Genomic DNA, 57671 nt, shown 5'->3' on the forward strand with positions numbered 1-57671 from the left:
CAAGGGCGGAGCGCCGGGGGAGAGGCGTCCGCCGACAAGAGCGGCCGAACATTCGTTGGAGAGGCGATCTATCATGACATCAGTCATCATACAAGTGGGGCGGTGCGGAGCGGCCCCGATCTGCTGCCTTTCCATGGGCCGGCAGGCCGGCTTGTCTATTGTCGTATAGGTTTTGTGGGTGTTAACTCTGGGCATGGAGTGGTGACGGGCGGTCCGTCCCGGAACCGGGTTTGGGTGAGGATGGTGATGACAGCGCGCAGGCGCCGGGATCCGCTGGCGAAGCAACTGGTGGATGCCCTGGCCGAACGGATCTCCAGCGGACAGTTCAAGAGTGGCGACCGGCTGCCGAGCGAACAAGACCTGATCGACGAATTCGGTGTCAGCCGCACCGTGGTGCGCGAGGCTATCGCCAACCTGAAGGCGGTCGGCATGGTCTCCACCCGGCAGGGGCTGGGGGCCTTCGTCCTGCGCGACGCCGCGATCCTGCCCTTCCGCATCGAGGAATCGACGTTGGAGGCGGTGAACGAGGCGATCTCGGTGCTGGAAGTCCGCATCAGCCTGGAATCGGAGGCCGCCTATCTCGCCGCCATCCGCCGCGACGATGCCCAGCTTGCCCGCATGCGCGAGGCGCTGGACACGATGACGGCGGCGGTGGAGGCGGGAGAGGATGCCATCGACGCCGATCTGGCCTTTCACAGCGCCATCGCCGCGGCGACCGGAAACAAGCATTTCCTGGCCCTGTTCTCCTATCTCGGATCGTTGCTGATCCCGCGCGCCCGCGTGCGCTACGGGCATCTGGAGGGGGATTCGCGCCGCCAATACCTCCGGCGGATCAACGACGAGCACCAGACCATCTACTCCGCCATCGAACGCCAGGACCCGGAGGGCGCCCGCGCCGCCATCCGCCTGCATCTGAACGGCAGCCGCGACCGGCTGCGCGCCGGCGGGGATTTCAAGGCGGCCGCCGCCACGGGCTGAACGTTCGCCCGTTTCGGGTTTGCGGGATCAGGGGACGCTGTCGGACCGCCGGCCGCGTCCCTTTTGCTTTGTGGACCGGCTTTCGCCATGTCCGGATTGGTGGGGAGGCGGATTGCCATCATCCGCATCAAACCACTTGTATGATGACTGATATGATGATAATCGTCCTGTCATCGGATGACGACGGTGTCGGACGGATCGCCGCGAGCCCGGCCCGGATCCTCCAGACACGCCATCGTTCAAAAGCCACCATGCCCGCAGCCTTTCCCCTGCGGATCGTGTCACCACCGTTTTCCAAGGATGCTCCCGATGGAACCGCAAGCCCTGAAGGCCGTCGTCAGCGAAGGTCTCCTGTCGTTCCCGCTGACCGATTTCACCGCCGACGGCACCTTCGAGCCGGGCGGCTATGCCCGCCGCCTGGAATGGCTGAAGCCCTACGGCGCGTCGGCCCTGTTCGCCGCCGGCGGCACCGGCGAGCTGTTCTCGCTGACGCCCGACGAGCACAGGAGCATCGTCTCGCTGGCCGTCGAGGTCTGCGGCAAGGAGGTGCCGATCATCGCCGGCGTCGGCTATTCCACCCGCATCGCCATCGAGATGGCGCGGGCCGCCGAGAAGGCCGGGGCCGCCGGCATCCTGGTGCTGCCGCACTACCTGACGGAAGCCGACCAGGAGGGCGTCGCCGCCCATGTCGAGGCGATCTGCAAGTCGGTCGGCATCGGCGTCATCATCTACAACCGCGCCACCTGCAAGCTGGGCGCCGACCGTCTGGCGACGCTGGCGGAGCGCTGCCCCAACCTGATCGGCTTCAAGGACGGGCTGGGCGACATCGAGATGATGACGACCATCCGCCGCAGGATGGGCGACCGCTTCAGCTATCTGGGCGGCCTGCCGACCGCCGAGGTCTACGCCGCGGCCTATCGCGCCATCGGCGTCCCGGTCTATTCGTCGGCCGTCTTCAACTTCATCCCGCGCACGGCGATGGAGTTCTACCGGGCGGTCGCCGCCGGCGACACCGCCACCACCGACCGGCTGCTCGACCAGTTCTTCCTGCCCTATCTGGCGATCCGCAACCGGAAGGCCGGCTATGCCGTCAGCATCGTCAAGGCGGGCGCCGCCATCGTCGGCCGTCCCGCCGGCCCGGTGCGCGCGCCGCTGATCGACTGCACCCCGGCCGAGGTCGAGGACCTGCGCGCCCTGATCGACGCGCTGGGACCCCAGTAAGCCGCTAACCCGCGGCAACGAGCCATCGCCGGACGGGCAGGCGCCGGGCTTCAGTTCCCGACGCCGGACACAAGGTGCAGCCAGCAAGCCGGATCCGCCAATCGGGTCCGGGAACGGACTGCCGCGCCTGCCCGCCCTCATGCCTTGAGGGAGGAAATTTCATGACAATCGAGAGCACCGCCGCCAACGCCGAGCGCGCGTCCTATTCGACCGCCGCCGCCGCCGCCGCCCAGCCCGCCGCCAAGCGGACCAACGTCCGCTATCTCATCCTCGCGATGCTGTTCCTCGTCACGGTCATCAATTACGCCGACCGGGCGACCCTCTCCATCACCGGTCCGGTGATCTCGAAGGAGCTGGGCATCAGCGCCGCGGAGATGGGCTTCATCTTCTCCGCCTTCGGCTGGGCCTATGTGCTGGGCCAGCTGCCGGGCGGCTGGCTGCTCGACCGCTACGGGTCGAAGATCGTCTATGCGCTCAGCATCTTCATCTGGTCGGCCTTCACCCTGATGCAGGGCAGCATCGGCTTTCTGGCCGGCGGGACGGCGGTCGCCATGCTGTTCGCGCTGCGCTTCGCCGTCGGTCTGGCGGAGGCGCCGTCCTTCCCCGGCAACAGCCGCGTCGTCGCCGCGTGGTTCCCCGGCCAGGAGCGGGCCACCGCGTCCGCCATCTTCAACTCCGCCCAGTATTTCGCGACCGTGATCTTCGCGCCGCTGATGGGCTGGCTGACCCATTCCTTCGGCTGGCACTGGGTGTTCGGCGTCATGGGCGGGCTGGGCATCATCATGGCCGCGGTGTGGATGAAGACCGTCTACGCGCCGAAGGATCATCCCCGCATCAATCAGGCCGAGCTGGACTATATCGCGGCCGGCGGCGGCCTGATCAACATGGACGACGGCCGGAAGAAGGCGGCTTCGGCCGAGAGCGGAGCGAAGTGGGATTACATCCGCCAGCTCTTCGCCAGCCGCATGATGGTCGGCATTTTCCTCGGCCAGTTCTGTATCAACGCCATCACCTACTTCTTCATCACCTGGTTTCCGGTCTATCTGGTCCAGGCCCGCGGCATGTCGATCCTGAACGCCGGCTTCATCGCCTCGATCCCGGCGATCTGCGGCTTCGCCGGCGGCATCCTGGGCGGCGTGATGTCGGACGCCATGCTGCGCCGGGGCTATTCCCTGACCGCGGCGCGCAAGACGCCGATCGTGCTGGGCATGCTGATGTCGATGGCGATGATCGCCTGCAACTACACCGACCTTCAGTGGGTGGTGGTGTCGCTGATGGCGCTGGCCTTCTTCGGCAAGGGCATCGGCGCGCTGGGCTGGGCCGTGATGTCGGACTGCGCGCCGAAGGAGATCACCGGCCTCAGCGGCGGCGTGTTCAACATGTGCGGCAACATCTCGTCGATCACCACGCCGATCGTCATCGGCTACATCATCCAGACCACCGGCTCCTTCAACGGCGCCCTGGTCTTCGTCGGCGCCAACGCCCTGATCGCCGCGGTCAGCTATCTGGTCGTCGTCGGCGAGATCAAGCGGATGGAACTGAAGCGGTAATCGTCGCCTTCGAGCGGTCTGGCAGAGGGTCTTTCCCATGTATATCGGCGAACAGCTCATCAACCCCACCGACAAGCGCCTGCGCCTGTCCGCCCAGCTCGGCGCCCGGGGCATCGTCATCGACAGCCGGCCGAACGCGCCGGTGATGGCCGGCGGCGATGTCGAGGCCGGGCTGTGGGACGGCCGCAAGGTCGCCGACCAGCGCAAGTGGGTGGAGGGCCATGGCCTGACGCTGGACTGCCTGGCGCTGGATGTCGGCTCCATCCTGCTCGACAGCCTGCGGGCGCCGGAGAAGGCGGCGGCCACCGCCGAGCGGCTGCGCCACAACATCCGCGCCGCCGCCGACGGCGGGGTCGACACGGTGAAATACACGGTCGCCATGGTCGGCATCACCCGCACCGGCGTGGTCGACGGCCGCGGCGGCATGAAGTGCAGCACTTTCCGCGCCGACGAGTACAAGGCGGAGAATGATGCCCGCTTCTCCTACTGGGGCACCGTTCTGCCGGAGGACGAGACGGGGACCAAGCCGTCGCCGCTGGACGCGCGCGGCGCGCCGGAAACCTGCGGGCAGGTGATGGCGGGCGAGGCCGGCGGCGTCAGCGAGGCCGACGGCTGGCGCGCCATCGAATATCTGGTCGAGGCCATCCTGCCGACCGCCGAGAAGGCCGGCGTGAGGCTTGCCTGCCACCCGCACGACCCGGCCTATCCGCCGGGGGGCCTGAACGGCGTGCATCATGTGCTGGGCTCGCTCGACGGACTGCGGCGCTTCGTCAATCTGGCGCCGGAGAGCAAGTCGCTCGGCTTCAACTTCTGCCAGGGCACCATCGCCGAGATGTCGCGCAACCCGACCGAAACGGTGCTGGAGGCGATCCGCGAGTTCGGCCCGCAGAACCGCATCTTCATGGTCCATTTCCGCAACATCAAGGGCGGCTACCTCGACTTCCGCGAGGCGATGCCGGACGAGGGGTCGGTCGACATGGCAGCCTGCATCCGCGCCTATCGCGAAGTCGGGTACCAGGGCATCCTCTGCCCCGACCATGTGCCCTTCTCCGAGCTGGACCCCGACCGCGAGCGCTTCTTCGCCTTCGCGCTCGGCTACACCCAGGCGCTGCTGCAAGCCGCCTGAACCGCCCCTCCCGCCTTTCCCGCTTTTCGAGACACCGCATCATGGCAATTCAGATGTCGTCGCCCAAAGTCACCGAAATGCTGGTCGTGCCGGTCGCCGGCCAGGACAGCATGCTGCTGAACCTGTCGGGCGCCCATGCGCCCCACTTCACCCGCAACGTGGTGATCCTGAAGGACAGCGCCGGCCATACCGGCGTCGGCGAGGTGCCGGGCGGCGAGCGGATCCGCCAGACGCTGGAGGATGCCCGCGCCCTGGTGGTCGGCCAGCCGGTCGGCGCCTGGAACGCCATCCTCAACGGCGTGCGCCGCGGCTTCGCCGACCGCGATTCCGGCGGGCGCGGTTTGCAGACCTTCGACCTGCGCATCACCATCCATGCGGTGACGGCGCTGGAGGCGGCGCTGCTCGACCTGCTGGGCCAGTTCCTGGAGGTGCCGGTGGCGGCCCTGCTGGGTGACGGGCAGCAGCGCGACGGGGTGGAGATGCTGGGCTACCTGTTTTATGTCGGCGACCGCAACAGGACCGATCTGGGCTACCGCGCCGAGCCGGACGCCAAGAACGACTGGTTCCGCCTGCGCAACGAGGTGGCGCTGACCCCCGACGCGGTGGTGCGGCTGGCCGAGGCGGCGCACGACCGCTACGGCTTCAACGACTTCAAGCTGAAGGGCGGCGTGCTGCGCGGCGAGGAGGAGATCGAGGCGGTGACGGCGCTGGCCAAGCGCTTCCCCCAGGCCCGTGTCACGCTCGATCCCAACGGCGCGTGGTCGCTGGAGGAGGCGATCCGGCTGTGCAAGGGGAAGGGCGACGTGCTGGCCTATGCCGAGGATCCCTGCGGCGCCGAGCAGGGCTTCTCCGGCCGCGAGGCGATGGCGGAGTTCCGCCGCGCCACCGGCCTGCCGACCGCCACCAACATGATCGCCACCGACTGGCGCCAGATGGGCCATGCCATCCAGTTGCAGTCGGTCGACATCCCGCTGGCCGACCCGCATTTCTGGACCATGCAGGGGTCCGTCCGTGTCGCCCAGATGTGCCATGAATGGGGCCTGACCTGGGGGTCGCACTCCAACAACCATTTCGACATCTCGCTGGCGATGTTCACCCATGTCGCCGCAGCGGCGCCGGGCCGGATCACCGCCATCGACACCCACTGGATCTGGCAGGACGGCCAGCGCCTGACGAAGGAACCGTTCCGCATCGAGGGCGGTCTGGTCGCCGTGCCGCAGAGGCCGGGGCTGGGCGTCGAGATCGACATGGACGAGCTGGCGAAGGCGCACGACCTCTACAAGCGGCACGGGCTGGGTGCCCGCGACGACGCCACGGCGATGCAGTACCTGGTCCCCGGCTGGACGTTCGACAACAAGCGGCCGTGCCTGGTGCGGTGAAGCCGCTCCGCAACGCCTCAAACCCGGCAAAACAGTCAGGGCAAGCCATGACCCAGAAGCCTCTCTACATCCTGGTCCATCCCGAGGACAACGTCGCCATCGTGGTGAATTCCGGCGGGCTGCCGCCGGGGACGGAGTTCGAGTGCGGGCTGGTCCTGACCGACTTCGTGCCGCAGGGGCACAAGGTGGCGCTGGCCGACCTGGACGAAGGGGCGTCGATCGTCCGCTACGGGCAGGTGATCGGCACCGCCGCCCGCCCAATCCGTCGCGGCGCCTGGATCGAGGAATCGCTGGTCCGCCTGCCGCAGGCGCCTGATCTGGACACGCTGCCGCTGGCGACCGCCGTGCCGCCCGACGCCCCGGCGCTGGACGGCTACACCTTCGAGGGCTACCGCAATCCCGACGGGACGGTCGGCACCAAGAATGTGCTGGGCATCAGCATCAGCGTGCAGTGCGTCGCCGGGGTGATGGATTTCGCCGTCGAACGCATCAAGAAGGAATTGCTGCCGAAATACCCCAACGTCGATGACGTCGTTGCCCTCAACCACACCTACGGCTGCGGCGTGGCGATCAACGCGCCGGGCGCCGCGGTGCCGATCCGCACGCTGCAGAACCTCGCCCGCAACCCCAACCTGGGCGGGGCGGTGATGGTGGTCGGGCTCGGCTGCGAGAAGCTCCAGCCGGAACGGCTGCTGCCGGCCGGGGTCGAGCCGAGCATCGTCACCTTGCAGGACGAGCGTCACCAGGGTTTCGGCGACATGGTCGCCTCCATCCTGGAGATGGCCGACCGCCGGCTGGCCCAGCTCAACGAGCGGCGGCGCGAGACCTGCCCGGCGTCGGATCTCGTCGTCGGGCTGCAATGCGGCGGCAGCGACGCCTTCTCCGGCGTGACCGCCAACCCGGCGCTGGGCTATGCCGCCGACCTGCTGGTGCGGGCCGGGGCGACGGTCATGTTCTCCGAAGTGACGGAGGTGCGCGACGCCATCCATCTGCTGACCCCGCGCGCCGTCGACGAGGAGACCGGCCGCGCCCTGATCCGCGAGATGCGCTGGTACGACGATTATCTGGAGACCGGATCCGCCGACCGCAGCGCCAATCCGACCCCCGGCAACAAGAAGGGCGGCCTCGCCAACGTGGTGGAGAAGGCGCTGGGCTCCATCGCCAAGTCCGGCACCAGCCCGATTGCCGGCGTGCTGGCGCCGGGCGAGCGGGCGACGCGCAAGGGGCTGCTCTATGCCGCCACGCCGGCCAGCGACTTCATCTGCGGCACGCTGCAACTGGCGTCGGGCTGCAACATCGAGGTGTTCACCACGGGGCGCGGCACCCCCTACGGCCTCGCCATGGCGCCGGTGATCAAGGTGGCGACGCGGACCGAACTGGCTGCGCGCTGGCACGACCTGATCGACGTCGACGCCGGCCGCATCGCCACCGGCGAAGCCACCATCGAGGATGTGGGCTGGGAGCTGTTCCGCCTGATCCTTGAGGTGGCGAGCGGCCGCAAGCAGACCTGGGCCGACCATTGGGGGCTGCGCAACGCGCTCACCCTGTTCAACCCGGCGCCGGTGACCTGAGTTGATCTGACCCGAAGACCCCCGCGGCGGAGATGACCGGAGCAACCGGCGCCCGCGGCGGGAGGACGATATGCTCACAAGGGAGGATACCATGGGACGCCGCACCGGCATCGCGCTGGCGATGCTGCTGACTTCCGCCGCCTTCGCCTTGGCCGTTCCGGCGCAGGCCGACAGTTTCGCCTACGTGTCAAACGCCGGCAGCAACGACATCAGCGTCTTCCGGCTGGACGGCACCACCGGCGCCATGACCCCGCTGGGGACGGTGCCCTTCGTCGGGGTGGACAAGCCCGGCTCCTCCACCCCCCTGGCGCTCAGCCCCGACCGGCGCTTCCTCTATGCCGGCGTGCGCTCGCAACCCTATCAGGTGCAGATCTTCGCCATCGACAGGGCGACCGGCACGCTGAGCCATCTCGGCAGCGGCCCGCTGGCCGACAGCATGGCGAACATCGTCACCGACTGCAGCGGCAAGTACCTGTTCGGCGCGTCCTACGGCGGCGACAAGGTGGCAGTGAACCCGATCGGGCCGGACGGCAAGGTCGGACCGCCGCAGCAGGTGGTGGCGACCGGCAAGAACGCCCATTCGATCCAGCCGTCGCCCGACAACCGCTTCGCCTTCGCCACCAACCTGGGTTCCGACCGGCTGGTGCAGTTCCGCTTCGACGCGGCCACCGGAGCCTTGAGCGACAACGATCCGCCCTCGGTGGCGCTGCCGGAGAAATCCGGTCCGCGCCACATCGTCTTCCATCCCGACGGACGCCACCTCTATCTGGTGGACGAGCTGGACGCCGCCGTCGCGGCGTTCGCCTACGACCCCGCGACCGGCAGGCTGACGGAGAGGCAGCGCCTGCCGTCCCTGCCGGCCGATTTCAAGGGCGAGCCCTGGGCCGCCGACATCCACACGACGCCGGACGGCCGGTTCCTCTACATCTCCGAACGGCGGACCAGCACCATCCGCTCCTTCCGGATCGACCCGGAAAGCGGCCTGCTGACCCCGCTCGCCAGCGTGGCGACGGAGGAGCAGCCGCGCGGCTTCAACATCGACCCGACCGGCCGGTTCCTGGCGGCGGTGGGCGAGAAGTCGGACGGCATGACCGTCTACCGCATCGACGGCGGCAGCGGCGCGCTGACCCCGCTCGCCCGCTATCCGGCCGGCAAGCAGCCGAACTGGGTGGAGTTCGTCGCCGCGCCGTAATACCAGGGTCAGAAAGTTTTGACTTTCGACCCTGGTATCGGCCGCGACGGCGGCCGCGCGGGCACATGCCCGCGAAGCCAAGGCCCGCGGACGCTGGCCTTGCGGGCCGGTCAGCCGGCCCGCACCTGCGCCAGGAAGCGGCCGACCTCGCCGCGCAGGCTTTCGGTCTGCATGGACAATTCCCGCACATTCTCCAGCACTTCGTAGGCGACCGTGCCGTTCCGCCCGGCGGCCTCGTTCACGCCGCCGATGCTGGACGACACCTCGTGGCTGCCCCGGGCGGCCTGCTGGATGTTGCGGCTGATCTCGCGGGTCGCGGCCCCCTGCTGCTCGACCGCCGAGGCGATGGAGGTGGCGACGTCGTTGACCCGGCCGATGACCTGCGCCACACCCCTGATCTCGTGCATGGCCTGGGCGGTCTCGCTCTGGATGCCGGCGACCTGGGCGGCGATCTCCTCGGTGGCCTGGGCGGTCTGGTTGGCGAGCGCCTTGACCTCGGTGGCCACCACGGCGAAGCCGCGCCCGGCCTCGCCGGCTCGGGCCGCCTCGATGGTGGCGTTGAGCGCCAGCAGGTTGGTCTGGCTGGCGATGGAGTTGATCAGGCCGACCACGGCGCCGATCCGCTCCACCGCGCCGGCCAGCCCCTCGACCTTGCCGTTGGCCCGTTCGGCGCTCTCGACCGCCTCGCGGGCGATCTCGGCCGACGAGCCGACCTGTCGGCTGATCTCGTTGATCGAGCTGGTCAGCTCCTCCGTCGCCGCGGCGACGGTCTGGACATTGGCGGAGGTCTGTTCGGTCGCCAGGGTGACGGCGCCGGCCAGCCTGCCGGTCTCGTCGGCGGCGCGCGTCATGTCCTGGGCGCGCCGTTCGATGGCATCCGCCTCGCCGGCGACATCGTGGATCAGGTTGCCGACGGTCTGTTCGAAATGGCTGGCGAGCGTCGTCATCGCCTCCCGCTTCTCGGCCGCGGCGCGCTCCGCCTGCTCGGCCTGGCTGGCTTCCAGGCTGGCCTTGGCTTGGGCATTCTCCTTGAACACCTGGAGCGCCTGCGCCATGCCGCCGATCTCGTTGCGCCGCGCCGCCTCCGGGAAGGTGACGCCAAGGTCGCCGGCGGCCAGCGCCGTCATCTTGTCGCGCAGCCGGTGCAGCGAGCGCACGATGTCGCGGTTGACCAAAAAGGCGATCAGCACCAGCGCGGCGATCAGCGCGGCGGTGGCGGCGCCGGTCCTGGTCAGGAATTCGTGATAGGCGGCGTCGATGTCGTCGGTGTAGACGCCGGAACCGACGATCAGGCCGAGCGGCTGGTAGCGCTGCACATAGTTGGTCTTCAGCAGCGGGACGTCGGACCCCAGCTTCGGCCAGACATAATGGATGATGGCGTTGTCCTGACGGCGCAGCGTGTCGACGATCTCGCGGACGAAATACTTGCCGGCCTTGTCCTGGAGCCCCATGCGGTCGGTGCCGACCGCCTTGTGGTTGGAGGGGTTGGCGACGGCGATGCCGTTGAGATCGTAGGCGAACAGGTAGTCGGCGCCGTCATGGTAGGACATCGCGTGCACCGCGGTGCGGAAGCGTGCCAGCGCCTGCTCGCGCGGCAGGGTTCCCGCCTCGACCTCGGCATTCAGCCCCTTCGCCATGCCGACCGCCAGTTCCACCGCCGAGCGGATGGTGTCGATGCGGTCGTCGATCATGCGCTGGTGGGCGAAGCTGCTGCTGATGGCGATCACCACGGCCGGAGCCAGGACGGACAAGGCGACCAGTGCGGTCAGCTTGGCCCGGATCGTCAGATTTTCCAGGAGTCTCATGGGTGCCTTCATGTCGCGCGCGTCGGGGGGCGGCAACTGATATACTACGAAAGAGGAGGGCGGTTGAAATCGGATTGGCTGATTTCAGTAATATACTGACGTTATCCAGTTAAAAAATTATTCCAGCCACGCTACCGCTTCGCGGCGGCCTCCATGCTGGAGAAGTGGGCGAGGGTCGGGCCGGCGACCTCGCGCAGCAGGGCGGCGAAGCGCTCCGCCGCCGGCGACAGAGAGCGGCCGGCCTTGCGGATGAAGCCGATCCGGCGCACCAGCCCGGCGGTGCGGATCGGCTCCACCACGATGCCCTCGCAGGAGGCGGCGTCGACGGCGGATTCCGGCAGGACCGAGACGCCGAGCCCGGCCCGCACCATGCCGACCGCCGTCGACATGTAGTTCGCCTCGCAGGACAGGCTGATCTCCAGCCCTTCCTTCTCCAACGCCCGCTCGACCAGCGACCGCACGCTGGTGCCGCGCGCGGTCAGGATCAGCGGGAAGGCGACGATGTCCGTCAGCAGCAGCGGGCGCCGGCCGTTCAGCGGGTGGTCGGCGGGGAAGAAGGCGCACATGCGGTCGCAGAGGAAATCGATCACCTCGACGTCGCGGTCGGGGCCGACCCGGCTGCCGATCCCGAAATCGACCTCCTCCGCCTTGACCAGCTGGATGATCCGCTCGGCGACGACGTCGCTGACCCGGACGTCGATGTTGGGGTGGTCGGCGGCGAAGCGGCGGATGGCGATGGGCAGCAGCCCGGCGGCGACCGACGGCAGGGTGGCGACCGACACCGACCCGCGCCGCAGCCCGGCCAGATCGTGGCTGACGCTCATCACCGCATCCAACTCGGCCAACACCCGCTGCAAGGCCGGCAGCAGGTCGCGGCCGGCCTGGGTCAGCACCACATGGCGCTTGTTGCGGTCGAACAGCCGCACGCCGAGGCTCTCTTCGAGCTGGCGGATCTGCACGGTCAGCGCCGGCTGCGACAGGTTGACCTCCGCCGCCGCCCTGGTGAAGCTGCCGAGACGCGCCACCGCGACGAAGGCCTTGATATGTCTCACTCCCTGGAGCATGGCCCGCCTCTTATAGAAAAATCAAATTACCGTGATACAACAAATTCATTTCTCTAATCTGATTGTGGGTTCGTACAGTGTCAATCGCGGACACCGCTTCGGCACGGTGCGGCAAAGTGGCTGATCTGTAAAAAGCCCCGCTGCCAGTTCCCCTGCCTGCCGGCTTCGCAAAAGATGAAGTTCTTTTGAAATCCGCTCGGGTGGCGTTACTCGGGGACCGGAACCGGTCGCCGCAGGGGCCCGCCGTGCGTCTTCGCCTGACGTGAAGAGATCGCGCAGCAGGCGGAAAACAACAATAACAACGGCCATGGAGGAGGTTACATGCTCGCGCTATTAGGCTTGGCAACCATCGTCGTTCTGCTGGCGGCGATCATGACCAACCGGATGTCGCCGCTGGTCGCGCTGATCGCCGTGCCGATCATCGCGGCGCTGGCGGGCGGCTTCGGCCTTGAAACCAGCAAGTTCATCATTGCCGGCATCCGCTCCATCGCGCCGACCGCCGGCATGTTCGTCTTCGCCATCATCTTCTTCGGCGTCGTCACCGATGCCGGGATGATGGACCCGATCATCGACCGCATCCTGCGGGTGGTCGGCACGCGGCCGGCACGAATCACCATGGGCACCACCCTGCTGGCTTTGCTGATCCATCTCGACGGGTCGGGTGCGGTCTGCTTCCTCATCACCATTCCGGCGATGCTGCCGCTCTACGACCGGCTCGGCATGGACAAGCGCATCCTGGCGCTGTGCGTGTCGATGGCGGCGGGCGTCAATTTCCTGCCCTGGACCGGGCCGATGATCCGGTCCGCCGCGGCGCTGAAGGTGCCGGTGACCGACATCTTCAATCCGCTGATCGCGGTGCAGGGCGTCGGGCTGCTGTTCATCTTCACCGTCGCCTTCCTGCTCGGCAAGCGCGAGGAGCGGCGTCTCGGCCTGTCCTCAAGGCCGCTTGCGGCGGGACAGGCCCGCTCTGTCGGCGCCATGGGCGCTCCCGAAGCCGAGGGTCCGGTCGGGCCGGCGCCGCGCGTGCTGACGCCGGAGCAGATCAGGATCCGCCGTCCCAAGCTGTTCTGGGTCAATCTGATCCTCACCGCCGTCATCATGGCCGTGATGATCGAAGGGGCGGTCGATCCGGTGGTGATGTTCATGGTCGGCACCGTGCTGGCGCTGATGATCAACTATCCCGACGTCAAGATGCAGAAGGAGCGCGTCGACGCCCACGCCAAGGCGGCGCTGATGATGGTGAGCATCCTGCTGGCGGCCGGCGTCTTCACCGGCATCATGACCGGCACCAAGATGCTGACGGCCATGGCCCAGTCCGCCGTCGCCTTCGTCCCGCCGGAGATGGCGCAGCATGTTCCCTTCGCGCTGGGCATCCTGTCGATGCCGCTCAGCCTGCTGTTCGACCCGGACTCCTATTATTTCGGCATGATGCCGGTGATCGCCGAGGTCTATAAGACGCTGGGCGGCGACCCGATCCAGATCGCCCAGGCCTCCGTTCTCGGCCAGATGACCGTCGGCTTCCCGGTCAGCCCGCTCACCCCCGCCACCTTCCTGGTCGTCGGCCTGTGCGGCATCGGGCTGGGCGAGCACCAGAAATTCTCGATCCCCTATCTGTTCGCCGCCTCGGTCGTCATGACCGTCGCCGCGGCCATCCTCGGGGTCATCCCCTTCTGACGCGGGTCCAAGGGGTCCGCACACAGGAGTACCATCATGAAGACCATCCGCATCGGATCGGGCGCCGGCTATTCGGGCGACCGCATCGAGCCGGCCGTTGAACTGGCCGAGAAGGGTGACATCCAGTATCTCGTCTTTGAATGCCTGGCGGAGCGCACCATCGCCATCGCCCAGGGCGCCAAGCTGAAGGATCCGGCCCAGGGCTACGATCCCCTGCTGGCGGAGCGCATGCTGGCGGTGCTGCGGCCCTGCCATGAGAAGGGCATCCGCATCGTCACCAACATGGGGGCGGCCAACCCGGCCGCTGCCGCCGCCAAGACGCGGGACATCGCCCGGTCGCTCGGCCTGGAGGGGCTGAAGATCGCCGCGGTGTCCGGCGATGACGTGCTGGAGACGCTGAAGTCCGGCGACCACCGCATCGAGGAAACCGGCGAGCCGGTGTCGGCGATGGCCGGCAGTCTGGTCTCGGCCAACGCCTATCTCGGCGCCGCTCCCATCGTCGAGGCGCTGAAGGCCGGGGCCGACATCGTCATCACCGGCCGCGTCGCCGACCCGGCCCTGTTCCTCGCCCCGCAGATCTTCGAGTTCGGCTGGTCGATGGAGGATTGGGATCTCCTCGGCAAGGGGACGGTGGTCGGGCATCTGCTGGAATGCGCCGGGCAGATCACCGGCGGCTATTTCGCCGATCCCGGCGTGAAGGACGTCGCCGCCCTGGCCCGGTTGGGATTCCCCATCGCCGAGGTGGGGGAGGACGGCAGCGCCGTCATCACCAAGGTGGCGGGATCCGGCGGTGCTGTGACCACCGCCACCTGCAAGGAACAGCTGCTCTACGAGATCCACGACCCCGCCGTCTATTTCACCCCCGACGTGGTGGCCGACTTCTCGCGCGTGCGCTTCACCCAGGAAGGGCCCGACCGGGTGCGGGTGGCCGGCGCCACCGGGCGCCCGCGGCCGGCCACGCTGAAGGTCTCGGTCGGCTATCGCGACAGCTTCATCGGCGAGGGGCAGATCTCCTACGCCGGTCCCGGCGCGCTGGCGCGCGGCCGGCTGGCGCTGGAGATCGTGCGCGAGCGTCTGGCGCTGACCGGCGTCGAGGCGACCGAGCTGCGCTTCGACCTGATCGGCGTCGATTCCATCCACGGCACCGCACTGTCCACCGCGGGTGGGCAGGAGCCCTACGAGGTGCGGGTGCGGGTGGTCGGCCGGACCGGCAGCCTGAAGGAGGCGCAGCGCATCGGCAACGAGGTCGAAACCCTCTACACCAACGGCCCGGCCAGCGGCGGCGGCGCCACCAAGTCGGCCAAGGACGTGGTGGCGATGCTGTCGGCCCTGCTGCCCCGCGAGCTGGCGAAGCCCGCCATCGCGTTTATGGAGGCTTGACATGAAACTCCGCGACATCGCCCATTCCCGCACCGGCGACAAGGGCGACATCTCCAACATCTCCGTCATCGCCTTCGACGAGGCGGACTATCCGCTGATCGAGGCCCATGTCACCGCCGACCGCGTGAAGGAGCTGTTCCACGAGGTCGTGCTTGGCGAGGTGGTGCGATACGAGATCCCCAGCATCGGCGCGCTGAACTTCGTGATGCGGCAGGCGCTCGGCGGCGGCGTGACCCGGTCGCTGGCGCTCGACGCCCATGGAAAGTGCCTGGCGTCGGCGCTGCTCGACCTCGAAATGCCCGACGTCGCCCGGCCTCTCCGGGCAACGTGACGGGAGACGCGCGTCACTCGCGGCCGCGCCGGGCTTTGCCCAGCGCGCTGCCGGCCGACGCGAACATGATGCAGGCGATGGCGGCCCACTGCACCGCGCTCAGCCGCTCGCCCAGCATCAGGAAGCCGATCAGCGCCGCCACGGCGGGGGAGGCGCTGACGGCAAGGCCGAACACATGGCTCGGCAGGCGGCGGAGCGCCATCATCTCCAGCAGATAGGGCACCATGCTGGACAGCACCGCCACCGCGAGACCGGTGAGGAGCACGGCCGGAACCAGCAGCCCGGCGCCGGCATGGGAAATCCCCAGCGGGACGGTGAAGCTGGCCGCCACCAGCATGCCCCAGGCCACCGCCTGCCCGCCCGGCAGGGCCGAGGCGCGCTTGCCGAACACGATATAGAGCGCCCAGCAGAAGGCCGCCGCCGCCGCATAGGCGACGCCCACCGGATCCAGCGCGGCGGATGCCTGCCGCAGCGGCAGCAGCAGGACAAGCCCGGCCGCGGCGCAGGCGATCCACAGGAAATCCTTCAGCCGGCGCGACCCGAGCAGGGCGACCGCCAGCGGCCCGGTCACCTCGATGGCGATGGCGATGCCGATGGGGATGAGTTCCATCGCGCGGTAGATCGACAGGTTCATCGCCCCCAGCGTGGCGCCGTAGACCAGCAGGTTGCGCAGATCCCCGCGTCCGGGCAGGCTGCGCCACGGGCGCAGGATCGCCATCAGCATCAGCGCCGACAGTCCCACCCGCAGGCCGGTCACGCCCTCCGCCCCGACCAGCGGGAACAGTGATTTCGCCGAAGCGGCCCCGACATATTGCGACAGCAGCGAGGCAAGCAGGAGCAGCAGCGGCAGCGCCGCCGGTTCGGGCCGGGTACTGGAGGGGGATTCTATGGAGGCGTTCGCCACGCGCGGGCTCCCGGCGGAAGGTTCGGTGGAAGAGGTCCGGTGAAAAGATACTGTGACGATGGGGCAGCGAGCGCTTAAGTTTGAGGCTTCCGACGCACCGTTCTTTCGCCGAAGCCGCCATGCGCTCAACAATCGCTCGCCCGCCGGATCAGCTCGACGAGCAGGACCGCGCGATACTGCGCATCCTGCAACTGGACAACAAGACCTCCCAGCGCGAGATCGGCGAGGCGGTGCATCTCTCCGCGCCGGCCGTGCAGCGCCGGATTGCCCGGATGGAGGCGGCCGGCATCATCCGCCGCAACGTGGCGGTGGTCGATCCGGCCGCGGTGGGGCAGGGGGTGACAGTGGTGGTGGAGGTCCAGACGATCAACGACCGCTCCCCCGTCATCGCCGCCGCAAAGCGCCTGTTCCGCGAGGCGGCGGAGGTTCAGCAATGCTATTTCGTCACCGGGAAGGCCAGCTTCGTCCTGATCCTGCTGGTCCCCGACATGGCGAGCTACGAGGTTCTGTCGCGCCGGCTGTTCGCCGACAACGAGCTGGTGCAGTCCTTCCAGACGATGGTCGTGCTCGACCCGGTGAAGGTGACGCTGGAGGTCGATCTGTAGGGCGGCCGGACTGTCAATCCGGCCACTCCTCGTATCCCCAATCCTCGGCATCCGGGTCGGCGGTCCCCAGCGGTGCGACGGTGGCGCCGGCGTCGAGCGCGGCCGCCAACCAGGGCTCGACGCTGATGACCGGCGACAGGCGGCACCAGCGCCGCCGCCGGCCGTCCCACCGGCAATGGCCCTGCCGCTTCATCTCCTCCCGCAATTCCCAGGCCGGGATGGCGGGAAAGCGCAGTTCCAGGCCACGGTCGCTCTGCATGATCTCCACACGCTCTCCGGCGGCGGTGGTGTGGGTCAGCCCGTCCTCCAGCACATTGCGCAGGGCGGCGGCACGGTCCTCGCGCACGCGCGCCTCCGCTTCCCGTTGCCGGCGGCGTTCGGCCATGGCGTCGGCGATCCAGTCCGGCGGCTCCTCCAGCACGCGGAAGCCGGCGCCGCCACGGGGGCCGGGCGCCTCCTCCAGCAGCCCGTCGCGCAGAAGGTCGGCAAGCAGCGATTTCAGCCGGTCGCGGTCGGCCGGGATGCCGGTCAGGCGGTTCGCCGCGGCATCGGCGACGGTGAAGCGCTCGCCGGCCCCCCAGCCCTCATGGATCGCGGCGGCCAGGGCGTGCAACTCGGCGATGCGGCTTCGCTGGTCGGCCAGATGGCCGGCGACGATTGGGTTGGGCGGCAGGTCGGCCCGTCCGGTCAGGCCGCAGGTCCGGCACTGCCAGGCGCCGGGATCGGACAGCAGCAGCTGGGGGGCGCAGCGGCGCTTGCGGCAATGCTCCTCGCTGCCCGCTTCCGGCAGGCCGCGCCCGCTGTCCAGCAGGGCGCGGATGGCGTCGAGCGGCGTGTCGGCGACATCCCGCAGCCGGTCCAGCACATCGGCGGGCAGCCAGACCTCCGCACCTCCGCTCTCGTCGGCGGAGACGAAGCGGCTTTTCAGAGCGCGGCGTCTTGCGGGCGTCAGCAGGGCCAGCGCCCGCTCTGCGGTGTAGCTCTCGTCGAAGGTGTCGGCGAGCAGCTCCGCCAGGTCGCCGAGCGTCGCCGGCGAGGCCAGTGCGTCCCCGTCCCCGGCGGCGAGGATTCGACGGGCCTCGCCAAGGATTTTCGTGTTTTCGTCCGCCCCCATCGCCATCTACGTCCCGATCCTCGTCCAGTCCGCGTAGCAAGCTGGGCATGCGCGAAATGCCAGTCAAGCGCCGGCTGGACAGTCGGCGGAGGCCGCCTGGATCAGGAACGGCCCGGTGAGGCGCGGTGTTGAACGGGTGCATCGAACGGTGCCAGAGATGGAAAGGTTTTCCCATGTCAGACAGCACGCATTTCGCCCCGCCCGGCCCGCTCGGCTTCGGCGGAGCGCCCCTGGGCAACATGTTCGAGGAGGTGACCGACGAGACGGCCGCGGCAACCCTCGACGCCGCCTGGGACGCCGGCATCCGCTATTTCGACACAGCTCCCGAATATGGTCCCGGCATTTCCGAACACCGGTTCGGCCATGTCCTGCGCAGCCGTCCGCGCGACGAGTTCGTTCTGTCGACCAAGGTCGGCCGGCTGCTGCGCGCCGATGCCAGCAAGGGTGGCCAGCATGGCCCCTTTGTGAAAGGCCTGCCGTTCCGCGTTGATTACGATTACAGCGCCGACGGCGTGCGCCGCTCCATCGAGGACAGCCTGCAGCGGCTTGGTATGGCACGCATCGACATCGCCTACATCCACGACTGCGCTGAGGACGCCCATGGCGACCGCTGGCTGGAGGTGTTCGACACCGCCATGAAGGGGGCCGCCGTCGCCTTGACCCAGCTTCGCGAAGAGGGGGTGATCCGCGGCTGGGGCCTCGGCGTCAACCGGGTGGAGCCCTGCGTGATGGCGCTGGAGCGGGCGGACCCCGATGTCTTTCTGCTGGCCGGGCGCTACAGCCTGCTGAACCAGCCGGCACTGGACGAGCTGTTTCCGCGCTGCGCCGAGCGCGGCGTCCATGTGGTGGTCGGCGGCCCCTACAACTCCGGCATCATCGCCGGGGGCAAAAATTTCGAATATCAGGAGGCGTCCCCCGACAAGGTGGCGGCGCGCGACCGGCTGGCGGAGATCGCCGGGCACCACGGTGTCGACCTGCGCGCGGCGGCCCTGCAATTCTGCGCCGCGCATCCGGTCGTCGCCTCGGTCATTCCCGGCACCAAGAACCCGGCGCGCGTGCATGAGAATGTGACCTTGATGGGCCAGCCGATCCCCGCCGACTTCTGGCGGGAACTGAAGTCCTCCGGCGTCCTGCCGGAACAGGCGCCGACCCCGGCCTGAGCGGGGGCTAAGGCGCTCTGGCGGCGGTGGCGGCGTCTCAGCGCCGCGCCGCGGCCTTGCGGAAGGGGGATGGCCCGCCTCCTTGGATCAAGCGCATTTCACCGAGGCGAGGAACTCCTGGACCTCGCGTTTGAGGGTGTCGGCATTCTGGGATAGTTGCCCGGCGGAGCCGAGGACCTGTTGGGCGGCGGTGCCGGTCGAGGCGGCGCTTTGGGAGACGCCGCCGATGATCTCGCTGACGGCTTGGGTGCCCTGGGCGGCCTGCTGGACGTTGCGGGCGATCTCGCTGGTGGCGGCCCCTTGCTTCTCGACGGCGGAGGAAATGCCGGTCGAGATGGTCTGGATTTCACCGATGATGGCGGCGATGTCCTGGATGGCGGCGACGGTGTTGCGGGTTTCCCCCTGAACGGCGGCGATCTGCCGGGCGATGTCGTCGGTGGCCTTGGCGGTCTGGTTGGCGAGGCTCTTGACCTCGCCGGCGACGACGGCGAACCCCTTGCCGGCATCCCCCGCCCGCGCCGCCTCGATGGTGGCGTTCAGCGCCAGGAGGTTGGTCCGGGACGCGATGTCGTTGATCAGTTTGATGACCTCGCCGATGCGTCCGGCGGCGGCGGAGAGCTTTTGGACCAGCTCGTCGGTGTGGGCCGCCTTCTCGGAGGCGGTGTTGGCGATGCGGGCGGATTCGGCGACCTGGCGGGTGATCTCGGCGATGGAGGCGGAAAGTTCCTCGGTCGCGGTGGCGACGGTCTGGACATTGGCCGATGTCTGCTCGGCGGCGACGGCGACGGTGGTGGCCTGGGCGGTGGATTGTTCTGCGGAAGCGGACAGGGACGAGGCGGTCGCCTCCAGCTCGGTGCTGGCGCCGGCCACGGTGTTCAGGACGCCCGACACGCTCTTGTCGAAGCCGGCGGTCAGGGTCTCGATGAGCCTGGCGCGTTCGTCCCGTTTCACCTGCTCCGTCTTCTCGCGCTCCTCCATCCGCCGCCGTTCGATGGCGTTGTCCTTGAATGCCCTGAACGAGCGGGCGATGCTGCCGATCTCGTCCTTGCGCTCAGTGTTCGTGACTTGAACGTCCAGATTGCCCTTCGCCAGTTCATCCAAACTTCCTTCGATCACTTTCAGTGGAGATGTCACAAATTTCCGTGTCAGATAAATTGCCAAAGCGATTATGAGTCCGATGGCGATGATGTTTAAGGACACGGTTTTCCACACCAATCCATCGATGAGGGCGGTCGCCTCCTGATTAAGGCGGTCGACTTTTTTCATGTTATCTTTAAGCAGATTCTCAATATTATCCCGCACATGGTCAAGGGCCGGTCCGCAGTCGCTTTCCATCAACTGATTGGCTTTTTTGTTCAGTTCCGAGTCCGTGCCGGAGCCCAGTCGGATGACCTCCATGCAAGGCCCATCAACCGTCAGCCGCAATTTTCCGAGAATGGCGTCAAGCGCAACGGCGACCTCAGGGTCGATCTGCTTTGCTTTGGGGGCCTCTTCCCGGATGGTGTCGAGAGCGTCCCGGGAGCTTTTGAGCGCTGTGGCGTTGCCTTGCTCGGTTGAGGACCCAGCCAGATGGTGGAGCGCCGCCATGTACTCGCTGACCTGATTCTCGATGAAAGCCAGTTTGACGTTGGCTTTATCCGGGTGGTCGATGATGAACGAGTCAGCATTGTCCACGACACGCATCTGATGGCCGCCATAAAAAGCCGAGGCGATCATCGCAATGCCCAGCAATCCCATGACGGTGAGGATCTTCGAGAGAATCGTCAGATCAGAATAGCGCAACTCGATCTCCTTCCGGATTCCGGACTGACGGCCAGGCTGTGTCTTCGGGCGCCCCCGCAGACAGCCTCCTGAACCCGCAGTCGGGGATTTGGAAAACCGCATTCAAACACGGTTTCTGCGACCTTCAGCGTGGAGCGCCTGGACAGGAGCCTCAGGGGGTTCGGCCGAAAAGGTTAATGATTTCATTAATCTAACGGCAGTGGCCACACCGTCCGAACGAGGGGATCCCACACCCCTGGGGCGCGCGTTACGCCTTGGGAAAGAAGCTTAACCACGCTTCGATGGAATGGATATGCCATCGGCAAAATCTGCGCTCGCAGAAGGGATTTCGTGCGCTCACGAGCGGAGTGAATATCTTGCCGATACTATACAAAACATAATAACGTTAACCATTTTATTTGGAGCAGTGAAGGAAATCATTTTTAACAGAATCGGCAAGGCCGGACGAATCGAGAGGCAATGAAGGCCGCGGTGGGAGGGTGGAGCGTGGCGGGGATATCGCGGCGCCGCTCGTAGCGAACGACGATCCGCCTGACGCAGGCTGGCCAAACCAAGGTTCCTCCTTCACCCCCGATCTCCTTGTCGGCGTGGGTTTATCGCCCCGTGCGTTCGGTATGAAACCCACGGGGCGATTACGCGATCCGATCCGGTCATGCATCGACGACCGTCCCCGGATGTCCCACCTCGAAGCGGGCAGGGTCGATGCCGTGGGTGGCCAAGGCTGTGCGCAGCAGCTGCGGCGGCTCGTCCCGCGCTTCGTCGGTCAGGGCGAAGGTTCCCCAATGGATGCCGACGGCCTTCTTCGCCCCGGTGTCCAGCATGATCCGCACCGCCTCGTCCGGGTCGCAATGCTGGGCGGACATGAACCAGCGCGGGTCATAGGCACCGATGGGGATCAACCCCAGATCGCAGGCTCCCAGCCGTTCGCCGATGGCGCGGAAGGCCGCCCCGCTGCCATAGCCGGTGTCCCCGGCGAAATAGACCGAGCCGGCCGGAGTGCGCAGGACGAAGCCGCCCCACAGCGCCATGCGCCGGTCACGTCCGGTGCGCGACGACCAGTGGTTGGCCGGCACGATGTGGACCTCCGCCTCCGGCGCCAGCTCGAACCGGCTCCACCAGTCGCCCGCCGCGACCCGCACCCCCGGGATATGCTTGCGCAGGATGGTGTCGTTGCCGAGCGGGGTGACCATCAGCGGCGCGTCGCGCCGGTGCAGGCGCTTCAGCGTCTCAACGTCGAGATGGTCGTAATGGTTGTGCGAGACCAGAACCGCGTCGATCTTCGGCAGGTCGTGGAAGCGGATGCCCGGTGCGGTGACCCGCTTGGGCCCGGCGAAGCGGACCGGGCTGGCGCGGTCGGACCAGACCGGATCGGTCAGGATGTTCAGCCCGGCCGCCTGGACCAGGGTGGTGACATGCCCCACCACCGTCACGCGGAGGCCGGCGACGTGCCGGGCCGGCATCACCGGCGTCACCGCCACCTGCCGCGGCCATTTGACCGCCTTCCGCCCGAATTGCCAGCGCAGCAGCTGGCGCAGGCTGCGGTCGGTTTCCGGTTCGCCCGGATTGAAGAAACGCAGCCCGTCGAAATTGGACGTCGCCGGACCCTGCCAATAGGGATTGCGCATGCGTACCGGATCCTTTGCAACCATGGTTCCGGAGGAGATGGTGTCGCCGCGGCGAAGTTCTATGGACCGGCGGTGGGCGGTCGGGCTACTGTGCCGTCTTCATTCATGGTTTGATCCCGGTTCGATCCAAATGCAGTCCGATAGCCCGACCGACGAACAGCATCGCGCCATCCAGGCGATCGACGCCTGGTACAAGGACGACGACGCCCAGCAGGTCTTCTGGCTGGCCGGGGAGGCCGGGACCGGCAAGACCAAGACCACCGTCTTCGCGCTGGAGCATCTGCTGGAGCGCCGCCGGCTGACCGACTATGTGGTGGGCGCCCCCACCGGCAAGGCCGCCCAGGTGCTGCGCCAGAAGGGCATCGACGGGGCGGCGACCCTGCATTCGCTGCTCTACGCCCCGCGCAAGGACGGCGACAGCGGCGAGCTGATCTTCGCCCGCCGCAACGACGGGCCGGTCGCCGACGCCGACCTGATCGTCTGCGACGAAGGGTCGATGATCGGCGACGATCTGGCACGCGACCTGATGCGGACCGGCAAGAAGATCCTCGTCATCGCCGACGATTACCAGCTTCCGCCGGTCTCCGGCCAGGGGCTGTTCACCAGCGGGGAGCCGGATTTCCGCCTGACCGAGCCGCACCGGACCGCCCGCGAGAGCCCGGTGATCCGGCTGGCCCATCTGCTGCGCCGGCAGGAGATGCCGCGGCGCTTCGGGTCCGTCGGCAAGGTCCATGTCCTGCCGCTGGAGCACCGCACCCAGTCGCTGGTGATGCGGCAGTCCTCACAGGCGATCTGCGGCACCCACCGCGTCCGCACCACCTACACCAAGCGCATGCGCACGCTGCTCGGCCACGACTCCACGATGCCGCAGGCGGGGGAGCGGGTCATCTGCCGGCGCAACCAGAAGGACGAGGGGCTCTTCAACGGCATGATCGGTTCCCTGACCCGGCCGGCCGCCGAGGCGCAGGGCCGCGATGCCGGCCTGTGGTCGCTCGGCGTGCAGATGGAGGACGAGGTGCGGTCGCGCAGCAAGCTGATCGTCCATCCCTGGATGTTCCAGGCCCACTACACCGAGGGGATGGTCCAGCCGCGGGTGGGCAAGGACATCCAGCTTTACGACTGGGCGTGGCTGATCACCTGCCATGCCTCGCAGGGGTCGGAATTCCCGTCGGTCACCGTGGTGGACGATTCGGCCGCCTTCCGGGAGCATCGCTGGCGCTGGCTCTACACCGCCGTCACCCGTTCGCGCGAGGAGCTGGTTCTGCTTCTGCGCAATGCCGACCTCGGCGGGCCATGGCAGGTCCCTGAATTCGACGACGGCCTGACGGCCTGATCCATAAATTCAAGTTATCGAACGCATCACATCTTTGTGTTGGATGTGATCGAAAGCGGTCTCCATAATTTTACGTATGGGAACGGTGTTTTTCCGCTCCCGACCGCTTCCGGAGACCCGTCCCATGATCCCCGATACCGCGGCACCCGCACAGGCGGTGCCGGGAAAGCCCATGCTTTTCCAAATTCGCAGCCTTCTCCCCGGCCTTGCGCTGTGCGTCGGCGTTACGGCGCTCGCCTTCGCCGCGGCCAAGGCTGAGATGGCACTGTTCGGCGAGGCGTGGATCGAGGCGCTGGTGCTGGCGATCCTGATCGGCACCACGCTCCGCACCGCCTGGGCGCCGCCGGCACGCTGGCAACCGGGCATCGCCTTTTCCGCCAAGATCCTGCTGGAGATGGCGGTGATCCTGCTGGGGGCCGCGGTCAGCGCCGCGACCATCCTGTCGGCCGGGCCGGCCCTGCTGCTGGGCATCGCCGGCGTGGTGGCGCTGGCGCTGTTGGCGGGGTTCGGGATCGGGCGGCTGCTCGGCCTGCCGGTGCGCATGGCGGTGCTGGTCGCCTGCGGCAACGCGATCTGCGGCAACTCGGCCATCGCCGCGGTGGCGCCGGTGATCGATGCGCACAGCGACGATGTCGCCGCCTCCATCGCCTTCACCGCCGTGCTGGGCGTGGCCGTCGTGCTTGGCCTGCCTCTGCTCGGCATCGGCTTGCGGCTGAGCGGGGTGCAGTATGGCGCGCTGGCCGGATTGACCGTCTATGCCGTGCCGCAGGTGATCGCCGCCGCCGCACCGCTGGGCGCCATCGCCGTGCAGGTCGGCACGCTGGTGAAGCTGGTGCGGGTGCTGATGCTCGGACCGGTCTGCCTGCTGCTGTCGCTGCTGGCGCCCCGGCTGGCCGGCGAGACGGTTGACGCCGAAGCCGGCGTGCCGCGTCAAAGCCGGCCCCGCCCGCCGGTCCATCATCTGGTGCCGTGGTTCATCCAGGGCTTCCTGGCGATGATCGCCCTGCGCTCGCTCGACCTCATCCCATATGCCGCCCTGCCGGCGATGGAGCACGCGGCCACCCTGCTGACGGTGGTGTCGATGGCGGCGCTGGGGCTGGGAGTCGATGTGCGGACGGTGGCGCGGGCCGGCGGACGGGTGACGGCGGCGGTGGTGCTTTCCCTGCTGGCGCTGGGCACGATCAGCCTGACACTGATCCGCCTGATCGGCTTGGCCTGACCCCCAAGCTCATCTGGAACCCGGCCTGGAAAACGGGCGGGAGTCTACATCCGGTCCCCCAGGGCCGCATTGATGCAGGTTAATGCAGGATTCCGCCGCTGTGCGATCCTGAGATCACCAAGCCCCTTCGCCCGCCGCTCACCGACCGGCCGGCTGATGGGGGCGGGCCCCGCGGGGAGGGCGGCCCATCAGCCGCGCGCCCCGCGCGTAGAACAAGGAGCATGGACATGCGTCAACCGTTGCAGATCGCCTTCCGCAACATCGACCCCTCTCCCGCCCTGGAGCATTCGATCCGCGAGCATGCCGACAAGCTCGACCGCTTTTTCGGGAACATCCTGTCCAAACGCGTCGTCTTTGAAATTCCCCACCGCCACCAGCATCAGGGCAAGCAGTACACCGTCCAAGTCGCCCTGACCGTTCCCGGAGAGGAACTGGTCGTGCGCAGCGACAAATCCGGCGGTCACGGCCACGAGAGCGCCGATGCGGCCATCCGTGACGCCTTCGACGCCGCACGCCGCACATTGGAGCGTTTCGCCGAGCGTCATCGCCACGAGATGAAGGCCCACACCTCCAACGCCGCCCTGCCGTAATCGCCCGGACAGCAGGCTGTCCGCTTCCGATCCGCCCAGCGCCCCGCCTGTCCGGCCATCCGGACGGCGGGGCGCTTTGCCTTCCGGCAGAGTCATGAACAGACGGCCGTGATTTAAACAAATTTATGATGTGCAAAATAAGGATGAGAACTATAATTCACACCACATTGTGAATTTTCCTACTTGAAAAGTAGGAAAATGTGATGTTCAATCTCCGCCATCCGTGGGGCGGCTCCCGTCGCTCCGGTCATTCGTGCCGCAGGAGAACGGAGCCATGACGATCGACACCGCTCAACACTCCGCCCCGCCGTCCCTCGATCATCTGGTCGGGGTGATCGGGGACAATCTGCGTGGCCTCCGCCGGCGGCAGGGGCTGTCGGTGGACGGGCTGGCACAGCTGTCCGGCAGCGACCCTCACATCCTGATGGCGATCGAGGAGGGGCGGCACCGCCCCGACATCGGCACCTTGTGGACGGTCGCCAAGGCACTGGACCTGTCCTTCTCCAGCCTGCTCAGCACCGGAGGCGACGCCGGCACCACGGTGATCCGGCGGGCCGAGCAGCGCAGCCTGACCTCCCGCGACGGCCTGTTCACCTCCCGCGCTCTGTTCCCGCTGAAGGGCGAGCGGCAGGTGGAGTTCTATGAACTGCGCCTGTCGCCCGGCGCCGACGAGTCCGCCGACGCCCATTCCCCCGGCACGGTTGAAAACATCCTGGTCGGCCGCGGGCAGGTCGACATCGCCACCGCCGACGGCGAGCACCGGCTGGAGGAGGGCGACTCGATCCTGTTCGAGGCAGACGTTCCCCACCGCTACCGCAACTCCGGCGATGGCGAGGCGGTGCTGTACCTCGTCATGTCCTATATCCTCTGACCTCGGGGAGAGCGGCGATGCCGGACACCATCCTGCCTTTTCAGCGACATCTGCCCGATCCGGAGGTGGTCGAACTGGGCGCGCTGGCTGCCCGCGCCGGCCTGATTTCCGCCGACCCGCTGCGCCAGCCGCTGGCCGAGGCGCGCGATGCGGCGGAGCGCTACCATGTCTTCCTCAACGGCCCGGCGCTGCCCGCCGCGCTGCCCGCCGACGTGCGGGAGGTGGTGACGGACGGCCCCGCCGGGCCTTTGCGCCTGCGCCTGATCCGGCCACCGGACGTGCCCGAGGATGGCCGGCCCCTGCCGGTGCTGATCTATTTTCACGGCGGCGGCTTCGTGGTCAATTCCATCGACACCCATGACCGGCTGCTCCGCCTGCTGGCCCGGCACAGCGGTGCGGCGGTCTGCGCCGTCGCCTACAGCCTCGCACCGGAGCGGCGCTTTCCCCATCAGCGGGGGGAGGCGCTGGCCGCCCTGCACTGGGTGGTCCGCCACGGTGCCGGCCATGGCCTCGACCCGGAACGGATCGCCACCGGCGGCGATTCCGCGGGTGCCAATCTGGCGCTCGGCCTCGCCCTCGATGCGCGGGACGAGCCGGGACCGCCGCTGTCCTTCGTCCTGCTGCTCTACGGCATGTTCGCCCATGATTTCGACACCGAATCGCACCGGCTGTTCGGCGATGGGCGTTTCGGCCTGACGACGGAACGGATGCGCTGGTACTGGCAACAGTATCTCGGCCATGGCGGGATCACCCGCGACCCCGCGGCGGCTCCGCTGCTCGCCGATCTGCGCGGGTTGCCGGCGCTGCACATTGCCGCTGCCGGGCTGGACTGCCTGCGCGACGACAGCCTGCGGTTGGCCCGGCGGCTGGAGCAGGCCCGGATCCCGCACCGGCTGGTCCTGCATAAAACCCTTCCCCACTCCTTCGCCAGCATGACCCGCCATGTCCGCAAGGCGGAGGCGGCGGTGATCCTGGCCGCCGATGCCGTCCGCCGGGCCCTGTGCCGCTGACTAACCCGCTGACCGTGCCGCTGAACGCCAGCCGTCCGTTTCCGAGCCATTGTCTGCTGCGCCCGTCCGGTTTGTCCGGGCGGGCGCAACATTTTCAGCCTGCCGGGCCGGTCGGAAGGCAATCCTGCTTGCCGACGCGCTGCACACTATGGTTGCATCGGTCGTTGCGATTGATCGGGGGCTCGACATGATCGAAAACGGTTCCTCGATTCTGGAGCGCCACAAGGTCAGCGTGGTCGGATCGGGGGCGGAGACGCTGGTCCTCATTCCCGGATTCGGCACGGAACAGTCGGCGTGGCGCCACGTCGTGGAGGCGATGCGGGACCGCTATCGCATCGTGCTGTTCGACCTGGCCGGGATCGGTCCCGGCGGCCAGATGCATTACGACCATGCCAGATACGCCACGCTGGACGCCTATGCCCGCGATGTGGTGGCCATCCTCGAAACCCTCTGGATCGGGAAGTGCATCTGCATCGGTCATTCGGTGGCGGGGATGGTGGCGGTGCTTGCCTCGATCAGGATGCCGACCCTGTTCACCAAGCTGGTCCTGCTGGGCGGATCGGCCTGCTATCGCAATGTCGGCGACTATCATGGCGGCTTCGACCCCGCCGGCATCGATGCCCTGATCGACAACGCCACGCAGGATTACATGCGGTGGACCGTCCAATTCGGCGAGCTGGTCGTCTCCCGCCCGGCGGAGGACCCGGTCGTGCGGGAATTCGCCGCCTCGCTGCGGGCGATGCGTCCGGACATGGCGCTGTCGCTGCTGCTGACCGTGCTGCGCAGCGATGTCCGCAGCCGTCTTGCCGAGGTGACGGTGCCCGCCGTCATCCTGCAAGCCCGGGAGGACGCCGCGGTGCCCCGTGAAGCGGCGGAATATCTGCGCGACCATTTGTCGGGCAGCGTTCTGGAGATCCTGGACGCAGCCGGGCATCTGCCCCACCTGTCGGCGCCCGGAATGGTGATCGCGGCGCTCGACCGCCATCTCTCCTGAATTCGCTAAATTAGTGATTGCAAAGCGGAAATCCCGCATCGAAGGCCCAGACCCTAAACCAAGGTCTAGGGTCGCTCGACCTAAACACTGCCGGGGTTAATCTGTGTCTAGTGGTGTGCGGCACATCGTCGCGTTTACTCTGTGTGGGCAAGCCGGGCGGCCCTTCCTCTCCGTGGGAAGATGCGCGCCAGCCAACGGAGACGCCCCATGGCCTCGACCCGCCAGTCCAATCTGCGGATGCGCTACGTTCCGACGCCGGATGAGCCGGAGGTGCTGATCCTCGGCTCGGGCAGCGGCATGCTGGGGGTTGCACGGATCCGCTGCATGGCTGGCGGCGTCGGCCATTTCAGCCCGGTGTCGGAGGACGCCTTTCTGGTCAGCCATCACCTGTCCAATTTCCATTCCGACGTCTGGGTCGACGGCCGGCTGGTGGAAAAGCCCGCCGACATCGCCGGGCTGACCTCGATCCACGACTACCGCCGCAGGATCGACTGCCACATGCACACGGCGTTCGACACGCTGACCTTCCATCTGCCCCGCGCGGTGCTGGAAAGCGCCTGCCCCGAGGTGCATGGCGGCCGGCTGGAGGATCTGTCGATTGCACCCAGCAGTCCGGTCGACGATCCGACCGTGCGGGCGCTGGCATCGGCCATCCTGCCGACGCTGGAATTTCCCGAGCGGATCAGCCTGCTGTATCTCGACCATGTCTGTTCGGCGCTGGCGACCCATGTCGTGACCGCCTATGGCCGGGTGAGCGCCGCCAGGACCGGGGGCATGCTGGCGCCCTGGCAGGAGAGGCGGGTGAAGGAGATGATCGCCGCCAATCTCGACGGCGAGATCCGGCTGGCCGATCTTGCCGCCGAATGCCGGCTGTCGGTCGGGCATTTCGTGCGCGCCTTCCGCCGTACCGCCAACACCACGCCCTACCAGTGGCTGCTGCACCGGCGGATCGACCATGCGAAGACGCTGATGCGCGACGGATCCCGGACCCTGGCCGATGTGGCGTTGGCCTGCGGCTTCGCCGACCAGAGCCATTTCACCCGCACCTTCAGCCGTCTGGTCGGCATTTCGCCGCGCAGCTGGCGGCGGCGCAATGCCGGTGCCGATACCGTCCTGCCGGCGGGCCGCTCGTCCCATGCGCCCGCCGAAATCCCCTGTGCCTGATCGTCCTGCCGGCACGCCGCGGCAATTTCCCCAACTGCGGCGGAATGCCGCTATCCTGCCGAGGCTGCGCTGGGGAAGGGCCGTTTCATGGAGTCGAGTCTGGACCATCTGACGGAGACGGGTTCCGGCACCCACGCGCTCGGCGGCGATGGGGAAACCCGGCTGCTGCGGGTGACGCGGCCGGGCCAGCCTTTTCCGATCCTGGCGCGCATGGCGGAACCGGGCGTGCCCGCCGATGCCGTGCTCGCCCGCCTGCGGCAGGAGCATGACCTGTCGCCGCTGCTCGACCCCGCCTGGGCGGTGAAGCCGCTCGAACTGCTGCGCCATGGCGCCGTGCCGGTGCTGACCCTGGCCGATCCGGGCGGGCAGCCGCTGCCGGCGCTGTCGCTGTCCGCGCCTGCCGTATCCGACGGGGCATTCCGTCAGCGGCTGTCCCTGGCGATCCGCATCGCCGCCGCGGTGGCGCGGCTGCACCGCCGCGGGATCCTGCATGGCGACCTGCGGCCCTTCAACCTGCTGGTCGGGGAGGATGGCGCGGTGCGGCTGACCGGCTTCGGCCGTGCCGCCGCCCTGTCGGCCCCGCAACGGCAGGAGGTGGAGCGGCCGGCGGCGCTGCTGCCCTACATGGCGCCCGAGCAGTCGGGGCGGATGAACCGCCCGGTCGACCGGCGCAGCGACCTCTATGCCCTGGGCGTCACGCTCTATGAGCTGTTCACGGGAGAGCTGCCCTTCGCCGCCCGCGATGCGATGGAATGGGTCCACAGCCATCTCGCCCGCGCGCCGATCCCGCCGGCCACCCATGTCCCGGACCTGCCGCCGGCAATGTCCGGCATCCTGCTTCGGCTGCTCGCCAAGACGGCGGAGGACCGCTACCAGACCGCCGACGGCCTTGTCCGCGACCTCACCCACGCGCTCCAGCTTTGGGATGGGCAGGGCCGCATCCCGGCCTTCCCGCCCGGCGGCCGCGACCTGCCGGAGGGGCTGGAGCCGCCATCCTCGCTCTATGGCCGGGAGGAGCCGGTGGCCATGCTCCAGGCCGCCTTCGATCGGGTCGCCGGGCGGGGCCAAATGGGCATCGTGCTGATTTCCGGCCGGTCCGGCGTGGGGAAGTCGGCGGTCGTCCATGCGCTGGAGGAACAGCTGGTGCCGCCGCGCGGCCTGTTCGCCGCCGGAAAGTTCGACCAGGGCCGCCGCGACCTCCCCTATGCCAGCCTGGCGGAGGCCTTCCGCGGACTGGTCACGCGCATCCTCGCCCTGCCGGTCCCGCACCGCGACCAGTGGAGCCGCGGTCTCGGCGACGCGGTCGGCGACGGCGGCGCGCTGATGACCGCCCTGATCCCCAACCTCGCCCTGCTGATCGGCGAACAGCCGCCGGTGCCGCCGCTGCCGCCGCAGGAGGCGCAGAACCGCTTCGACCTGCTGTTCCGCCGCGTGCTCCAGCTCTTCGCCCGCGCCGACCACCCGCTGGTGCTGTTCCTCGACGATCTGCAATGGCTGGACCGCGCGACGCTCGATCTGCTGAACCGGCTGGTCGCCGACGGCGGCATCGCTCATCTGCTGCTGATCGGCGCCTACCGCAGCGACGAGGTCGGGCCGGACCATCCGCTTGCCGCCCTGATGGAGCGGATCAGGCGTTCCGCGGCCGAGCCTGCCGAAGCGGACATCGATTGCTGCGAGATCGCGCTGGGGCCGCTGTCGTCCGACGACCTGCGGCGGATGGTTTCCGACAGCCTGGGCCGCAGGCCGGACGAGGTGGCGGCGCTGGCCGCCCTGCTGGAGGAGCGGACCGGCGGCAACGCCTTCTTCGCCGTGCAGCTTCTGACCGCGCTGGAGCGCTCCGGCCGGCTGTGGTTCGACCGCGAGGCGAAGCGCTGGGACTGGGACATGGCGGCGGTGGAGACGGCACGGTCGGGCGCCGGCATCGCCACCTTGATGACCGAGCGGCTCGGGCGCTTCCCGGCGCGGGCGCGCGACCTGCTGGCCCGGCTTGCCGCGCTGGGCGCCAGCGCTCCCCTCGCCACCCTGGCGCTTGCCGCCGGCCTGACGGAGGCGGAAACCGAGCGCGACCTGGAGCCGGTGCTGGCCGAAGGGCTGATCCTGCGCAGCGACGGCGGCTACCGCTTCCTCCACGACCGGGTGCAGGAGGGGGCCTATGCGCTGGTGCCGGCCGAGGGGCGCGGCAGGCTCCATCTCGACGTTGCCCGTGCGTTGCATCGCGGCTTCGCCGCCGATCTGTCGGGAGGGCGGCTGTTCGCGCTGGTCGGGCAGTATGACCGCTGCCTTTCCCTGATCCAGGACGGGCGCGAGCGGGAGGAGGTGGCGACGCTCCACCTCGCCGCCGGTCATCAGGCCAAGGCCGCCAGCGCCCACGGCTCCGCACTGGCCTATGCGCTGGCCGGACTCCGCCTGCTGGAGGGCGGCCAGTGGGAGCGGCGGCACCGGCTGGCCTTCGCGCTGGAACATCTCCAGGCGGAATGCGAGTTCCTCAGCGGCGACCTGCAACGGGCGGAGCTGCGGCTTCTCGGGCTGGCCGGGCGGAGCGTTTGTCCGGCCGACCGCGCCGCCATCACCGCCCTGCTGGTGACCGTCTACACCGCCATCGACCGCAGCGACCGCGCCATCGACGCCTGCCTCGCCTATCTGCGCGGCGCCGGCATCGACTGGCCGGCCCATCCGCCGGCCGCCCTGGCCCATGAGGAGTATGCGCGGCTGCGCGAGGCCATCGGCGGCCGGCCGATCAGTTCGCTGGCGGCGCTGTCGGCGGTGAACGATCCCGACAGCCGGGCGACGCTGGACGTGCTGGCGGCCGCCTTGCCGCCGGCCTTCTTCAGCGACCGCAACCTCGTCTGCCTGATCCTCTGCCGGATGGCGAACCTGACGCTCCGGCATGGGCGCAGCGACGCCTCCGCCCTGGGCTTCGCCTATCTCGGCATGATGGCCGGCCCCTATTTCGGCGATTATGACGCCGGCTATGCGTTCGGCCGGCTCGGCTACGATCTGGCGGAGCGGCACGGGCGGACGCGCTACCGGGCGCGGGTGCTGATGACCTTCGCCTATCATGTCGTGCCCTGGACCCGCGACATCCGCAGCGAGCGGCCGTTGCTCCTGCGCGCCTTCGAGGAGGCGCGGGAGGCCGGCGACGTCACCTATGGCGGCTTCACCAGCGTAACGCTGGTCACCAGCATGCTGGCGTCGGGCGATCCGCTGGCGACGGTGCAGCGCACGGCGGAGGCTCGGCTCGCCTATGTGCGGCAGGTGAAGTTCGGGCTGTGCGCCGACATCCTGACCACCCAGCTGCAACTCGTGCGTGCCTTGCGCGGGCGGACCGGCGAGCTCGGCTCCTTCGACGGGCGCGGCTTCGACAATGCCGCCTTCGAGGCGCGGCTGCTGGCCAACCCCAGCCTGGACATCGCCACCTGCTGGCACTGGATCCGCACGCTCCAGCTCCGCTGCATCGCCGGCGACATGGCGGCGGCGGTCGAGGCGGCGGAACGGGCGGAGGGGCTTTTGTGGACCACCTCGGGCCATTGGGAAATGGCGGAGTTCCATTTCCACGCCGCCCTGGCCAGGGCCGGGGCGATGGAGGGGGTGAAGCCGGAGGAGCGCGCCCGGCATGCCGTGGCGCTGTCCCGCCATCTCAACCAGCTGCGCGAATGGGCCGGCCACAGCCCCGACAGCTTCGACGCGCGCTTCGCCCTAGCGGAGGCGGAGGCGGCACGCACGCAGGGGCGGACCGAGGATGCGATGCGCGGCTACGACCGCGCCGTCCTGGCCGCCCGCCGCAACGCCCTGCCGCATGTGGAGGCGCTGGCCCATGAATGTGCCGCCGGCCTCTACCGCCGGATGGGTATTCCCACGCTGGAGCTGGCTTGCATCCGCGAGGCGGCCGACCGCTATGGCCGCTGGGGGGCGACGGCCAAGGTCCGGCAGCTCGCCCGCCGCCATCCCTCCCTGACCCTGGAGTCGGGCGAGGCGGTGATGCCGGAGGCCCCGCGCGGGTTCGATGGGGTCGATCTGGCCTCTCTCCTGGAGACGCTGCGCACCGTTTCCGATCAGGCTGGCGTGGAGCAGCTGACCACCACCCTGCTGACCCTGGTGCTGGAACATGCCGGCGCCAGCCGCGGCCTGCTGATCCTCGCCCGCGGCGAACGGCTGCGGGTGGAGGCGGAGGCGACCATCGGCCTCTATGGCGTGTCGGTCCGGCTGGTGCAGGAGGATGCCGATCGCTTCCCGCTGCCCCACACCATCATCCATGGCGCCGTCCGCGACCAGGAGGCGGTGATCGTCGACGACACCCGCGCCGCCGGCCCGCTGTCCGCCGACCCCTATTTCCAGGAGACGGAGGCGCGCTCCATCCTGTGCCTGCCGCTGGTCCGCCGCCGCCGTGTCGTCGGGCTGCTGCATCTGGAGAATGCGCTGGCGACCTACGCCTTCACCCCGCAGCGGGTCAATGTGCTGACCCTGCTCGGCGCCCAGGCGGCGGCCTCGCTGGAGACGGCGACGCTGGAGGAGAAGGACGCGCTGCTGAAGGAAATCCACCACCGGGTGAAGAACAACCTCCAGCTCGTCACCAGCCTGCTCAACCTTCAATCCCGCCGCATCGAGGACAAGGCGGTGGCAGCCTTGTTCGCCGACAGCCGCGACCGCGTGCGCTCGATGGCGATGGTGCACGAAAGCCTCTACCGCCTTGGCAATTTCGCCTGGGTGCCGATGCGCGAGCATCTGGAATCGGTCTGTGCCCATCTGCTGCGCGCCTATTCCCGAAATGCCGGGGCGGTGCGGCTGGAGACCGAACTGGACGACCTGAAGCTTGACCTCGACCGCGCGGTGCCCTGCGGGCTGATCGTCAACGAGCTGGTCTCCAACGCGCTGAAGCATGCCTTTCCGGGCGGGCAGGGCGGGGTCCTGCGGATCGCCCTGACCACCGACGGGCAGGAGTGCCGCCTGTCCGTTCGCGACGACGGCGTGGGCTTGCCCGACGGATGCGATCCCGATAGGATGGAGTCCGTAGGCTTTCAGCTTGTTTCGGACTTGACCAGTCAGTTGCACGGTGCATTGAAGTACAGGTCGGGTGCAGGTTCTGAATTCATCGTTACCTTTCCTTTGAAGGGGCGCAATCGGGGAAGTCAATGATCGCGGCACGCATTCTGATCGTCGAAGACGACCGTATCGTTGCGCGCGATATTCAGCATCAACTGTCCCGTATGGGCCATGTGGTTGTCGGCATGTCCGCCAGCGGCGAGGATGCCGTCCGGATGGCGTGCAGCCAGCAGCCCGATCTCGTCCTGATGGACATCCGCCTGGAGGGGGAGATGGATGGGATCGAGGCGGCGCGCCGGATCCGCGACGCCCACCGCATCCCCATCGTCTTCCTGACCGCCTATGCCAACGACGAGGTCGTGCATCGCGCCAGCCTGACGGAGCCCTTCGGCTATCTGCTGAAGCCCTTTGAAGAGCCGCAGATGCGCACCGTGATCCAGATGGCGCTGTACAAGCATGCCAGCGACACCCGGCTGCGCCTCAGCGAACGGCGCTATGCCGCGACGCTGGCCAGCATCCGCGACGGCGTCATTCTGTGCAACCGCGACGGCCGGGTCGATTTCATGAACCGCGCGGCGGAGACGATGACCGGCTGGACCGCCGCGGAGGCCGCCGGGCAGCCGCTGTCCGCCGTCTTCGTCGTGGTCGACGAGGAAACGCAGCAGCCGCTGGAGGATTTCTCCGCCGTCGTCCTGCGCAGCGGCGACTTCGCCCCGCCGGAGCGGCAATCCCGCCTGCTGCCGCGCGGCGGCGATGCGGATGCCTTGCCGGCCGGGATCGTCGTCGAGGAGCGCTGCTCCGCCATCATCGACGACCGTGGGGATTTCGTCGGATCGATCCTGGTGTTCCGCGATCTGACCCAGCGCCGCCGGATCGCCGAGGCCCTGCGCACGGCCCAGGCCGACCTCGCCCATATCGGCCGGCTGACCATGATGGGAGAGCTGGCCGCCGCCGTCGCGCATGAGGTGAACCAGCCGCTGATGGCGATCGTCACCAATGCCGGAACCTGCCTCCAGCACCTGTCGCAGCCTCAGCCCGACCTCGACAAGACCCGCATGATGGTTGAGCGGATCGTGCGCGACGCCCAGCGGGCCGGCGACGTGGTGCGCAGCATCCGTGCGCTGGCCCGCCGGACTCCGGTCGATCCCGGCTGGGTCGACATCGGCGCGCTGACTACCGACACGCTGGAACTGGTGCGGGCCGAGCTGCGCCGCGGCCGCATCACGGTGGAAACCGATCTCCAGGCCGGTCCGCCCTGGGTCCATGGCGACCGGGTGCAGTTGCAGCAGCTCGTCCTCAATCTGGTGATGAACGCCATCGAGGCGATGTCCGCCGAAGATCTGCCCGAACGGCGGCTGCGCATCGTCACCGGCAGCGACGACGGCTGGATCCGCGTCCGGGTCGAGGACAGCGGGCCGGGCATCGCCGACACCGACATCGACGCCATCTTCCGTGCCCTGTACACCACCAAGCCCGACGGGCTGGGCATGGGCCTGTCGATCAGCCGGTCGATCGTCGAGCTGCATGGCGGACGGCTGACCGCGGCGCCCGGCACGCCGGGCGGGAGCGTGTTCGAGTTCGTGCTGCCCGTATCGCCCGGAGGGAAGTGATGGTGAGGAAGGCGGAGGCCGTGGCGGCAGAGACCGTCGTCATCATCGACGATGACGAAGCCGTCCGCGAGGCGCTGGAGGGGTTGCTCGATTCCGTCGGCCTGCAGGTCAGGAGCTATGGCTCGGTCCAGCAATATGTCGACCAGCGGCCGGCCATCGACGTCGGCTGCATGGTGCTGGACGTGCGGCTGCCGGGGCGCAGCGGCCTGGATTTCCAGGCGGAACTCGCGCGGTCCGGCAACAGCCTGCCGGTGATCTTCATCAGCGGCCACGCCGACGTGCCGATGTCGGTGCGGGCCATGAAGGCGGGTGCCTTCGAGTTCCTGACCAAGCCCGTGCACCACCAGGAGCTTTTGGACGCCATCCATGCCGCCATCGCCGCCCATTGCGAGCGCCGCTGCCAGGAGCGCGGCCTGACCACCCAGCGCGCCCGCTTCGACACGCTGACCCCGCGCGAACGCGAGATCACGTTGATGGTGGTGTCCGGCCTGCGCAACAAGCAGATCGCCGACGATCTCGGGCTCAGCGAGGCGACGGTGAAGCTGCACCGCGGCCAGGCCATGCGCAAGATGGAGGCCCGTTCCGTCGTGGAGCTGGTCCGCATCGTCGACAGCCTGACCGCGACCGGCCGGAGCCAATAGACGGCAGCCTTCCGCCTTCGTCCGTGAGCCCTTCCGGCATGTCGGATCCTGCCATATGACCATTTCCATAGATCCGTCGCCATGGACCGTCACGGCGATTGCCCGCGACGGAATCCTCTCCGGCGACCGCCTCGGCCGGCAACGATGGCACAACCGCGGCCAATTCGGTGCACGAAGCTTTCCAAGCGATGGTTGTCCCTCGATCAATCCGTATGACTGAGACAATCACCCGAAGCGGATTCTGGAATTTATTCTAACTTTTCCTTAATTATTCTCCTGTTTTTCCCTGTCTGACATGGGTGCCGGAAAAGGCATGCGCCACAAAAGAAGAACAAGGCGCCGTTGGCGGGACTAAATCAGGGGTTGGGTATGACGATCAGGGCTTTGTCCCTTGCGGGCAAGACTGTGATGCTCTGTGGCGGCGGTCTGCTGTTGCTTGCGTTCTCTACATTCGGTGTGAATGAATTTCTGCTGACCAGCTATGCCGACCGGGTGGCGATGGAGCGGCAGGAAACCAACATGCGCGTCGCCTGGGACGTGCTGAACCGGTATGGGCAGGCTTTCGATGCGCATGACGGCACGCTGTTTGCCGGCGAGCGCGCCCTGAACGACTTCTTCGAGCCGGTGGATCGGGTGAAGCGGCTGGTCGGCGGCACCGCGACCCTGTTCATGGGCGACCGGCGCATCGCCACCAATGTGCTGAAGCCGGACGGCGGGCGCGCGGTCGGCACGACGCTGGCCAAGGGGCCGGTCTACGATGCGGTTTTGGGTCGCGGCGTGCCCTATCGCGGGCAGGCCGACATCCTGGGCACGCCCTTCTATACCGCCTACGACCCGATCAAGGCGCCGGACGGCCGCGTCGTCGGCATCCTCTATGTCGGCATTCCGAAGGCGGAGTTCTTCGCGGCGATCCGCGACACCCAGGCGATGATCGCGGTCATCAGCGCCGTCGTGACCCTGCTGGTCGCCGCCGGCTGCCTGCTGCTGGCGCGGCGCATGTTCCGGCCGCTGTCCGGCATCCGCATCGCGATGGAGGAGCTGGCGCGCGGCAACCTGTCGGTCGCCATCCCGGCGCTGGGCCGCAAGGACGAGATCGGCGGCATGGCCAGGGCGCTCGGCGTGTTCAAGGACAATGCGCTGGAGGTCGCCCAACTGCACGAGGCCCAGGCGGCGGAGCGCACGCGGTCGGTTCAGGAACGCCGCGCGGCGATGGAGCGGGTGGCGCAGTCCTTCGAGGGCTCGCTTCTGGGCGTCGTCGGCGTGCTGAGCGCCACCACGACCCAGTTGCAGGCCAATGCCCAGCGCCTGCACGACATCGCCGAGACCGGCAGCGTCCGCGCCCACACCGTCAGCACCGCGGCCGGCGAGGCCAGCGACGACGTGCGCACCGTCGCCGGCGCCGCGGAGGAGATGAGCAGCTCCATCGGCGAGGTCGGCCGGCAGGTGGAGGAGTCCGCCCGCATGGTGCGCAGCGCGGTTGAGGAGGTGAGCCGCACCAACCACACGATGGACGGGCTGGCCGCCGCCGCCGGCAAGATCGGCGAGGTGGTGACCCTGATCCAGGACATCGCCGCCCAGACCAACCTGCTGGCGCTGAACGCCACCATCGAGGCGGCGCGGGCGGGAGAGGCCGGCAAGGGCTTCGCCGTCGTCGCCGGCGAGGTCAAGACCCTCGCCAACCAGACCGCGCGCGCCACCGACGACATCGCCCGGCAGGTGGCGGAAATCCAGGCGGTGACCGGCCATGCGGTGGAGGCCATCGAAGGGATCGGCCGCACCGTGTTGTCGGTCAGCGATCTGGTCGGCCGCATCGCCGTCTCCGCCGACCACCAGAGCGCCACCACCGCCGACATCGCCCAGTCCGTCCAGCGCGCCGCCGACCGCACGACCGAGGTCACCCACAACATCGAAGAGGTCTCGCAGTCTGCGCACGAGACCGGCGTGATGGCGTCCGAAGTCCGTGCCGCCGCCGCCGACCTGGGCCGACAGGCGCTGTCCCTGCGCGATCAGGCGGAGGAGTTCCTCCGCCATGTTCGGGCGGCCTGACGCCGCCATCAGGTGCCGAAAATCACCGAGCGGTCGATGTCCGGCAGGGTCGGCCGCCCGGTGAGCGCCATCGCGACTTCCAGTTCGGTTTGCAGCAGGGTCAGCATGTGGGCGACGCCGGCCATGCCGCCGACGGCCAGCGCATGCAGCACCGGCTGTCCCACCAGCACCGCGTCGGCGCCCAGTGCCAGCGCCTTCAGGATGTCGGTGCCGCGGCGGATGCCGCCGTCCATCAGGACCGGCAGGCGGCGGGCCGCCCGCTCCGCCACCGCCGGCAGGGCGTCGATGCTGGCGGGCAGGGTATCGAGCGTCCGGCCGCCATGGTTGGAGACGATCAGGCCGCCCGCCCCGGTGGCGATGGCGGGTTCCACATCCTCGGGATTGAGGATGCCCTTCAGCAGGATGGGCAGGCCCGTTTCGCCGCACAGCCACGCGACCATGTCCCAGGTCGGAGCGGCATGCAGCATGCCCTGGAAGACCGGGCTGCCGGGGCGGGCCGGGCGGAAATCGTCCGCAGCGAGGCCGGCGAGGTTCACCGGGGCGATGGTCGGCGGCAGGCGGAAGCCGGCACGCTGCTCCATGTTGCGCATCCCGTTCACGGGCGCGTCCACCGTCAGAACCAGCGCCTTGCAGCCGGAATCCTCCGCCCGCCGCGCCAGGGTCAGCGTGTCCTCCCGCCGCGGCTGGCTGTAGAGCTGGAACCACAGGGGCACCGTCGCCCGCCGGGCGATCTCGTCCACCCGGACGCTGGCCTGGGTGCTGACGGTCATCCAGCTGCGGGTCAGGCCGGCCGCTTCCACCGTCGCCAGTTCCCCATCGGGATGGACCAGCCTGTGATGGGCCATCGGCGCCAGAATGATGGGATAGTCCATCACCTCCCCGAACAGTTCGGACCGGGCGGTGGCGCCGGACAGGTCGCGCAGGACGCGCGGCATCAGGCGCAGCCGGTCGAAGGCTTCGCGGTTGGCGCGCTGGGTGATGCCGTCGGCCCCGGCCCCGGCGATGTAGGCGCGGGTCGCCGGATCGATGCGGTCGTTGAAATGCCGCTCATAGTCGGAAAGCGACACGGTGTCGGGCGGGACGATCATCGGCAAGCCTCCTTCCGGGGGTCGGCCAGCCTCAGGGCCTCGGCGGCCAGCGCCTGGATCTGCGGATCGGGATGCGGGGCCAGGGCCGCCGCCATGCTGCGGTAGAAGTCGGGAAAGCCGCTGTCGAGCGCGAGGCGGAACCAGCGCAGCGCCTCCCCCCTCGCACCGTCCCCGATCAGCAGGCGGGCATGGTTGAAGCGGCCCCAGCAATCGCCGCCCTCCGCCGCCGCCTTGAACAGGGCGCGCGCCGCGGCCTCGTCGGCCGGCACCGCGCGCCCGCTCTCGTGGAACAGGCCCAGCATGTTCAACGCCTTGGCATTCCCCTTGGCGGCGGAGGCGGCATAGAGCGGGTAGGCGGCCTCGTCATCCCTGGCGACGCCGATCCCGCGGCAATGGAGGTCGGCCAGATTGAACATCGCCCAGCCGTCGCCGAGGTCGGCCGCCTTGCGGTAATGGGCCGCCGCCTGGACGGGATCGGCGGGAACGCCCCAGCCATGTTCATGGCAGCGGCCGAGCATATTGATGGCACGGGCGTCGCCGCCGCGGGCGGCGCTGCGGAACCAGGCGAAGGCCTGCCCGCCCTCGCCCTTGTCGAGGCAGGACTGGCCCAGCGCCAGCAGGGTGTCCGCCGGGTCGATGCCGCGGGAAGTGGAGCGCATCGGAACCGTCCTCACACCTCCGCCCAGCGGCGCAGCAGGTTGTGGTAATGGTTGACCAGCGACAGGACGGCGTGGTGGCCGTCGCCCAGTTCCTGCCGCAGCTCGATGATCGCCATGTCGAGGTCGTAGAGCATGGCGCGCAGCCCGTCGTCGCGCACCATCGACTGGGTGAAGAAGAAGGAGGCCCAGCGCGATCCGCGCGTCACCGGGCTGACCTGATGCAGGCTGCTGGACGGATAGACCACGGCGTGCCCCGCCGGCAGCTTGACCGGCCGGGTGCCGTAGGTGTCCTCGACGATCAGCTCGCCGCCCTCGTACTCCTCGGGATCGCTGAGGAAGATGGTGGTCGACACGTCGGCCCGCATGCGCATGCCGCCGGTCCCAGGGATCGTGCGGATGCTGTTGTCGACGTGATAGCCGTAGGTCATGGCCTGGTCGTAGCGGTTGAACATCGGCGGCAGCACCCGCAGCGGCAAGGCGGCGGAATTGAAGGCCGGGCTGCGGGCCAGCGCACGCAGGATGACGGTGCCAAGCTCCCGCGCGGTGTCGCTCTCCTCCGGGATTTGCAGATTGCGCTTGGCGCTTGCCGCCTGATCGCCCGCGGTGACCCGCCCGTCGACCCAGGGCGATGCCTCCAGCACCGTGCGGCACTGCGCGATCTCATCCGCGGTGAGGATGTCGGGGATCTGCAGGAGCATGGGGGTGTTCCTCGTACAGGAGAGGCCGGACCGCTCGTGACGGGGGCGGTCCGGCCGACTTTTCAGGCGATGCGATGATGGATCAGAAGGTCAGCCCGGTGGTCAGCATGACGGTGCGGCCGGAGGCCGGCACGGCGCGGCTGGCGTTGAAGGCGGAGGCGTAATTGCGGTGGTCGGTCAGGTTGTAGCCGTTCAGCGCCACCGAGACGTTGCGGAACTCGTAGGACACCAGCGCATCCGCCGAGAAGGTGTAGGGCAGGCGGCCGGTGTTGGCGCTGTCCGTCCAATATTCCGACGCCACCTGCATGCCGCCGCCGACCGTGAACTTGCCGACGCTGCCGGCATCGAACTCGTAGGTCGTCCACAGGCTGCCATTGTGCTTCGGCACGTTGGGGGCCGCATGGCCGACCAGCGCCGGATTGGTGCGCGAGTCCGTCACCTTGCCGGTCAGATAGGCGTAGTTGGTGTAGACGCTCCAGCCTTCCGTCAGCTTGCCGCTGATGCTGGCCTCGAAACCGCGGATGCGGACACCGAGCCCGGCTTCGGAAAAGCCGTCGGTGACGGTGCCGGTCGCCGGATCGACCGAGTAGGTGTTGGTCTTTTCCGCCTGGAAGATGGCGCCGCTGACGCCCAGCCGGCCGTTCAGGAAGTCGGCCTTGCCGCCGATCTCGTACAGGTCGGTCTGTTCCGGATCGAAGCTGCGGGCGCCGTTCGGCGTCTCCGCCGTGCCGTTGGTGACCGCCGCGGCGATGTCGGTGCCGATCGGCTTGTAGGAGCGCGAGTAGGAGGCATAGACCGACGACTCCTTGGTCGGCTCGTAGATCAGGCTGACCGACGGGCTCCAGGTGCGGTCGGACGCCTGCCCGCCGGCAATGGTCGGAGAGTTGGAACCGAAGCTGGTGCGGAAATAGTCCCAGCGCAGGCCGCCCTGGACCGACAGCTTGTCGAACAGCCACATGCGGTCGGTGACGAACAGGCCGGCGTTGGTCACGCTGGCCTCGCGGCCGCCGCTCTCCGGATAGAGGATGGCGGTGTTGGCGGAATAGTTGCGCGTCGGGTTGCGGACCGTCTGGTTGTTGACCCGGTTGACCCAGGTGCCGGTCTCGCGCTTGTCGCGCTGATGGCTGACATCGAGTCCGCCGTTCAGGGAGTGGCGCAGCCTGAACAGATCGCCGTCGACCTTGGCGCCGGTGACGTTCTGGACGCCGAACCCCTGCTGCTTGAAGGCCATGCCGCCGCCGGCGCCATAGCTCAGCGCCACGTCGCGGCCTGCCAGGAACTGGGTCGCCGCGGCGCCGCTGAGGGGGGACGGGGTGGTGGAGGCGATGTTGCGCTCGTAATGGCTGAAGCGGGAGTCGTTGTAGACCGACAGCGCCTTGCTCACCTCATGCGCGAAGGACGAGGTGAGGATGTGGTTCTCGGTGTCGTCGCGGTCGAGGCTGCGGACATAGGAGGTCGAGCGGCTGAGGCCGTATTCCGCCGCCGGACGGAAGATGCCGTCGCGGCCCTGCACCATCGGCTGGCCCATGTCGGGCGTCTTCTCGCCCTTCAGGAAGGCGTAGTTCAGATGCCAGGTGGTCGGCGTGCCGAGACCGAGGCCGAGGTCGGCGGCGATGCCGCGGCGGTCGGCGTCCACATCGTCGCGGCCGGGGACGTTCTGGGTGTGGTAGAGGCCGTTCACCCGCAGCGCCGCGGTGTCGCCCAGCGGCTGGTTCACGTCCACCGTGGTGCGGTAGGTCGGGCCGCTGCCCACCGACTGCTCCACCTTGGCCTTCTGCTGCAACGATGCCTTCTTGGTGCCCTGGTTGATGACGCCGCCGGAATTGCCGACGCCGAAGCCGTTGCCCGACGGCCCCTTGAAGACCTGCACCGTCTCGGTGTTGAAGACATCGTGGGTGTAGACGCCGAAATCCTTCAGGCCGTCGGTGTAGATGTCGCCGCGCGCGGTCAGGCCGCGGATGCGGAACTGGTCGCCGTTCTGGCCGCCGTTGCCCTCGCCGGTCGAAATGGTGATGCCCGGCACGTTGCGCAGCGTCTGCTCCAGCGAGGTGGCGCGCTGCTGCTCGATGATCTCCTGCGGCACGACGTTGACGACGCGGGGGGTATCCTTGACCGTGTCGGGCAGGCGGGACACGCCGGTCGGGGCGGCGTTGACGTTGCCGGTCTGCGGTGCTGCGGCATCGACCTTGATCGAATCGAGCTGCAAGGCGTCACCGGAGGACCGCTGCGGCGTCGGACCGGTCCCCGGAGTTCCCGATCCCGTGCCGGTGGCCTGCGCATCGGCCGTCGCCGGCAGGGCGAAGCTCATGGCCAGGCTGGCGGTGGCGGCGGCACCTGCCAGAAGGGGTCTCAGTCCGTGGGGGGACGTGGTCTGTCGCATCAAGCTCTCCCGAAATGCGCCAAGGTGGATTGGACGATCGCTGGAGCGCCTTCTACCAATGGGATAGGCCTTCCTTGCAACAGCTGAGATTGAGAGGCATTCTGAGTTGGAAGGCCGAGAAACAGCCACCACGGGCGGCGCAAACGGCTTTCACGTCGAATGCGCGTGGTTGGCGGTCCGGCCTCCGGTTTCGGCCGGTTGCGTTGTGAGATAAAATTTTTCTTGATTTATCAAATGGATGACGGTCAGACGAAGGGCCGGCCGACAACGACGGAAAGGATCATTTCGGCGCTGAATTCAATGATGTTGCCGAAAAGCCACTATGATAATAAGAATGATTTTCATTCGCGCAGGATTTGGTGGGCCTGCCCGTTCGGGCACGGAATCCGGCGTCACTTGAAGGCCAGCAGAATCACCCCGGCGGCGATCAGCACGACGCCCAGCCAGTTCGGTGCCGACAGCTTTTCACCCAGGAACAGCACGCCGAAGACCGCCACCAGCACGACGCTGAGCTTGTCGACCGGCGCCACCTGCGAGGCGGGCCCCAGCTTCAGCGCGCGGAAATAGCACAGCCAGGAGGCCCCGGTGGCAAGACCGGACAGGACGAGGAACAGCCACGTCCGGCCCGACACCGCCGACGGCGACAGCGACTGCCCCGACGAGACGACGATCCCGACCAGCATCGCGAAGATGACGGCGGTGCGGATCAGCGTCGCCATGTCGGACCCGACGCCCTCGACGCCGACCTTGGCGAAGATGGCGGTCAACGCCGCGAAGCAGGCCGACAGCAGCGCCCACAGCATCCAGGATGGAAACAGGTCGCCTGTCATTCCCTTGCTCTCCTTCGGATCACGTCCAGCCCGTCAGCCGACCCCCTCGATCAGCCATCTCTGCACGCATTTCAAGGGCAAGGGAAGGGCCGCAGCTTTGGAGAGCCGGCAGTCTTTGGAGGGAGGACGCCCGATTTTCATGGGCGCCGATCCTCCTACGGCTGGTCCGCACAGGTGGCGCGGGACAGGATGCGGCGGGCCTTGCGCGCCATCGCTTCGTCGATCATGCGGCCATCGACCACCGCGACGCCCTTGGCGCTTTCAGCCACAATACGGAGGGCCTGGGCGATCTCGGCTTCGGTCGGAGTAAATGTCGCGTTGATGGCGGCTATCTGGCCGGGATGGATCGCCGCCTTGGCACCGAATCCCAGTGCCAGGGCGGAGGCTGCTTCCCGTTGCAATCCGGCGCTGTCGGTCAGGTCGAAGAAGGGGGAATCCACCGCTTCGATGCCCGCGAGCGCCGCGGCATTGACCAGCCGGGACCGCGCCGACAGCAGCGGCTCCCACGCGGTGGCGCAGCCCAGGTCGGCAGACAGGTCGGCGGCACCGAAGAACAGGGCGGCCAGCCGGGGCGACGCGCGGGCGATGTCCTCCACCGCCGAGATTCCGCGGGCGGACTCGATCAGCGCCACCAGCGGCAGGGGCCTGCCCGCTCCGCTCAGAAGCGTGTCGATCCAGCGGATCGTCTCGGGGCTGTCGACCTTCGGCACGATGATGAAATCCGGCCCGCCGCCTTGCGGGCGGCGCATCAGGGCCAGCAGATCCTCCAGCCCCTCCGGCGTCACCGGCGCGTTGATGCGCAGCGCCCGCAGGATCGGCGCGGCAGGCGCCGCCGCCAGGGCCGTCAACGCCGCATCGCGCGCCGCCGCCTTGTCGGCAGGCGGTACGGCGTCCTCCAGATCGACGATCAGGACATCGGCACCGGACTGCGCGGCACGGTCGAAGCGGTCCGGGCGCGTCGCCGGGGTGAACAGCCAGCTGCGGCGGGACCGCCCGCTGGAAAATTCTCCGTCCCGAATTGTCGCGCTCATGGCGTCACCACGAATTCGGCCGTCATGGCGACCTGTCCGTCCGGACCGACCGCCCATCCGTCGATCTCGCCATCCCCCCTTGCCGCCGCGTTCAGCGTGAAGGGGGCGGTGTCGAACAGCGGCCGGCGGGCGCGGAAGCGGAAACCCGCGACCCGCCGACCATCGGGATCGCCGCCGAGAGTGCGCAACACCAGATCCATCAGCAGGGTCGCCGTCAGCGGTCCGTGAACCACCAGCCCCGGATAGCCTTCCGCCTCGCGGCAGTAGGGGCGGTCGTAATGGATGCGGTGGCCGTTGAAGGTCAAGGCGGAATAGCGGAACAGCAGCACCGGATCGGGAGTTACGCCTCGGGTCCAGTCGGCCGCCGGCAGGGGATCGGCGGAAGCCGGCGGCGGCGCCTCTCCCGGCTTGGCGGCCTCGCGGTAGACGATGTCCTGCTTTTCGCGGATGGCGACGCCGGCGTCGGTCGCGATCTCGTGCATCACGCTGACGAACACCATCCCGCCCGACCGGCCGGACTTGTGCTCCACCGCTTCGATGGTGGAGGTGCGCCGCATCTCCGCACCGATGGGGATCGGCGCCAGGAAGCGCATGTCGCTGCCGGCCCACATCCTGCGGGGCAGCGGGACCGGCGGCAGGAAGCCGCCCTTGTGCGGGTGGCCGTCCTCGCCGATGTCCCGCTGCGGCGCGTTGGGCAGGAAATGCAGCCAATGGCCGAGCGGCGGCAGCTCACCCGCCGGCCAGGGCGGGGTGTCGTGGTCCAGCGTCGCCGCCAGCCCGGCCAGCGGTGCGGCGATGGCGGTGTCGGTCCGCATCTCCACCCGGCCGACCCAGTCCTTCAGATGGTCGAAGGTCATGGCGCCACCTTGGAGGCCACCTCGGATGAATGCAGGATCTTGCCCGGATTCATGAGGTTGTGCGGATCGAAGGCGCGCTTCAGCGTCGCCATCATCTCCAGCTCCACCGGCGACTTGTAGCGCGGCATCTCGTCGATGCGCAGGCGGCCGATGCCGTGCTCGGCCGAGATCGACCCGCCGAGATCGACGACGATGTCGTGGACGATGGCGTTGACCGTCGCCAGCTTCGCCCGCCATTCGGCCGGGTCGCCGTCCTCCGCCTGGATCGGGTTGTAATGGATGTTGCCGTCGCCGAGATGGCCGAAGGAGAAGGGGCGGATGCCCGGACAGGCCCGCTCCAGCGCCGCGTCGGTGCGGTCGAGGAAGCGCGCGACGCGGGAGATCGGCACCGAGACGTCATGCTTGAAGGACACGCCCTCGCGCTTCTGCCCTTCCGGGATGCCTTCGCGGATGCGCCACAGCGAATCGGCCTGGGCCTTCGATGCGGCGACCACGCCGTCCAGCACCTCGCCGGCCTCCATGCCCGCCTCCAGGATGCCCTCCAGCATCTCGGCCAGCCGGTTGCCGGAATCCTGGTCGGCCAGCTCCACCAGAACGTACCAGGGATAGCGGTCGCGCAGGGGATCGGGCACGTCCGGCACATGTTTGCGGGCCACGTCGATGCAGGCGCGCTGGATCAGTTCGAAGGTGACGATGCGGTCGCCGGCCACGCCCTTGGCGCGGGTCAGCAGGTCGACGGCATCGCTGGGGGCCGACACGGCGACCAGGGCGGTGGCGGTTGCGCGCGGCAGCGGCGACAGCTTCAGCACCGCGGCGGTGACGATGCCCAGCGTGCCTTCGGAACCGATGAAGATCTGCTTCAGGTCGTAGCCGGCATTGTCCTTGCGCAGGCCGCGCAGCCCGTCCCAGATGCGGCCGTCGGGCAGAACCACCTCCAGCCCGGCCACGAGGTTGCGCATGTTGCCATAGCGCACGACCTGCACGCCGCCGGCATTGGTCGCGATGTTGCCGCCGATCTGGCACGACCCTTCGGCGGCGAGGCTCATCGGGAACAGCCGGCCGACGTCACGCGCGGCACTCTGGATGTTGGCGAGGATGCAGCCGGCCTCCACCGTCATCGTGTCGTTGTCGATGTCGATTTCGCGGATGCGGTTCAGCCGGTTGGTGGAGATGACGATCTCCGATCCGTCGGCATGCGGCTGGCTGGCCCCGGTCAGGCCGGTGTTGCCGCCCTGGGGCACGATCGGCGTGCGGGTTTCGGCACAGATGCGGACCACCGCGGCAAGGGCCTCGGTGCTGTCGGGCAGCACCACGGCGGGCGACCGGCCGACCCAGCCGTCGCGCCAGGATTCCATGAAGGGTTTCATGGTGTCGGGATCGGTGATCAGGCCGCGGTCGCCGACGATGGCACGGATGGGGGCGAGCACGGCCGTTTCGAAGTCCGGTCGCAGGGTGGCCTGTCCGCTGGTGTGCCCGGTGGTCGGGATGTCGTTCGGCAAGGGGGCTCTCCCTGGGCTACGGGCCTGCGTCACAGCGCGCGGTAGGCCGTCTTGATGATGGTGTAGAATTCGATGGCAGACCGTCCCTGCTCGCGCGGGCCGTAGCTCGACATCTTCCGCCCGCCGAAGGGGACATGGTAGTCGACGCCCGCCGTCGGCAGGTTCAGCATGGTCATGCCGGCCTGGATGTTGGCCTGGAAATGGCGGGCGTGCTTCATCGAATTGGTGATGATCCCCGACGACAGGCCGTAATCGGTGTCGTTGGCGACGGCCAATGCCTCGTCGTAATCCTTGACGCGGATGACGCTGGCGACCGGGCCGAACACCTCCTCACGATTGATGGTCATGGCGTTGCTGGTGTCGGTGAACAAGGCAGGGGCGAGGAAGTACCCGCGCGTCGGCCGCTCCAGCCGCGTGCCGCCGGACGCCAGCCGGGCGCCCTCGCCGAGGCCGGTGTCGATGTAGTGCAGGTTCTTGGTCAGCTGGAACTCGTCGATCACCGGGCCGATCTGGGTCTCCGGCTTCAGGGCATGGCCGACGCGCAGGGCCGCCATCCGCTCGACCATCGCGGCGACGAAGGCATCGTGGATGCTGTCCTCGACGATGAAGCGGCCGGTGGCGGTGCAGCGTTGACCGGCATGGAAATAGGCGCTGTTGACGCCGATCTCGGCGGCGCGCTCCGGGTCGGCGTCGCCCAGCACCACCAGCGGGTTCTGGCCGCCCAACTCCAGCTGGACGCGGATCATCCGCTCGGCGCAGCGCACGGCGATCCGCCGTCCGGTGTTGACGGACCCGGTGAAGGACACCGCGTCCACCGCATCGACCACCGCGGCGCCGACGTTCGGACCGGCGCCGATCACCAGATTGAACAGGCCGGCCGGCATGCCGTGCGCCTCCAGCGCCGCCGCGATGATGCGGGTGACGGCGATGGAGATGCCGGGGGTCTTTTCCGACGGCTTCCAGATCACCGCGTTGCCGAAGGCGAGCGCCGGGGCGATCTTCCACATCGGCGTGGCGACCGGGAAGTTCCAGGGCGTCACCAGGCCGATGACGCCGACCGGCTCACGCGTCACGTCCACCTCGACGCCCGGGCGCACCGAGCCCAGCGTCTCGCCCGGCGCCCGCAATGCCTCGGCGGAGAAGAAGCGGGCGAGATGGGCGGCGCGGACGATCTCGCCCAGCGCGTCGGGGATGGTCTTGCCGCCCTCGGTGGCGGCGATCCTGGCCAGCTCGTCCTTGCCGTCGAACAGCGCGCGGGAGATGGCGTCGAGCACCAGGGAACGCTGCTCCACCGTCGCGGCGCGCCAGTGCGGCTGGGCGCTGCGGGCGGCGGCCACGGCTTCGGCCACGTCGTCGGCACCGGCCAGCGTGTAGGAGCCGGCCAGCTCGTCCAGGTCCGACGGGTTGAAGATGTCGAGCCGGTCGCGGCCCGGCCGCCAGCTGCCGGCGATGAAGTTGGTGTTTTTACTGTTGTCGGAAGGCATGTCGGGTCTTCTCCGGAAATCCGTTCGGTCGAGGGCGGGTGCGGCGGCCTCAAGTCAGCCTTTTGGTCAGCCGGCGCGGGCCACCCGCTCCTTCAGGGCGGTCAGCGCCCACAGCGTTTCGATGGTCGGCACCGGCACATCGCGGCGGCGGGCCAGTTCGAGGACGGCGGTCACGATGGGATCGATCTCCATGCTGCGCCCCGCCTCGAAATCCTGCAGCATCGACGGCTTGTGGCCGGGGACGCCGCTGCCGCGGGCGAGCCGCTCGTCGATGTCGTCGGGCAGGTCGACGCCCCAGGCGCTGGCCACCGCCAGGCATTCGCGCATCAGCCGGCCCTGGACGGCGGCCATGCCGGCGGCCTGCTCCATGGCGCCCATGGTGGCGCCGGTCAGCACGCTGGTCGGGCCGACCGCCATGTTGAGCATCAGCTTGCTCCACAGCGGGACGCGGATGTCGGCGGGCAGCCGGGCGGTGGCGCCGCCGGCGTTGAAGGACTCTGCCAGTGCCGCCAGCTTTTCGGCATGGTCGCCCGGACGCGGCGCCCCGAAGGCCAGCACCGGCATGGCGCTATGGGCGACGACGCCCGGCTCGACGATGCGGGCGGGCAGCACCTCGATCACGCAGGCGGCTATTCGCTCCGGGCCGATGGCCGACCACAGGGCGCCGCCGGGATCGACCACCTCCAGCGGCTCCGCCGTCACGCCGTTGCCGGCACCATGCAGATACCACCAGGGAATGCCGTTCTGCGCGGCCACCACCAGCGTCTCCGGACCGCACAACGCTGCGAAGGAGGAGGTAAGCGCCGGCAGCCCGTGCCCCTTGACCGTGACGATCACCATGTCCTGCGGACCCAGATCGGCGGCGTCGTCGCTGGCCAGCGGCCGGCAGGTCAGCGTGCCCTTCGGCGTCTGGACGGTCAGGCCGCGCTCGCGGATCGCCGCCAGATGGGCACCGCGCGCCAGCAGCGACACCTCGTGCCGGCCGGTCGCGGCCAGGTACCCCGCCAGCGCGCCGCCCACGGCGCCGGCCCCTACGACGGCGATGCGCATGTCGTCTTCCCTTCCTGTCTCACTTGAATTCCAGCGGCGGCAGCTCGTTGTCCATGCCGCTGCCAAGGCCCTGGAACTGCTCCTCGATCTGCTTGTCGTCCAGTTTGACCGCGGCCGACTTGTAATGCATGACCATCTGCGGGAAGGCGATCACCAGCGCCACCATCACCAGCTGGATGACGACGAAGGGCACGGCTCCCCAGTAGATCTGGCTGGTCAGGACCGGCGCCGTCTCCTTCTTGGTCACGCGGTCGATGTAGGGCAGCTTCGGCGCCACCGAGCGCAGGAAGAACAGCGAGAAGCCGAAGGGCGGGTGCATGAAGCTGGTCTGCATGTTCACCGCCAGGATGATGCCGAACCACACCAGATCGATGCCCAGCCGGTCGGCCGCCGGAGCCAGCAGCGGGATGACGATGAAGGCCAGCTCGAAGAAATCGAGGAAGAAGGCGAGCAGGAACACCATCACGCTGACGGCGATCAGGAAGCCCATCTGGCCGCCCGGCAGGGAGACCATCAGCTCCTCGACCCAGACATGGCCGTTGACGCCGTAGAAGGTCAGCGAGAACACCCGCGCCCCGATCAGGATGAACAGCACGAAGGCCGCCAGCTTGGCCGTCGAGTAGGTCGCCTGACGCACCATGTCGAAGCTCAGCCGCTTCTTCATCGCCGCCAGCGCCAGCGCGCCGACGGCACCCATGGCGCCGCCCTCGGTCGGGGTGGCGAGGCCGATGAAGATGGTGCCGAGCACCAGGAAGATCAGCGCCAGCGGCGGCACCATGACGAAGGTCGCCTGCTCCGCCATCCGGGAGATCAGGCGCCGGCCGCTGGCCCGTTCCACCAGCGCCACCGCCAGGGCATAGAGCGCGCCCGCCGCGATGGAATCGCCGAGCAGCGCCAGCGTGGTCGAGCCGTTCAGCGTCAGCCACGCCGCTCCCGCCGTCAGCACCGCCGTGACCGCGGCTTGAAGGACGAGACGCTGCGCGCCGAAGGTCCGGTTGAAGGTGGCGGCCAGGAAGGCCACCGTCACCGCCACAGACAGCAGCAGCACGACATAGTCTGCGCCGGATTTCACCCCGGTTCGTCCCATCACCCAATAGGCGACGGCGCCCGAGAACAGCGCGAGCAGCCCGAGCTGCCAGACGCCGCGTGCGCCGTTGGGCTCGCGGTAGGCGATGGCTTCCGGCGGCAGGCCGGGGGCGGCCTTGGGCCAGATCATCGAGACGACGAAGACGTAGAGGGCGTACAGGCCGGCCAGCAGCAGGCCGGGGATGAAGGCGGCCTCGTACATGTCGCCGACGGAGCGGCCGAGCTGGTCGGCCATGACGATCAGCACCAGCGACGGCGGGATGATCTGGGCCAGCGTGCCGGACGCGGCGATGATGCCCGATGCCAGACGGCGGTCGTAGCCGTAGCGCAGCATGATCGGCAGCGAGATCAGGCCCATGGAGATCACCGACGCGGCGACCACGCCGGTCGTCGCAGCCAAGAGCGCGCCGACGAAGATGACGGCGTAGGCGAGCCCGCCGCGGATCGAGCCGAACAGTTGCCCGATGGTGTCGAGCAGATCCTCGGCCATGCCGGAGCGTTCCAGCACCAGCCCCATGAAGGTGAAGAAGGGCACGGCCAGCAGCACGTCATTGTTCATCGTGCCGTAGATGCGTTCCGGCAACGCCTGGAACAGGTCGGGCCGGAACAGGCCCAGCTCGATGCCGATCAGGCCGAAGAGCAGGCCGTTGGCGGCCAGCGCGAAGGCGACCGGATAGCCCAGCAGCAGCATGACCACCAGCACGCCGAACATGATCGGCGCCATGTTGTGGCCGAACCAGCCGCGCCAGCCCTCCTGTTCGGCGAGCGCACCGGCGCCCGGCACCGGAAGCACATAGAGCGCCACGGCCACGGCGGCCAGCAGCAGCAGGGAGATGACGGACAGCCGGACGGTGCGCGGCGACAGGGAGGGGGAGGTCGTGCTCATCGCGCGTCTACCGGCTGGGAAGGGTGTCGGAAGGGGTGGCACGCTCGCGCTCGGCGGCGAGCAGCCGCTCGGCCTCGGCCTCGGCGGCCGCCTGATGGCCTCCGGCCCGCTGGGTCCCGTCCTCCAGATGGCCGGACATGATCGCGGCGCGCTTGACCAGCTCCGACAGGCCCTGGACGAACAGGACGGTGAAGCCCAGCGGAATCAGCAGCTTCGCCGGCCATTGCGGCAGGCCGCCGGCGTTCATCGACTGTTCCTCGATGGCGTAGGAGGCAAGCGCGAAGGGCCAGGAGGTGATCATCATCACGAAGCTGAAGGGCAGCAGGAAGGCGATATGGCCGAACAGGTCGATGCCGTCGCGCGCGCGTTTCGTCAGCATCGCATTGACGATGTCGATGCGGATGTGCTCGTCCTCCCGCAACGTCCAGGGCGAGCAGAGCAGGAACACCGCGGCGAACAGCACCCATTGCAGTTCCAGCCACGAGTTGGAGCTGACGTCGAACAGCTTGCGGATCACGGCGTTGACTGCCGAAACCAGGATCGCCAGCAGGATCAGCCAGGAGATCGCCTTTCCCAGCCGCGCGGTGACCGCGTCGACCAGCCGGCAGACCCCGACCAGGGCCGTCATCAGGGGGGAGGAGGATGGGCTCGTCATGGAGGCAGAGTCTCCCGGAAGGCCGGTCGCGAACGCTGCGACGACGCCAATGCCGGGAGCGGTCGTGCCGCTGCCCGGTCCATGGCTGGGATATCGCACGGAGAGACGGCGGATCAGCGCCGGGTCAGGCGGAGGGTTGCGCTGTCATAGGCATATTCCGACGCCTGCAGCCAGAGATTGGAATCGTTCTGGAAGCGGCGGTAGCTCTCGTAGAACTTCTTGAAGGCCGGGTTCTTTTCCGACAGCTCGTCGTAAAGCTCCATCGCCGCCTTGTGGCTGGCCTGCAGCACGTCCTGCGGGAAGGCGCGCAGCTTGGCGCCGTTGGCGACCACGCGCTTCAGCGCCGCCGGGTTCAGCACGTCGTAGCGTGCCACGCTGTCGATGTTGGCCAGCGCCGCGGCCGCCGTCAGCGCCGCCTGATAGTGCTTCGGCAGGTCGTTCCAGCGCTTGGTGTTGATGAAGAAATGCTGGAGCGAGGTGCCGTCCCACCAACCCGGATAGTAGTAGTTGGGCGCGATCTTGTAGAGCCCGAGCTTCTCGTCGTCATAGGGGCCGTTGAACTCGGCGGCGTCGATGGTGCCGCGTTCCAGCGCCGGATAGATGTCGCCGCCGCCGACCTGCTGCGCCACCACGCCGAGCTTGGCCAGGATCTGGCCGCCCAGGCCGGAGATGCGGAACTTCAGCCCCTTCAGATCCTCGACGCTCTTGATCTCGTTGCGGAACCAGCCGCCCATCTGCGCGCCGGTGTTGCCGCCGGCCAGCGCCTTGAGATTGTAGCCGGCGTAGAACTCCTCCAGCAGCTTGCCGCCTTCGCCATGGTAGAACCAGGCGTTCTGCTGACGGGTGTTCAACCCGAAGGGCAGGCAGCAGCCGAAGGCGAAGGCCGGGTCCTTGCCGACATAATAGTAGGACGCGGTGTGGCACATCTCGACCGTGTCGTTGCTGGCGGCGTCCAGTGCCTGGAGCGCCGGCACCACCTCGCCCGCGGCGAAGACCTGGATCTGGAACTTGCCGTCGGTGGCCTCGGCGACGTTCTTCGCCATCACCTCGGCGCTGCCATAGAGCACGTCGATGTTCTTCGGGAAGCTCGACACGCAGCGCCAGCGGATCGTCGGCTCCGACTGCGCGATGGCCGGAGCCGCAAGCGTGGAGGCACCGGCGGCGACGGCGGCACCCTTGAAGAATTGACGGCGCTTCATGCTGTTTTTCCTCCCGAAGTTCTTGTTGTGTGACGGCACGATGAGGGTTGATCGTCCACGACCGCTTTTACCGGCAAGACATCCATTGAACTGCGAAAGAGTTGATGGAAGTCATGGTTTGCGTCTTCTGGCGGTGGCGCGACATCTCCTTGCTCGCGGTGTCCTGGGAATTGGCGGCGGCTGGTCCCAGGGATGGCTGTGACTGTCCGGGAATGGACGGGTCGATGTGGTGACCCTGACAGTGGAGCAACCGTCCGCACAGAGGAATGTGTTTCGTGGGCATACCAGCCATAAGCTGGGCAAGCCATCAGCTATACGAACCATTCGGGCCCGGCCCCGCGCGGCCCTTTGAAACCGGGGTGGGTGCTGACGGTTTGCTATGCCCGCAATGAATATCTGTTACAGGCACGCCATGCGCTCCGCGATGCGAGGCTGATCGGTAGTCTGTGGGGAACGGTTCCCAATGCCTCAAACGACGGATGTTCAACCGCATGAACGGTAAGCGCCATGTCTAGGCCGTCCTCTCCGCTCAACGCCGCCGGGGCCGCCTATCTCGAAGCGTTGCAGGAGCGCTTCCGCGACGATCCCGCCTCGGTGGACGTGAGCTGGCGCGCCGTCTTCCAGATCCTGGACGAGCTGGGCGCGGTCGCTCCGGACTTGTCGGCATCGGGTGGGCCGACATCAGGTGAGCCGGCGTCCGGGCCGCTGTCGCTCCGGCACGAGGACATCCGCCAGCGCGGCCATGCTGCCGCCGCCCTCGATCCTCTGGGCCGCGCCGCCCCTCCCGCCGGACCGGAGTCCGGGGATGCGGAGACCGCGCGGCTGCGCCGGCTCTATCAGGGCACGCTGACGCTGGAAACCGCCCATATCGACGATCCGGCCCTGCGGTCCTGGCTGCGCGACGCCTATGAGGGGGCCTCTGCCACCCCGCCGGCCGAGGCCCGTCGCCGGGCGCTGTCGCTGCTGAGTGCTGCGGAGGAGTTTGAAAGGCTGCTCGGCACCCGCTACCCGACGAAGAAGCGGTTCGGCGCGGAGGGGATGGAGACGCTGATTCCGCTGCTGGACCGCATCCTCGCGGCGGCTGCGGCGGCGGGCGTCACCGAGGTGCAGGTCGGGACCATGCATCGCGGCCGGCTCAGCCTGATGGCCAACGTGCTGGGCAAACCGCTGGTCGAGCTGTTCGCCGGGATCAAGGGCATGCATCCCTTCCAGGCCGACCCGCCGGTCCCCGCCGACGTCCCCTATCACATGGGGGTGGAAAGCAGCCTGTCCTTCGGCGACGGCACGCTGGCGCTGACCCTGTCCCCCAACCCGTCGCATCTGGAGGCGATCAATCCGGTCATTCTGGGCCGGGCGCGGGCGCGTCAGGATCTGGTCCGCGAGCAGGGCGGCGAGGCGCGCCGGGTGCTGTGCGTGCTGCTGCACACCGACGCCAGCGTGATCGGCCAGGGCAGCGTGACCGAGGCTCTGCAACTGTCCGGCGTCGCCGGCTTCACTGTTGCCGGCACCATCCATGTCATCGTCAACAACCAGATCGGCTTCACCACCGAACGCGACGAGGCGCGGACTTCGCTCCATTGCACCGGGCTGTGGAAGGCGGTGGACAGCCCCATCCTGCACGTCAACGCCGACGATCCGGACGCGGCGCTGCGGGCCGCCGACCTCGCGGTTGCCTTCCGGCAGGCGCACGGGCGCGATGCGGTGATCGACCTCGTCGGCTACCGCCGCAACGGTCACAACGAGATCGACGAGCCGCGCTTCACCCAGCCGCTGGATTACGCGGCGATCGACGCCCATCCGCCCGTCCGCGCGCTCTATGCCAAGCGGCTGGCCGCCGACGGAGCGGTCGGGGAGGGCGCCGCCGACGCGCTCGCCGCCGGTCACAAGGCCCGCTTCCAGGAGGCGTTGGCCGCCGCCGCCGATCACCGGCCGAACCATGACGGCTTCCCCGGCGGACGCTGGGCGCCGTTCGCGTCCGGCGGGCCTGCTGCCGGCGGGTCTGCCGCCGTGGAACCGGACACCGGCATCGGCTCCGACCGGCTGCGGGCTCTGCTGGCGGCGCTGGCCGCCATTCCGGATGGCCTGGCCGTCGACCGCAAGGTGGACCGCGTCATCCGCCGCCGCGCCGAGGAGCCGCTGGACTGGGCGACCGGCGAGGCGCTGGCCTTCGCAACGCTGCTGGCCGATGGGGTGCCGGTGCGGCTGACCGGCCAGGACGTGGTGCGTGGCGCCTTCTCCCACCGGCATTTCGCTCTGACCGATGCCGTCACCGGCAAGCGCCATGTCAGCCTGAATCATCTGGGCGTCGCCCAGGCCCGCTTCGACGTGGTCAACAGCCCGCTGTCGGAATATGCCGTGCTCGGCTTCGAATACGGCTACAGCCTGGAACGGCCCGACGCGCTGGTGATCTGGGAGGCGCAGTTCGGCGATTTCGCCAACGGCGCCCAGATCCTGATCGACCAGTTCATCGTCAGCGCGGAAGACAAGTGGCGACAGCCCTCCGGCCTCGTCCTCCTGCTGCCGCACGGGCTGGAAGGGCAGGGGCCGGAACATTCCTCCGCCCGGCCGGAGCGCTTCCTCCAGATGGCGGCGCGCGACAACATCCGCATCGCGCATCCGTCCACCCCGGCGAACTACTTCCACCTGCTGCGCCGGCAGATGCTGCGGCGCGACCGCAAGCCGCTGGTGGTGCTGAGCCCGAAGACCCTGCTGCGCCTGCCGGCGGCGGTGTCGGCGCTGGCCGATTTAGCACCCGGCACCGGATTCCAGCCGGTCGTCGTCACCGCCGGCGAACGTGTCGGCCGCATCCTGCTGTGCAGCGGCAAGCTGGCTTACGAGCTGGAGCGGGAGCGGGCCGCCCTGGACGCGGAGGATGTGGCGGTGGTGCGGCTGGAGATGCTGTATCCCCTGCCCGCGGCCGAACTGTCGGCCCTGTTCCGCCGTTGGCCGGACGCCTCCTGCGTTTGGGTGCAGGAGGAACCGGAGAACCTAGGCGCCTGGACCTATCTCGACCGCCGGCTGGAGGCGTTGCGGGCAGCGGCCGGCTGCGCCGAGCCGCGCGTCGTCTGCGTGGCCCGTGCCGAAGCGGCCTCTCCCGCCGGCAGCTTCCACGGCGACCATGAGGCCGACCAGCGCCGGCTGGTCGAGCAGGCCTTCGCCGGGCTCGCCGCCGCCCTGCCGTCCCGAGGGAAAGCGGCGGCGGAGTGACGGGCCGTCCGTCCGCATCGACGGATGGACCCGACAGCGAACACCAAACACAGTATAACGAGCACTGGGGAAACGCGCCGATG

At 68.5% G+C, this 57671-nt stretch carries 44 protein-coding genes (1 of these 44 cut by a window edge); 25 read left to right on the plus strand and 19 right to left on the minus strand.

Annotated features, from left to right (window positions below; all coding sequences use genetic code 11):
• The first annotated feature begins 246 nt into the window (after positions 1–246).
• From TSH64_RS17015 to TSH64_RS17045, 7 genes are all read left to right on the plus strand, one after another.
• Complete coding sequence (locus TSH64_RS17015) at positions 247–978, plus strand: FadR/GntR family transcriptional regulator (RefSeq protein WP_247872991.1); 732 nt, start codon at positions 247–249, stop codon at positions 976–978.
• A gap of 309 nt (positions 979–1287) precedes the next feature.
• On the plus strand, positions 1288–2199 hold the full coding sequence (kdgD, locus tag TSH64_RS17020) for a 5-dehydro-4-deoxyglucarate dehydratase (RefSeq protein WP_109446644.1): 912 nt from the start codon (positions 1288–1290) through the stop codon (positions 2197–2199).
• Between the two features lie 161 nt (positions 2200–2360).
• Positions 2361–3749: an MFS transporter gene (locus TSH64_RS17025; protein WP_109446646.1), complete on the plus strand. Its 1389-nt coding sequence runs from the start codon at positions 2361–2363 to the stop codon at positions 3747–3749.
• A 37-nt stretch (positions 3750–3786) separates the two neighbouring features.
• Positions 3787–4875, plus strand: coding sequence for a mannonate dehydratase (locus TSH64_RS17030; protein WP_109446648.1), 1089 nt, complete (start codon positions 3787–3789; stop codon positions 4873–4875).
• Positions 4876–4928: 53 nt separating this feature from the next.
• On the plus strand, positions 4929–6254 hold the full coding sequence (gene gudD, locus TSH64_RS17035) for a glucarate dehydratase (protein ID WP_247872992.1): 1326 nt from the start codon (positions 4929–4931) through the stop codon (positions 6252–6254).
• Between the two features lie 47 nt (positions 6255–6301).
• On the plus strand, positions 6302–7825 hold the full coding sequence (garD, locus tag TSH64_RS17040; protein WP_109446652.1) for a galactarate dehydratase: 1524 nt from the start codon (positions 6302–6304) through the stop codon (positions 7823–7825).
• A 91-nt stretch (positions 7826–7916) separates the two neighbouring features.
• Positions 7917–9017, plus strand: a complete 1101-nt coding sequence (locus TSH64_RS17045; RefSeq protein ID WP_109446654.1) for a lactonase family protein — start codon at positions 7917–7919, stop codon at positions 9015–9017.
• Between the two features lie 110 nt (positions 9018–9127).
• Here the strand turns inward: TSH64_RS17045 and TSH64_RS17050 are convergent, their stop codons facing one another.
• On the minus strand, positions 9128–10822 hold the full coding sequence (locus TSH64_RS17050; RefSeq protein ID WP_109446656.1) for a cache domain-containing protein: 1695 nt from the start codon (positions 10820–10822) through the stop codon (positions 9128–9130).
• A gap of 131 nt (positions 10823–10953) precedes the next feature.
• A complete protein-coding gene (locus TSH64_RS17055) occupies positions 10954–11874 on the minus strand; it encodes a LysR family transcriptional regulator (RefSeq protein ID WP_247872993.1) in 921 nt (306 codons plus the stop codon).
• A gap of 333 nt (positions 11875–12207) precedes the next feature.
• Here TSH64_RS17055 and TSH64_RS17060 point away from each other — a divergent pair, with 333 nt between their 5' ends.
• Genes TSH64_RS17060 through TSH64_RS17070 form a run of 3 tightly spaced genes read left to right on the plus strand, consistent with a single transcriptional unit; the run spans position 12208 to position 15271 of the window.
• Positions 12208–13560, plus strand: a complete 1353-nt coding sequence (locus tag TSH64_RS17060) for a citrate:proton symporter (protein WP_109446660.1) — start codon at positions 12208–12210, stop codon at positions 13558–13560.
• A gap of 36 nt (positions 13561–13596) precedes the next feature.
• A complete protein-coding gene (locus tag TSH64_RS17065) occupies positions 13597–14940 on the plus strand; it encodes an acyclic terpene utilization AtuA family protein (RefSeq protein ID WP_109446662.1) in 1344 nt (447 codons plus the stop codon).
• 1 nt (position 14941) lies between these two features.
• Entirely contained in the window at positions 14942–15271 is a 330-nt protein-coding gene (locus tag TSH64_RS17070) for a hypothetical protein (RefSeq protein WP_109446664.1), read from the plus strand.
• A 13-nt stretch (positions 15272–15284) separates the two neighbouring features.
• Here the strand turns inward: TSH64_RS17070 and TSH64_RS17075 are convergent, their stop codons facing one another.
• A complete protein-coding gene (locus tag TSH64_RS17075) occupies positions 15285–16175 on the minus strand; it encodes a DMT family transporter (protein ID WP_199237584.1) in 891 nt (296 codons plus the stop codon).
• A gap of 119 nt (positions 16176–16294) precedes the next feature.
• On the opposite strand from TSH64_RS17075, the gene TSH64_RS17080 reads away from it, so the two are divergent.
• Positions 16295–16780 carry an Lrp/AsnC family transcriptional regulator gene (locus TSH64_RS17080; RefSeq protein ID WP_109446666.1) on the plus strand — a complete coding sequence of 162 codons (486 nt, stop codon included), beginning with the start codon at positions 16295–16297 and terminating at the stop codon, positions 16778–16780.
• A 13-nt stretch (positions 16781–16793) separates the two neighbouring features.
• Here TSH64_RS17080 and TSH64_RS17085 read toward each other — a convergent pair whose 3' ends face one another.
• Positions 16794–17894: a hypothetical protein gene (locus TSH64_RS17085; RefSeq protein ID WP_146208037.1), complete on the minus strand. Its 1101-nt coding sequence runs from the start codon at positions 17892–17894 to the stop codon at positions 16794–16796.
• Positions 17895–18067: 173 nt separating this feature from the next.
• Between TSH64_RS17085 and TSH64_RS17090 the strand changes: the two genes are divergently transcribed.
• Entirely contained in the window at positions 18068–19054 is a 987-nt protein-coding gene (locus TSH64_RS17090) for an aldo/keto reductase (RefSeq protein WP_109446670.1), read from the plus strand.
• A gap of 87 nt (positions 19055–19141) precedes the next feature.
• Here the strand turns inward: TSH64_RS17090 and TSH64_RS17095 are convergent, their stop codons facing one another.
• The gene (locus TSH64_RS17095) at positions 19142–20836 is read right to left on the minus strand and encodes a HAMP domain-containing methyl-accepting chemotaxis protein (RefSeq protein ID WP_158285381.1); all 1695 of its coding nucleotides are present in this window, start codon (positions 20834–20836) and stop codon (positions 19142–19144) included.
• A gap of 650 nt (positions 20837–21486) precedes the next feature.
• Complete coding sequence (locus TSH64_RS17100; protein ID WP_109446674.1) at positions 21487–22461, minus strand: MBL fold metallo-hydrolase; 975 nt, start codon at positions 22459–22461, stop codon at positions 21487–21489.
• Between the two features lie 130 nt (positions 22462–22591).
• On the opposite strand from TSH64_RS17100, the gene TSH64_RS17105 reads away from it, so the two are divergent.
• The 11 genes from TSH64_RS17105 (at position 22592) to TSH64_RS17155 (ending at position 38979) form a co-directional block, all read left to right on the plus strand.
• The gene (locus TSH64_RS17105; protein ID WP_109446676.1) at positions 22592–23794 is read left to right on the plus strand and encodes an AAA family ATPase; all 1203 of its coding nucleotides are present in this window, start codon (positions 22592–22594) and stop codon (positions 23792–23794) included.
• Positions 23795–23966: 172 nt separating this feature from the next.
• Positions 23967–25013: a putative sulfate exporter family transporter gene (locus TSH64_RS17110; RefSeq protein WP_247872994.1), complete on the plus strand. Its 1047-nt coding sequence runs from the start codon at positions 23967–23969 to the stop codon at positions 25011–25013.
• Between the two features lie 227 nt (positions 25014–25240).
• Positions 25241–25603 (plus strand): HPF/RaiA family ribosome-associated protein, encoded by a 363-nt coding sequence (locus tag TSH64_RS17115; protein WP_109446680.1) that lies wholly within the window; start codon positions 25241–25243, stop codon positions 25601–25603.
• A gap of 274 nt (positions 25604–25877) precedes the next feature.
• Positions 25878–26474 (plus strand): cupin domain-containing protein, encoded by a 597-nt coding sequence (locus TSH64_RS17120; RefSeq protein ID WP_109446682.1) that lies wholly within the window; start codon positions 25878–25880, stop codon positions 26472–26474.
• A 17-nt stretch (positions 26475–26491) separates the two neighbouring features.
• On the plus strand, positions 26492–27484 hold the full coding sequence (locus tag TSH64_RS17125) for an alpha/beta hydrolase (RefSeq protein ID WP_109446684.1): 993 nt from the start codon (positions 26492–26494) through the stop codon (positions 27482–27484).
• A gap of 187 nt (positions 27485–27671) precedes the next feature.
• Positions 27672–28478, plus strand: a complete 807-nt coding sequence (locus TSH64_RS17130) for an alpha/beta hydrolase (RefSeq protein ID WP_158285382.1) — start codon at positions 27672–27674, stop codon at positions 28476–28478.
• A gap of 207 nt (positions 28479–28685) precedes the next feature.
• Positions 28686–29642: an AraC family transcriptional regulator gene (locus tag TSH64_RS17135; protein ID WP_109446689.1), complete on the plus strand. Its 957-nt coding sequence runs from the start codon at positions 28686–28688 to the stop codon at positions 29640–29642.
• Positions 29643–29729: 87 nt separating this feature from the next.
• Entirely contained in the window at positions 29730–34775 is a 5046-nt protein-coding gene (locus TSH64_RS17140) for an AAA family ATPase (protein ID WP_109446691.1), read from the plus strand.
• Positions 34772–36292, plus strand: a complete 1521-nt coding sequence (locus TSH64_RS17145; RefSeq protein WP_109446693.1) for a response regulator — start codon at positions 34772–34774, stop codon at positions 36290–36292. The genes TSH64_RS17140 and TSH64_RS17145 overlap by 4 nt, the downstream gene beginning before the upstream one ends.
• Positions 36292–36933 carry a response regulator gene (locus TSH64_RS17150; protein ID WP_109446695.1) on the plus strand — a complete coding sequence of 214 codons (642 nt, stop codon included), beginning with the start codon at positions 36292–36294 and terminating at the stop codon, positions 36931–36933. Before TSH64_RS17145 ends, TSH64_RS17150 begins: the two co-directional genes overlap by 1 nt.
• A gap of 456 nt (positions 36934–37389) precedes the next feature.
• A complete protein-coding gene (locus TSH64_RS17155; RefSeq protein ID WP_247872995.1) occupies positions 37390–38979 on the plus strand; it encodes a methyl-accepting chemotaxis protein in 1590 nt (529 codons plus the stop codon).
• 8 nt (positions 38980–38987) lie between these two features.
• Here the strand turns inward: TSH64_RS17155 and TSH64_RS17160 are convergent, their stop codons facing one another.
• The 13 genes from TSH64_RS17160 to TSH64_RS17220 form a co-directional block, all read right to left on the minus strand.
• The gene (locus tag TSH64_RS17160) at positions 38988–40067 is read right to left on the minus strand and encodes an alpha-hydroxy acid oxidase (protein ID WP_109446699.1); all 1080 of its coding nucleotides are present in this window, start codon (positions 40065–40067) and stop codon (positions 38988–38990) included.
• Positions 40064–40726, minus strand: a complete 663-nt coding sequence (locus TSH64_RS17165) for a tetratricopeptide repeat protein (protein WP_109446701.1) — start codon at positions 40724–40726, stop codon at positions 40064–40066. The genes TSH64_RS17160 and TSH64_RS17165 overlap by 4 nt, the downstream gene beginning before the upstream one ends.
• 11 nt (positions 40727–40737) lie before the next feature.
• Positions 40738–41424 carry a Fe2+-dependent dioxygenase gene (locus TSH64_RS17170; RefSeq protein WP_109446703.1) on the minus strand — a complete coding sequence of 229 codons (687 nt, stop codon included), beginning with the start codon at positions 41422–41424 and terminating at the stop codon, positions 40738–40740.
• An 82-nt stretch (positions 41425–41506) separates the two neighbouring features.
• Entirely contained in the window at positions 41507–43804 is a 2298-nt protein-coding gene (locus tag TSH64_RS17175) for a TonB-dependent siderophore receptor (protein WP_109446705.1), read from the minus strand.
• Between the two features lie 392 nt (positions 43805–44196).
• Positions 44197–44634: an EamA family transporter gene (locus tag TSH64_RS17180; RefSeq protein ID WP_109446707.1), complete on the minus strand. Its 438-nt coding sequence runs from the start codon at positions 44632–44634 to the stop codon at positions 44197–44199.
• 155 nt (positions 44635–44789) lie between these two features.
• Positions 44790–45665, minus strand: coding sequence for an aldolase/citrate lyase family protein (locus tag TSH64_RS17185; RefSeq protein ID WP_109446709.1), 876 nt, complete (start codon positions 45663–45665; stop codon positions 44790–44792).
• Positions 45662–46522 carry a MaoC family dehydratase N-terminal domain-containing protein gene (locus TSH64_RS17190; RefSeq protein WP_109446711.1) on the minus strand — a complete coding sequence of 287 codons (861 nt, stop codon included), beginning with the start codon at positions 46520–46522 and terminating at the stop codon, positions 45662–45664. Before TSH64_RS17190 ends, TSH64_RS17185 begins: the two co-directional genes overlap by 4 nt.
• A complete protein-coding gene (locus TSH64_RS17195) occupies positions 46519–48021 on the minus strand; it encodes an FAD-binding oxidoreductase (protein ID WP_247872996.1) in 1503 nt (500 codons plus the stop codon). Before TSH64_RS17195 ends, TSH64_RS17190 begins: the two co-directional genes overlap by 4 nt.
• Positions 48022–48050: 29 nt before the next feature.
• The gene (locus TSH64_RS17200) at positions 48051–49505 is read right to left on the minus strand and encodes an aldehyde dehydrogenase family protein (protein ID WP_109446713.1); all 1455 of its coding nucleotides are present in this window, start codon (positions 49503–49505) and stop codon (positions 48051–48053) included.
• Between the two features lie 66 nt (positions 49506–49571).
• Complete coding sequence (locus TSH64_RS17205; protein ID WP_109446715.1) at positions 49572–50555, minus strand: 2-dehydropantoate 2-reductase; 984 nt, start codon at positions 50553–50555, stop codon at positions 49572–49574.
• Between the two features lie 19 nt (positions 50556–50574).
• Entirely contained in the window at positions 50575–52365 is a 1791-nt protein-coding gene (locus TSH64_RS17210; protein WP_109452758.1) for a TRAP transporter large permease subunit, read from the minus strand.
• A gap of 169 nt (positions 52366–52534) precedes the next feature.
• Positions 52535–53182, minus strand: coding sequence for a TRAP transporter small permease subunit (locus tag TSH64_RS17215; RefSeq protein ID WP_247872997.1), 648 nt, complete (start codon positions 53180–53182; stop codon positions 52535–52537).
• A gap of 113 nt (positions 53183–53295) precedes the next feature.
• Positions 53296–54381: a TRAP transporter substrate-binding protein gene (locus tag TSH64_RS17220; protein WP_109446719.1), complete on the minus strand. Its 1086-nt coding sequence runs from the start codon at positions 54379–54381 to the stop codon at positions 53296–53298.
• 507 nt (positions 54382–54888) lie between these two features.
• Here TSH64_RS17220 and TSH64_RS17225 point away from each other — a divergent pair.
• The gene (locus tag TSH64_RS17225; protein WP_109446721.1) at positions 54889–57588 is read left to right on the plus strand and encodes a 2-oxoglutarate dehydrogenase E1 component; all 2700 of its coding nucleotides are present in this window, start codon (positions 54889–54891) and stop codon (positions 57586–57588) included.
• 80 nt (positions 57589–57668) lie between these two features.
• Positions 57669–57671, plus strand: the 5' portion of a protein-coding gene (locus tag TSH64_RS17230) for an acyl-CoA dehydrogenase family protein (protein ID WP_109446723.1). Its footprint extends 1701 nt past the window's final position; only the first 3 of its 1704 coding nucleotides appear in the window; the start codon lies at positions 57669–57671; the stop codon falls past the right edge of the window.

This window comes from Azospirillum sp. TSH64, assembly GCF_003116035.1.
GTDB lineage: Bacteria > Pseudomonadota > Alphaproteobacteria > Azospirillales > Azospirillaceae > Azospirillum.

Excerpts from the sequence above, each read along its gene's own strand:
- TSH64_RS17190 (WP_109446711.1), bottom strand. The coding sequence starts at position 46,522 with ATGACCTTCGACCATCTGAAGGACTGGGTCGGCCGGGTGGAGATGCGG.
- TSH64_RS17165 (WP_109446701.1), bottom strand. The coding sequence starts at position 40,726 with ATGCGCTCCACTTCCCGCGGCATCGACCCGGCGGACACCCTGCTGGCG.
- garD (WP_109446652.1), top strand. The coding sequence starts at position 6,302 with ATGACCCAGAAGCCTCTCTACATCCTGGTCCATCCCGAGGACAACGTC.
- TSH64_RS17060 (WP_109446660.1), top strand. The coding sequence starts at position 12,208 with ATGCTCGCGCTATTAGGCTTGGCAACCATCGTCGTTCTGCTGGCGGCG.
- TSH64_RS17170 (WP_109446703.1), bottom strand. The coding sequence starts at position 41,424 with ATGCTCCTGCAGATCCCCGACATCCTCACCGCGGATGAGATCGCGCAG.
- TSH64_RS17220 (WP_109446719.1), bottom strand. The coding sequence starts at position 54,381 with ATGAAGCGCCGTCAATTCTTCAAGGGTGCCGCCGTCGCCGCCGGTGCC.
- TSH64_RS17185 (WP_109446709.1), bottom strand. The coding sequence starts at position 45,665 with ATGAGCGCGACAATTCGGGACGGAGAATTTTCCAGCGGGCGGTCCCGC.
- TSH64_RS17200 (WP_109446713.1), bottom strand. The coding sequence starts at position 49,505 with ATGCCTTCCGACAACAGTAAAAACACCAACTTCATCGCCGGCAGCTGG.
- TSH64_RS17225 (WP_109446721.1), top strand. The coding sequence starts at position 54,889 with ATGTCTAGGCCGTCCTCTCCGCTCAACGCCGCCGGGGCCGCCTATCTC.
- TSH64_RS17025 (WP_109446646.1), top strand. The coding sequence starts at position 2,361 with ATGACAATCGAGAGCACCGCCGCCAACGCCGAGCGCGCGTCCTATTCG.
- TSH64_RS17080 (WP_109446666.1), top strand. The coding sequence starts at position 16,295 with ATGCGCTCAACAATCGCTCGCCCGCCGGATCAGCTCGACGAGCAGGAC.
- kdgD (WP_109446644.1), top strand. The coding sequence starts at position 1,288 with ATGGAACCGCAAGCCCTGAAGGCCGTCGTCAGCGAAGGTCTCCTGTCG.
- TSH64_RS17115 (WP_109446680.1), top strand. The coding sequence starts at position 25,241 with ATGCGTCAACCGTTGCAGATCGCCTTCCGCAACATCGACCCCTCTCCC.
- TSH64_RS17065 (WP_109446662.1), top strand. The coding sequence starts at position 13,597 with ATGAAGACCATCCGCATCGGATCGGGCGCCGGCTATTCGGGCGACCGC.
- TSH64_RS17100 (WP_109446674.1), bottom strand. The coding sequence starts at position 22,461 with ATGCGCAATCCCTATTGGCAGGGTCCGGCGACGTCCAATTTCGACGGG.
- TSH64_RS17160 (WP_109446699.1), bottom strand. The coding sequence starts at position 40,067 with ATGATCGTCCCGCCCGACACCGTGTCGCTTTCCGACTATGAGCGGCAT.
- TSH64_RS17140 (WP_109446691.1), top strand. The coding sequence starts at position 29,730 with ATGGAGTCGAGTCTGGACCATCTGACGGAGACGGGTTCCGGCACCCAC.
- TSH64_RS17150 (WP_109446695.1), top strand. The coding sequence starts at position 36,292 with ATGGTGAGGAAGGCGGAGGCCGTGGCGGCAGAGACCGTCGTCATCATC.
- TSH64_RS17070 (WP_109446664.1), top strand. The coding sequence starts at position 14,942 with ATGAAACTCCGCGACATCGCCCATTCCCGCACCGGCGACAAGGGCGAC.
- TSH64_RS17205 (WP_109446715.1), bottom strand. The coding sequence starts at position 50,555 with ATGCGCATCGCCGTCGTAGGGGCCGGCGCCGTGGGCGGCGCGCTGGCG.
- TSH64_RS17045 (WP_109446654.1), top strand. The coding sequence starts at position 7,917 with ATGGGACGCCGCACCGGCATCGCGCTGGCGATGCTGCTGACTTCCGCC.
- TSH64_RS17050 (WP_109446656.1), bottom strand. The coding sequence starts at position 10,822 with ATGAGACTCCTGGAAAATCTGACGATCCGGGCCAAGCTGACCGCACTG.
- TSH64_RS17175 (WP_109446705.1), bottom strand. The coding sequence starts at position 43,804 with ATGCGACAGACCACGTCCCCCCACGGACTGAGACCCCTTCTGGCAGGT.
- TSH64_RS17090 (WP_109446670.1), top strand. The coding sequence starts at position 18,068 with ATGTCAGACAGCACGCATTTCGCCCCGCCCGGCCCGCTCGGCTTCGGC.
- TSH64_RS17180 (WP_109446707.1), bottom strand. The coding sequence starts at position 44,634 with ATGACAGGCGACCTGTTTCCATCCTGGATGCTGTGGGCGCTGCTGTCG.
- TSH64_RS17120 (WP_109446682.1), top strand. The coding sequence starts at position 25,878 with ATGACGATCGACACCGCTCAACACTCCGCCCCGCCGTCCCTCGATCAT.
- TSH64_RS17085 (WP_146208037.1), bottom strand. The coding sequence starts at position 17,894 with ATGGGGGCGGACGAAAACACGAAAATCCTTGGCGAGGCCCGTCGAATC.
- TSH64_RS17215 (WP_247872997.1), bottom strand. The coding sequence starts at position 53,182 with ATGACGAGCCCATCCTCCTCCCCCCTGATGACGGCCCTGGTCGGGGTC.
- TSH64_RS17105 (WP_109446676.1), top strand. The coding sequence starts at position 22,592 with ATGCAGTCCGATAGCCCGACCGACGAACAGCATCGCGCCATCCAGGCG.
- TSH64_RS17110 (WP_247872994.1), top strand. The coding sequence starts at position 23,967 with ATGCTTTTCCAAATTCGCAGCCTTCTCCCCGGCCTTGCGCTGTGCGTC.
- TSH64_RS17145 (WP_109446693.1), top strand. The coding sequence starts at position 34,772 with ATGATCGCGGCACGCATTCTGATCGTCGAAGACGACCGTATCGTTGCG.
- TSH64_RS17135 (WP_109446689.1), top strand. The coding sequence starts at position 28,686 with ATGGCCTCGACCCGCCAGTCCAATCTGCGGATGCGCTACGTTCCGACG.
- TSH64_RS17210 (WP_109452758.1), bottom strand. The coding sequence starts at position 52,365 with ATGGCGCCGATCATGTTCGGCGTGCTGGTGGTCATGCTGCTGCTGGGC.
- gudD (WP_247872992.1), top strand. The coding sequence starts at position 4,929 with ATGTCGTCGCCCAAAGTCACCGAAATGCTGGTCGTGCCGGTCGCCGGC.
- TSH64_RS17130 (WP_158285382.1), top strand. The coding sequence starts at position 27,672 with ATGATCGAAAACGGTTCCTCGATTCTGGAGCGCCACAAGGTCAGCGTG.
- TSH64_RS17015 (WP_247872991.1), top strand. The coding sequence starts at position 247 with ATGACAGCGCGCAGGCGCCGGGATCCGCTGGCGAAGCAACTGGTGGAT.
- TSH64_RS17125 (WP_109446684.1), top strand. The coding sequence starts at position 26,492 with ATGCCGGACACCATCCTGCCTTTTCAGCGACATCTGCCCGATCCGGAG.
- TSH64_RS17030 (WP_109446648.1), top strand. The coding sequence starts at position 3,787 with ATGTATATCGGCGAACAGCTCATCAACCCCACCGACAAGCGCCTGCGC.